Origin of the sequence: Vibrio sp. D417a (assembly GCF_030248595.1) — a bacterium.
GTDB classification, from domain to species: domain Bacteria; phylum Pseudomonadota; class Gammaproteobacteria; order Enterobacterales; family Vibrionaceae; genus Vibrio; species Vibrio alginolyticus.
In genome coordinates this window covers 1-57,671 of the sequence record NZ_JAHGAM010000001.1, presented here as the reverse complement: position 1 = coordinate 57,671, position 57,671 = coordinate 1, and the positions used below count along the sequence as shown (strand labels likewise).

Genomic DNA, 57,671 nt, shown 5'->3' with positions numbered 1-57,671 from the left:
TATCCCAGAAGACTGGTGGGCGATTGTCTTCAACCCTTCCTTCCCTTACCGGCTCGTTCATATGTTGCTCGCCGCTTACCTTACTACTGCCTTTGTTGTAGCCGGCGTTGCCGCTTATCACTTACTAAAAGCAAACCATAACCCTCTAGCCAGAATTATGTTCTCGATGGCAATGTGGATGGCTGCCATCGTGACACCAATTCAAATCGTTGCTGGAGACATGCATGGTTTAAACACCCTTGAACATCAACCCGCCAAAGTCGCCGCGATGGAAGGGCACTATGAGTCTCACCAAGGCGCGCCATTGATCCTCTTCGGTATCCCTAACGATGAAGAAAAACGCATGGAATACGCACTGGAAATCCCCAAACTCGGTAGTTTGATCTTAACTCATGACCTCAACGGTGAAGTGAAGGGATTAGATGCTTTTCCAGAGGAGGAACACCCTCCTGTCTCTATCGTTTTCTGGTCTTTCCGAGTAATGGTCGCGCTTGGTTTTGGCATGCTTGTTATTGGTTTGTGGAGCCTTTGGCTAAGAACACGTCGCAAACTTTTTGATTCAAGGGCACTTCAACGTATTTGTGTCCTGTTTGCCCCAGCGGGGTTCATTGCAGTTTTAGCAGGCTGGATAACTACCGAAGTCGGTCGACAGCCTTACACCGTATACGGTCTTTTAACCACAGCCAATTCGGCATCGCCTATTGATGCCGCCGCGGTGAGCGTCTCCCTGACGGCGTTCATCGTGGTTTACTTTGTGGTTTTTGGAGCTGGCTTCTTCTATCTCCTACGTTTGATGCGTAAGTCTCCAACTCGATATGAAGAAGGCCTAGATAGCCGACTTCCTGATGGCACGAAAACCGATGCCATCACACATTCTAACCATCTAACCTAGGAGCTAACTCATGGATTACGCATTAATTTGGTACGCTTTGATTGGGCTCGCCGTTCTGATTTATGTCGTGTTAGATGGCTTTGATCTCGGTATTGGTATCCTATTCCTCAGCGCTAATGACGATGAAGAGCGCGACATGATGATGAACAGCATCGCTCCTGTTTGGGATGGGAATGAAACTTGGCTAGTTCTTGGCGGTGGTGGACTTTTTGCCGTGTTCCCCCTCGCCTACGCGGTCATTATGCCAGCACTCTATGCTCCCCTGATTTTAATGCTGCTCGGGTTAATTCTGCGCGGGGTTTCTTTTGAGTATCGCTTCCGAACACAACGCGGAAAGTTTTTATGGGATAGCGCTTTTTTCATTGGTTCACTCACCGCGGCATTGATGCAAGGCATTATGCTCGGAACCCTGCTCCAAGGTATAGAGGTTAGTGAACGAGCATACGCAGGTGGATGGTTTGATTGGCTTTCACCATTTAGCGTATTTTGTGGCCTGGCGCTTGTTTGTGCTTATATTCTGCTCGGTTCATGCTGGTTATTAATCAAGCTTCCAGAAGAGCTGATGGGGCGCTATTACGTGGTCGCGCGACGATGGGAACTAGCGATGGTAGCCTGTATATTCATCGCCAGTTTGTGGCTGCCATTGAGCCAAAATATCGTATTTGATCGTTGGTTCTCATTACCAAACTCGCTACTGTTTTTCATTTTACCAATTATTACAGCGGCACTTATTTGGCAGTTATTCAAAGCCTTACTCGACCACAAAGCCGTCCGAGCCTACGTTCTTGCGATCGGCCTGTTTCTTGTGTCCGCGATGGGTTTCGGTGTCAGTACATTCCCTTACTTGGTCCCATTCGCACTCACTTATCAAGACGTCGCCGCGCCAGACAAAAGTTTGGCATTTTTACTTGCCGGTGCGGTGGTATTACTTCCTCTGATCATAGCCTACACGGCTTATTCGTACTGGGTGTTCCGCGGCAAGATGAAACGTGGAGAAGGATATCACTGATGAAACTAAAGCCCATTTTGTGGTTCATTGGCATTTGGCTGGCAAGCGTGGTCGCCTTGTTTATCATCAGTTCGTTGATACGAACTGCGATATTGTAGGCCCAGAGTCTACTGCACCACATCTGAAGCCATTGAGGTCTATACTCAAGCAAGAGTAAAACAACGGAGTGTTTTTATGACCTTAAAGCGGTTTCTGGTAACTTTGATTCCTTTGACGGTTCCACTGTTTTCACCAAATGCTTTGGCCGTAGACAAGCAGATGTCATCCGCCATGAAAAGTAAAATGCGGTCTATTTGCTCCGCAACAAACGAGCAGGGCCATTGGCAACTTGCTGAGGCAACTCCTGACGCCAGACGCTCACTCAACATGGTGCTTTATCAAATGAATGCCGATGATAAATTGAAAGCAATTCATGAGGTGAGAACCAAAATGGTCGGCGGCACCCATTATGCGTTTGAGTTCGAGTTGCAAGATGGTCAAGTCTGGAATGCAATTGTATTGCACAGTGCCCGAGGCGATTACATGATCGAAAGACACGCCAAGAAAGGCGAACTCTGCCCTAAAGATGGCAACTCCTAAATCCCAGATTCAAATACAATAAAGGCGACCGTTACGTCGCCTTTGTTTTATACCGTTTTCGCCTCTATCTTCTCATTCACTTTATCGCAAATGTATTCCCCAATCGGCATTGCCGATGTCGCTGCGGGTGAGGGTGCGTTGCAAACGTGTAGGCTTCTTGCGCTCTCGGCAAACAAAAAGTCATGAACCAAGGTGCCATCGGATAACACTGCTTGCGCACGAATACCCGCAGGATATGGTTTGAGATCGTCGACCTTGATGCTTGGGCAATATTTGTTGACCAACTTGAGGTAGCCCGGCTTCCACCACGAGTTCTTAAACTCATCCAGTCCGGTTTTTAGATGCTTTTGTGTCACCTTCCAAAAGCCGGAGAAACTGAGCATTTGCATGGTATCTTGCAAGCTGAAGTTAACCTTGTCGTACCCTTCTCGCTTCCAGCCTTGCACCGCATTTGGACCAACGGTCACACTGCCATCAATCATGCGAGTTAGGTGGACACCCAAGAATGGCAAATCAGGGTCTGGAATTGGATAAATAAGATGATTCACCACTTGGTCGTGTTTGCTATCTAAGCGGTAGTATTCACCGCGATAAGGGATAATTTGGAAATCGGTCGTAATAGACATCATCTTCGTCATGCGATCCGCCATCAAGCCGCTGCAAGTGACCAAGAATTTGGCATTGAGCTGCATGGTTTGCCCGCCTGAAATACAGGTCAATTGAACTTCTTCGTCTTTCTCTTCGGCAGCCACCACTTTGGTTCTCAGGCTGATGTGACCGCCGAGCTTTTTGAACTCTTCCGCCATCTGCTCCGTGACCAAACGATAATCGACAATACTGGTGGTTTTGACATAAATCGCGCCCAATCCCGTGATGTTTGGCTCAGCCAGCTTGAGTTGAACTTCATCGAGTAGCTTTACGTCGATGCCGTTGACATGGCAGCGCTCATAGAGGGCATTCATGCGTTCGACTTCTTGCTCATTGGTCGCAACCAGTAACTTGCCACAGTTCTCCACCGGAATATCGTGCTGAGCACAGAACGAAATGGTTCGCTCTACCCCACGCTTACAAAAATCGGCTTTTAGGCTGCCCGGTGCGTAGTACACTCCAGCATGAATCACGCCGCTATTGTGTCCGGTTTGGTGCTTCGCAAAACCGGACTCTTTCTCAACCAATAAAATGGATTTGTCTGGGTGGCGTTGCTGCAGTTGCCATGCTGTCGACACACCAACGATACCGCCACCAACAATGATGTAGTCATAGACTGATTTCATACGACCTCTTATAAAACCGATAGTTGAGATTGTTGCAATTTGAACTTGCGACCACTGTAAATGAACACCGCGACAAATACCGCGCAGCTTGCCACACGAACCAACATTGGTATGTCGTGCCAAACCAGCAATGTACCCACCACTACCAACAAGAGACGCGTCAGAATGTTTAGAGGGCCTTCCAAGTAACCTTCAATCGCACCAATCAATGCATAGGTACCGATGATGGCAAAAAAGCCCACGGTAATTACCGACGTTACATCCCAACTGACTAAGCCTGTGTAAGCAATCAACAGCGGGACAAGATACAAACCTTTGGCGATTTTCCACGCCATCAAACCGGTACGCATTGGCGGTGTTTTAGCAATGGTTGCCGCAGCAAAGGCGGTCAAACAGACTGGAGGCGTAACGTTGCTGTCTTGCGATAACCAGAAGATGATGAGGTGAGCAGCCAGCAATGCCAAGCCTACCGCTTCCATACCCAAACTTTGCTCTAATAGGGTTTCCATAAAGTCCGCAGGTACTAGCGCTACCATTTCTTTCGCGGTTTCCAACGCCATTGGTGCATTAAGCAGTTCCAGCTTTTCTGGCGCCGCCAACATAAAGATGGCTTTGGCTTGTTCAGGCAATTGACCTGACACCATCAATTCAAGCAATTGGTTTTCCGCAATCAACTTGTAAAGCGCAGGGGCAGACAGTGTGCCCAATACAATATACGCCGCTGTCACGGGTAAACCCATACCCAAAACAAGAGAAGCGAGTGCAATCAGAACGATCATGATGAACAAGTCGCCATTCGCCCAACCGTCGATCATCAGTGAGAAGGTGTTGCCGATACCCGTTGTGCTGATCACATTGATCACCAGACCAATACCCACCAGCAATACGGCAGTTGTCGCCATGTTTTTCGCGCCTTGCGAAAGTGCTTCGATGATCGCTTTTGGTCCCATCTTGTGATCTTTCGAGAACCAAGACGCCACCACCACTGAGATGATCGACAAGCCCGCAGCGTAAGTCGGTGTAAAACCTTGAACCAACAAAGTAACCAATACCGCCAGCGGGATAAGGTTGTGCCAACCGCTGATCAACACTTTTAATAGAGATTCATCGCTGGTCGTGATTTTTTGAACGCCGCTGCGTTTGGCTTCGATACGCACAAAGAACGCCACGGACAAGAAATAGATAAGAGCAGGAATGAAAGACACCGCGATGATATCGACATAAGGAATTTGCGTATAAGACGCCATGATGAAAGCACCCGCCCCCATCACTGGTGGCATCAACTGACCACCTGTTGACGCTGCAGCTTCAACACCCGCCGCAAAGCGCGAAGGGAAACCCGCTTTTTGCATTAAAGGAATACTGATAACACCGGTTGAAACCGTATTTGCCACACTAGAGCCCGATACTGAGCCCATCAAACCGGAGCCAATCACCGCAATAAAACCGGGACCACCAATGATTTTGCCAGCCGCAGCACGTGCCACATTGATGATGTAATCACCGACACCAGAGCGAACGAGAAACGCACCAAACAGAATGAACATGAATACGAAAGTCCAACTGATGCGCGAGATAGAGCCAAACATGCCCTCAGAAGAATAAAAGCTACGGTAGAGCAAAGTTTCCATGCTCAAACCCGGGAAATGGAAAATACCTGTCGCCCACTTACCCCAAAGCACAACGTAGCTTAAACACACCACAATCAGCACTGGAATAAACCAGCCCATGGTGCGTCGGATCAGCTCAATCACAATCAGAATTGCCATGATGGCGAAGACCCAATCGCTGGTCACGAACTTAACACCACGTTCATACAGCGCATCTTCGGCATAGGGAATATAGAGTAAACATGCGACCGCGCCCATGGCAATTAACACATCGATACCGAGTGCAATCTTACTCTGCTTGAGAGAGATATGAGCCGGATACCAAAGCGCACAAATCACCGCAAAGCCAGCAAAGTGGGTCGCGGAAATCCATAACTCTGGTAACGTCGATAAGGTATTAAACCAAATGTGCAAAGCAGACAACACCACGCCAAACACTGTGATTGTGGTGGTTACCCACGGAAAATCAGTGCGCGTGGGCAGCTCAAACTTCTGCAATTCCTTTTCTATTGAGTCGCTCATCTCATACTCCAAGCTCTGGCGGCTTTTTCCATCTTAGAAATCGGTAGGGATAAAATGCCCCGAGCCGAAACTCGGGGCCAAGTTAGCGTTATTTCGCCATTAGGTCTGATGGGATTTCGATGCCCATTTCTTTGTAGTAACGCGCCGCGCCTGGGTGAAGAGGCACTGGCAAGCCAGCGATCGCTTTCTCAATCGCCATTGCTTTTGTTGCTTTGTGGATACCTTGTAGGAAAGGCAGATTCTCGTAGATCGCTTTGGTTAGTTGGTAAACGTCTTCTTCCGAGATATCTTCACGAACTGCCAAGAAGTTAGGCTGTGCAATGGTGGTGATCGGCTTATCTAGCCCCGGGTACGTATTCGCAGGAATCTCGTACTTCGTCCATAGGTTGTAGTTGCCGTTCGCCTCTTTGATTTGCTCGTCAGTAAACGAGAGAATCGAAATGTCTTTACCCAGCGCAGCAAAAGCTTGGGTTACTGCACCAACTGGCACACCCGCAGGCGTGTTCATGCCGTCAATGGTGCCGTTTTGAAGTGCACTCGCACTGCCGCCGTAGCCCATGTACGCAAGGTTGAATTTATCAGGGTCGACCTTCAGACCTTTCATGATTTGGCGACCAGAGTTCTCAGTACCAGAATTCTTCTTACCGATAGAGAACTTCTTGCCATCGAAGTTGTTCAGGTCAGTCACTGTGCCCGTTTTTGTTAGGTCAGAGCGAACAATAAAGTGCTCAACGTTTTGCCACAGCATAGAGACTGAACGCAGCTGCTCTTGGCGACCGCTCTTCTCATAAGGACCTTCACCAGACCAAGCCCATGCACCGTAAAGACCTTGCAAAATCGCGAACTGTGCTTCGTTTTCGTTAAGCAGTTTGACGTTTTCACCAGAGCCCGCAGAGCTGATTGCAGAAAGGGAGAAGTGGTGCTTTGGTGCCAATTTCACTTTGCTTAACGTCGCTAGTGCTACGCCCACAGGGTAGTAAGTACCACCTGTCGATGCCGTTGCAAGAATGTAGCTACGATCTTCTGCCGCAGCGTTAGCAGCAATACCAAAAGAAGTCACAGCGACAGCCAAAGCTTTTACCAGCTTATTCATTTTCATTATTACTCTCCGTGTAGTCGTTTCACGATTGGGGATTTACATCATGTTAAATCTTTATTAACAACAAATTCCCTAGAGCAATTGAAATGCCAACTTTTAACCCTTTGTATTTATTGAATTAAGTGCTGAAAGACATCAAAAATGAGCAAAATTCTGCTGATTTGATAGCAAAGTAATGAGCAAGATCTTGCTCATTGAAGAGAAGAAGGTTGTGCGCCTAGATCGCAAAAGGTTAATAAAATGTGATCAAGACAAAACAAATGCACGATTCACTAATAAGCAATATTTTGCCGATGCATTTTTGGATTGAACTGCAACTAATGAGTGTCTTAACAATAAGAAGAAAAAGCGCATCATTCTAAACTGCTCACTTTATCAGCGGAGGTTTATAGCCTAAACGACTACAAATAGCACAAAAATACAGCAAAACAAGCCATGTTACAGAAATGAAAAGTCATTTATTCTAATTTTGAAATTAAAAACCAGTTCGATCCACCAATTCATAAACAAACATTGACCGTATCAACTTATTTTCTACTTCGGGGTTGTGCCAATAGCCCTATGTTCGTTAGGGTAACAGCACGCCAAGGCAAACGTATTCCTTGGTATTTTTTTGTCATTAAGGATCACCCATGTCAGCAACTGCGCAATTACAATTCGCTTTAAAACGCCCATCTGGCGTTGCTGCTGCGATCCTCCTGCTCTCTCTGAAACTGATTCAGAGCTGACAGGCTATATCTAAACTTTCTGTCAGCTTGAGAAGAAGCTGACGGGAACACCACATACTCCTCCCATTCCTTTCAGTTTCTTCCAAGCGAAACATAAGAGGAATAACAATGTTAAGCGCACGCAATATCGCCGCTTTGGGCTTCATGACTTTCGCCATGTACTTGGGCGCGGGTAACCTGATCTTCCCTCCATTTTTGGGTTACCAAGCAGGTGAAAACTTTCTGAGCGGGATGTCTGGCTTCCTCTTAACGGGCGTAGGTCTGCCTGCGATGGCACTGGTGATGGTGGCTATCGTAAACGGTTCAGACAAATTAACCGCTGCCCTACCTAAACCTTTGGCGACCAGTTTTTGGGTAATGGTATTTATCGTGATTGGCCCTGCGTTCGTAATCCCACGTGCGATTACCGTCGCTTACCAATTTAGCTTTGCACCAATGTTTGGTGATGCCGCTTTGGTGCCTTTCACTATTGCCTTCTGTGCTATCACCATTCTATTTGCCCTATATCCGGGTAAGTTGGTCGACAACCTAGGCAAGATCTTAACGCCTGCATTGATGGGTATCTTGATCATCATGTCTGTGACGGCTTTGATTTCTCCTGCTGGTGAACTAACTGCCGCAACGGGACCATACGTATCTGGCGCATTTGCTGAAGGCTTAACCCAAGGCTACATGACCATGGATGCATTAGGTTCTATCGGTTTTGGTTGGATTATCTTCCGCGCGATTCGCAGCATGGGTGTGGATTGCCCGAAAGCCACCGCAAAATACACGCTAATCGCAGCTTTGATGTACGCGGTTGCCATGGCGTTTGTATACATCTCATTGGCTTACATTGGCTCGACAAGCTCATACTTGGGTTCTGAATTCAGCAACGGTGGCGATATCTTAACGGCATTCACCTTCAGCCACTTCGGCGCATTTGGCTCACTATTACTAGGGGCCGTGATGGTATTGGCGTGTTTGACTACTGCTATCGGCGTAACCACCGCAGGCAGTGAGTTCTACGACAACACTTTCAGCAAAGTGAACTACAAAGGCTGCGTTATCACGACCATGGTATTGGCAGGTTTGATCGCTAACGTAGGTCTAGAGCAACTATTGGCTATCACATTGCCAGCGGTTGTGGCGCTTCACCCAGTCGCGATTGCGTTGATAGTCATGGCACCAGTGCGCAACAAGATGTCACAAATCATGGTGGTAGCGACGGCGTTCACTGCTTTAACGTTTGGTTGTGTTGATGCGCTGCACATCCTAGGTTACATGCCAGATTCCACCGATGAGTGGATGGGTAATTACATGCCTCTGTACAATGACTTTGCTAGCTGGATTATTCCTAGCGTATTTATGATGATTGTTGGTCTGCTGTTTACGACGAAAACCAACCAAACCGAACAATTCGAGCTGGTGAATGAATAGCCATTTAACATAAGACATCGCTCAATAAGTGAGTTACTATGTAGCTCGCTTATTGATATCAGGCAAAGGAGTTGCCTGAATGAAAGATTGATATGGGTCGCCTATGGATAATCAGTATCTAGACATCAGAACACTGAACTTTATCGTTATTCTGTTCTCTTGCATTTACTCTATTAGTCTGCTTTGTTATCAATACACTCAGGGTAGAGTCAAAGGCTTAAAAACCTTCTCGATATCACTACTGTTCATTGGTTTAGGCCCTTTTTTACTTGGCTTTAGAGGCTCTGCGCCAGACTGGCTGACCATCGTCATAGCCAACACTCTCATATTAGTCGGCTTCTTGCTTACGCTATATAGCGTAAGCATTTTTCGTCAATACCCTTTAAAATTGGCTCACTGTCTCACCTTGTTAACACCTGTTTTCAGTGGTTCATTTTACTATTTCACCTTCCATGATCCTTCTATCAAAAGCCGTATTATTTATCTGAGCATGTATATTTGTATCGTCACCTTCTTTAGTGGTGTCGCTATGCTTAAAGGTACCCAAAAGGACTTAAAGCTCCCTGTTAAAGCAATGGCTTACTCTTTCTTTGGATTTAGTTTTTTTATGGGATTTAGGGCGCTTTGGAGTACTTTTTCAGGTGAGTTACCAAGCTTTATGGTCGCAGGCCTTATCCATCAGCTGACTTTCTTATTTAGCATCTGCCTGATCGTTGCTTTGAGCTTTAGTATGCTGTGGTTAATTAACGGACGCTTGGTGCAATCCATTAATGATCTCTCTCATTTAGATGCACTCACAGGGCTATATAATCGTCGAGCCATGGAAGAAATCGTTCCAAACTTGGTTAATAAAGCACATAAAAAAAGCCAAGCAATCAGCATTATTATGACTGATGTAGACAAGTTCAAAGCGATTAATGATCACTATGGTCACACGGTTGGCGACTCCGTCATGGCAACGATCTCCACTATTTTTAAAAAGCATCTTCCTGAGTCAGCCTGCATTGTGCGATTTGGTGGTGACGAGTTCATGATTGTTTTGCTCGAAAAAGCACAGCAAGCCAAAATTTTCGCAGAGCAAATTCGCCTTGCGGTCGAAACTGAAACCGCTTTGCAATCATTTAAAACTGAAGTGACCATGAGCTTTGGTATCAGTCAGTTATCTGAGGGGCAATCACTTCAAGAGGCGCTTGCTGAAGCAGACGAAGCGCTATATAGCTCTAAACATACTGGAAGGAACCTCGTTACCTTGTTTGGAGAAGGGAAAGACCTAAATTATAAGTTTGTCCCAGCTCCAGCCAAAAGCGCATAACGTGTTTGTTATGCCAATGATTTTACATTAGCTAGAAATCGCACTAAGTATAGTCAGAGCGATTCAAACCAAACTTCTGCATCTTCTGGTTGAGGGTTCTGCGCGGTAAATCTAGCTCGACCATCACATCCGTAATTCGTCCTTGGTGTCGAACTAAGGAATCGTGTAGTACCTTACGTTCAAAATTGTGCAGCTGAATCGCCAACGGAATGCCTGCTTGTGTCTCTTCGGTTGTAGAAGATGGTCGACTGGAGAGAATTTCCATTACGGAGACGGTTTCATCCAGAGCATAACGCATTGCGACATTTCTAAGCTCACGCACGTTACCGGGCCAAGCGTAAGCAAGAATGGCTTTTCTATCGGCTTCACTCAGCGGACGACTCTCAGGGTTACTTTTCAGGGCAAAGTGTTCGAACAAGATCAACGCGTCTTCTTCTCGCTCACGTAGCGGAGGCAAATAGATCTGCGCTACATTGAGTCGATAATACAAATCCTGACGAAACTCATCATGATCATTGAGATCTTCTTTCGCGGCGGCGATCACTCTCAAATCAACCGAGATCTGCTGATTACCCCCAACACGCTCAACCGTATGTTCCTGTAATGAACGCAGCACTTTCACCTGCATCGACAGCGGCATACTCTCGATTTCATCAAAGAATAAAGTGCCTTTATCCGCGTATTCCAACTTACCAATGCGCTTTTTACCCGCTCCAGTAAATGCCCCAGCTTCATGCCCAAACAGCTCACTTTCAAACAGGTTCTCAGGAATAGCTCCACAGTTGATTGGCACAAAATGATGGGTTCTACGTTGACTTTCATTGTGCAAACTGGTCGCTACCAGCTCTTTACCACAACCTGTCTCACCGTAAATGATCACGTTGGTATCAATGCGTGCTAACTTGGCTACTTGTTCTCTAAGCTGTTGCATCACTCGGCTTCGCCCAATCAACACCTCTTCTAAGCCGCTAACGCTAGATAGGTACTCTTGGCGATCTTGAGTAGACGTTTGTGCGCGATAACTCTCGACCGCTTCGGTCACTCGTTGGGATAAACGCTCTGGCTGAAAAGGTTTCTCGATAAAATCGAACGCACCGTTTTGTAACGCCCCGACAGCCATGTCAACGTCACCATGTCCGGTGATCAAGATAACCGGCGTTGGAATGTGATTGGCAATCAGGCTTTCTAGTATCGACAAACCATCGGTGTCCGGCAGGCGAACATCACTGACAATCGCATCAAATTCTTGGCTAAGAATGGCCGCTTTCCCCTCTTCTCCTAAACTGAATGCGGTCACGTCGAACCCCGCCAGTTGCAGCCACTGACTGGTAGCCTGACGAACAATGTCATCGTCTTCGATAAGTGCAATTTTAGGGGTGTCGTCAAAAGCCATGAGTTACTACCGTAGGTGAAATAGAAATCGCTCTTTGCTAACGGTAGCAAAAACCACTGAGGAGAAAAGGAGCTAGATCTCACTTCTTGCTTACAAGTCTTTAACATCCAACCAGTTAGGCGCACTCTTTAATGACTGTCGATGAGAACGCACTAGCTGAATGGAGTCGGTATGCAGCGCAAAAGGAATGGCAAAACATGGCTTGTGGTCGCAATTGCGGCAGTGCTGATGTTGTCTTGCTATAGCGCCAGCAGAGAGGTGGCTCGTCAGTGGTTGAGCGTACAAACTCAAACCGAAGCTCAACAAAAACTGCTCGACTATATTGGTGAAGTTCGCCGTGCACTCAAACGCTTCTATCACCTGCCTTACCTCGTTACTAACAATCCAGAAACCATCGCTTTTGTGAAAGGGAATCTGACTTATTACGAACCGTTGCAAACCCAACTGACTCAACTCGATAAAGCCGCCAATACGGAAGGCTGGCTAATCCTGTCTAACTCTGGCGAAGTATTGGTCTCGAGTTTAATCGAAGAGCGCTTTAGCCTGTCTGACCGAAAAGCCATTGTGGAACAAATTCACAATCAAGGCGGTGGGGTTTCCTTGGTGAACAAAACCAAAGGTTCGAGCCCGTTGTATTATCTTGCAGCCCCTATCTACGACGGTCTGGATATCGCAGGCATTGTAGTGGTGCAAATCAACCTCAGTCTGTTGACCGAACAGACTATCACTAGCCAAGACATCATTACGTTGCAAAATCGCCAGCAACGCTTTTTCCTATCAAGCAGCTCGCTCTATAACGCAGACTGGTTTAACGAACCGAGCAACGCCGTTCAGTTAGAAACGCAGCGCTTATACGACAACACCAACATCAGTGTGTGGACGCTCAACCAGCAACGCTATTTTGCGCACACCGTTAAATTGGATGATTTGAATTGGTACGTCAGCTACCTCACCCCTTCTCAGCCGATTCAACAAACCATCAACGTGATTGGTTGGAGCGTAGCAGCGCTACTCTTATTGGTTATACTACTCGTCATTATTGGCTTACAACGCCGCCAAAAGCACATCAACCAACAAAGAATTCAAGCCCTGTTGGAAGAGTCTCAACGCCGCTTGAAACAGATGATCAATAAAACCCACGTTGGTTTGCTATTGATTGATGAACAAGGACAACTGTTCGATCTCAACCCAATGGCGAAGCGTTTGTTCTGTTTACCAGAAAGCGTCAATCGACACGCTTTTGCTTGGGAGTTATTCGATGCAGGCAATCCTAATTCCACCACACTTAAGTTGCTCAAGGACTTACCTAAACATAAAGAGCTCGCAGAGATCAGTACGGTCGAAACCATTGCCAGACGCAGCGATGGAAGCGTCTTCCCTGTCCTGTTCTCGCTAACCAGTTTCCCTTGGCATGGCGAGCAGTATTTCCTTGCAACGATCATCGACATCAGCAAGCGGAAAAAAGCCGAACAGTCACTGCAACAGGTCAACCAAGAACTGGCACAACGGGTTGAAGAGCGAACTCAAGCGCTAAAAGAAGCGCAAAGCCAGTTAATTGAATCGAGCAAAATGGCCGCCTTGGGTCGTATGTCGAGCGCGATTACTCATGAGCTCAATCAGCCACTGACAGGCTTGCGTACCCTGCTCACCACGAACGAACTGCTGGCGGAACGCGGCGAAACCGAGATGATGAAAGCCAACAATGTTTTGGTACAGAAGCTGATTGATCGCATGGCAAGCATGACCAGCCAGTTAAAGACGTTCGCCTACAACAAACCAGAAAGCCTACAAGCAATTTCTCTTACCTCCGCACTCGAAGAAACCCTACGCGTTTATCAAACCCAATTAGACAAAGTGGATGTGCGTGTTCGAGTTGCTCATGACTTACCTAACATCTTGGGTGAAGAACAACGACTGCTTCAGGTACTCGGTAATCTTGTCTCGAATGCGCTAGACGCAATGAACCATACCACCAACCCGCAGCTCAGCTTGATCGTCAATCCAACCGACAATCAGGTCGAACTGATCGTCAGTGATAATGGCTGCGGCGTGTCGAATGAGATGCTTGAATCCATGTTCGAACCCTTCCAAACCTCAAAGAAAATTGGTGAAGGATTGGGGCTGGGTTTAGCGATTACAGCCAACAATATGCGTGATATGCAAGGGAAAGTCAGCGCACAGCTCAACACTACTGAAGGAATGTCCTTCATCTTAGTATTTAAACTCGCTCCTCACCGAAGCTGACCTAACTTCTCCCATCTCTCAATCCTTTTCTCTCAATAAGAGAGCAATATAAATCCTGTTCAACTTTATAAAGCGAGTTGCCTAACCTACGCTTAACTTGATGAATCGCCACATACCATTCATCAGAACAATTTTTGGTGGTTGACACCAGTTTTAGCTCCCACCGTCTAATTTAATGATAAGTAATTATTTAAAAGTAAGAATGGATGCGTTATGAGAAAAATAACTTTAGCTGCAACAGGAGCGCTTTTTATATTATCACCTCACGCTTTTTCTGCACCTTACGCTGCCGACGCTCGAAGTCATGGTATGGGAAATACAGGCGTCGTTTCTGCTGACTATTTGACCGCGCCCCTACATAACCCAGCCTTGGGGGCCCTCTATCGAGAAAATGATGATATCGGTCTGCTCATTCCGGCTGTCGGGGTCAATATCCACGACGAGGATGAAGCGTTGTCAGCCGTAGATGACGCCCAAGACCTTTATGATAGTATTCAGGGCATTCCTACTCCAGCGAACGAGGCCGAGCTTAATCGCCTCCTCGATCAGTTGGATAAGAGCGTCCCAGTTGTCATTAACGGAGGGCTAAGCCTCGCAATTGCTATTCCGACGCGCTACATGTCTGTAAACCTGTTTAGCACTGGTTATGTGGAGATACTTGCTGCACCCGATATCTCAGATTCAACAAACACCGCAGATCGATACCTCAATTCTGCCGTTAACCTAGCTGCTTTCGGTAATGTGGAATATGGTATTGCTCTATCTCGTGCTTACACTATAGGCGAACAACAATTCGCATTTGGTATTACACCAAAATACCAACAACTTAAAACCTACACACAACGTACAACACTAGACGACTTTGATATCGAGGATTACGACAAAAGTGAATTATCAAAGAATACTTTCAATATGGATCTTGGGGTCGCTTGGTATCACAACGCATTTAGAGCAGGCCTTTCATTAAAAGACGTCTTCGAGCAAGATATTGAAACAAAACTGGGCAACTATACCTACGAACTCACACCACAAGCGACAGTTGGCATCGGTTATGTCGGGAACTATGTAGCTCTGAGCTTAGACGCCGATCTCACCAAACAAAAGCGCTTTAAAGAGCTCGACGATGACACTCAGTTTATTCGTGTCGGTATCGAGGGGAATGCTTGGGGGTGGGCACAACTTCGCGCTGGTTATGAAATTGACCTAGAAAATAATCTCGATAACTCAGTGACAGGTGGCATTGGCATCAGTCCTTTTGATGTGATCAGTTTAGACCTCGCTGGCTCTTACGCTGGCGATAACCAGTTTGGCGCGGCGGCGAATTTAGCATTTACGTTTTGAATATGAATGCCAATCTAAATTCACTTAGGTTGGCATTGTTAACAACCATCCTATATATCAATGTTTATCATTACTGACGTTTGGTGATGAACTGATAAAAATACGATCTCGATACAAGTATCGAGGTGTCTCCTACACTATTCTCAAGCAATAAATCCACAAACATTTCCTAAATATAAAGAGTGAGAAACATGATTAAGTTTCCTGAACATTTTCTTTGGGGTGGTGCCATTGCTGCAAACCAAGTAGAAGGGGCGTACAACCTTGGGGGTAAAGGGTTATCGACATCAGACATGCTGCCAAACGGTATTTTGAGTCCGCATCAAACCCGTGAAGAACGTACACCGGGTATCAAAGACGTGGCGATCGACTTCTATAATCGCTACCCAGAAGACATCGCGCTGTTCAAAGAGATGGGCTTTAACTGTCTGCGTCTCTCTTTGGCATGGAGCCGCATCTTCCCTAATGGGGACGAACTAGAACCTAACGAAGAAGGTTTGGCGTTCTACGATAAAATTTTTGACGAACTTGCCGAGCATAACATCCAACCTTTCGTAACTTTATCTCACTACGAAATGCCTTACGCACTGGTTGAAAACTATGGCGGTTGGGGCGATCGTCGCGTCATCGAATTCTTCGAACGTTATGCCCGCACCGTGCTGGAACGCTACAAAAACAAAGTGAAGCTGTGGTTAACGTTCAACGAAATCAACATGTCTCTACACGCACCATTTACTGGTGTTGGTTTGCAAGAAGACGCCAGTGAACAAGAGATTTACCAAGCGATTCACCACCAACTAGTCGCCAACGCAAAAGCGGTAAAACTGTGTCAGCAAATCGTACCCAACGGCAAGATTGGTAACATGCTGCTTGGCGCAATCAACTACCCATACACCTGTAACCCTGATGACGTGCTTGCTGCCATGCATGAAAACAACAAGTGGTTGTTCTTCGGTGATGTACAAACACGTGGTCAGTACCCAGGCTACATGAAGCGTTACTTCCGAGAAAACGGCATCGAAATTCAGATGGAAGCAGGCGACTTAGAAGAAATTGCGTCGGCAAGTGTCGATTTCATCTCATTCAGCTACTACGCAAGTGGCTGTGCTAGCGCGGATCCGAAACAGAAGGAAGTGGGTAACATTGTCGATAGCGTACCAAACCCATACCTTGAAAAGAGCCAATGGGGTTGGTTGATCGATCCAAAAGGCCTGCGCATTCTGCTGAACTTCCTTCACGATCGCTACCAAAAACCACTGTTTGTCGTAGAAAACGGCTTAGGTGCACGTGATGAAATCGATGAAAACGGTGAGATTCAAGATGATTACCGCATCGCTTACTTGAACGACCATCTTGTTCAAGCACACGAAGCGATTCTGGATGGCGTTGAGCTGATGGGCTTTACCAGCTGGGGGCCAATCGATTTGGTCGCAAACTCAACCGCTGAGATGAGCAAACGTTACGGCTTTATCTATGTCGATCGTCATGATGATGGGCAAGGAACGCTAGAACGTAAACGCAAGAAAAGCTTTTTCTGGTATCAAGACGTGATTCGTACTTCAGGCGGTTCATTGAAAAGCTAAGCCTGTTGTCTAGGTATAAAGTGCAACTAGGCATTCGCCTAAACCATCAAGCCCTGCAATTGCAGGGCTTGAATTTTAAGGTGTTTATTCATTTAGAGATTAAACTGCAATCTCTCCACCGTCTTCACGGCGAATAACCACTGTCGCCGCTCGTGGGCGCACAGAAACACCAGCAGGCGTTTCTTCGGCTGCATCTTCACTGTATGGCCAGTTACCTGGGTGCTGAATATTCACAAACAATGATTTGTAATCAGGGCTGATGGTAAAGCCTGTTACTTCACAACCATTTGGTCCGACAAAGAAGCGTTTCAATTCAGCTTGATTATCCGCACCAATCACAGCTTGATCACCATTCTCATCTGTTAGCTTAGATGGCACAACAGCCAACATTTGATCATTGGTGTAAGACGTAACTTCATCTGCGCCGTTATCAGTCTGAATCCACAAAATACCACGGCCATCAAACGCTAATCCGTCTGGGCTCGCGAACTGGTTAAGCTCGGTCAAGCTCGAACGGTTAGTGTCCGCATCACCGTTTGCCGGAGAGCCAAACACGAAGATATCCCAAGTAAAGTCAGTTGCTGAAGCACCTTCATCCCAACGAATAACATGACCAAACTTATTATTCAAACGTGGATTCGCAGGATTGGTTTCATCTGTACGGCGCGTATTGTTCGTCAATGTTAAATATACTGAACCCGTGAATGGATCAACCGTACACCACTCTGGTCGATCCATTGGTGTTGCCCCAACTAAATCCGCCGCACCCGCAGTATTGATGATAATTTCAGCCAGTGAATCAAAGTGATCCGCTAACGTACCACCAGCGGTTGTTACGCTATCAAGCGTTAATGGTAACCAAGTACCTGTGCTGTCTTCATTGAAGCGCGCCACATACAGTGTGCCTTCGTCCATGTACTTGTCACCCATCGCCAAGCGATTATCAGGGTTAGCATCTGCTGGATCCCACGCTGCCGCAGATTCAAATTTGTATAGGTATTCAAAGCGAGAATCGTGGCCAGAATAAAATACCACTGGTTTGCCTTCTTCAAGCTTACCGAAAGTACAGCCTTCGTGACGGAAACGACCTAGCGCAGTACGTTTCTTCGCACGTGAGTTTTGCGTGTAAGGGTCAATCTCGACAATGTAACCGTGACCATTGGCTTCATTACGGTAATCATCCATCGCACTTGCTCCTGTTGGAGCCACATTAAAGCGAGAGAACTCATCAAGACGCTCTTCTGCATTTCCTGCTAATGTCTCCCACAAGTAGCGTGTACTTTGATCATCGACACCAATGCGATCTTGCTCTTCTGTACGAGTCCCGGCATTAACAAAGTAACCTGGCCAGTTCTCTTCACACGTTAAGTACGTGCCCCACGGCGTGTAGCCGTTGCCACAGTTGTTTAACGTACCACGCGCTTGGCTGCCATCTGGCGAGAAACGAGTGACAGTTAAAGATGTGTGGGCCACCGGGCCAGACAAATCCATGACGGTCGCACCAGTATAACGACGGTTTAGTGGATCGGTATCAACCAACTTCCACATGTTGTCTTCCAGTTGAATGCGAACCACTGACACACCGTGCGCGTTAATCTCTTTACGCACTTCATCTACAATGGTACGTACGCCATTTTCAACCGTCGGACCATTTGGATGCAGTGCTGATGTGTCGATGTACTCGTGGTTAATACATAGCAAGCCATCGGTAGTGCTATCGTTCAATGGGAAAAAATGCATGCCGTCATGGTGCATGCCTAGCGCATTTAACTGATCGGTACTGGTGTTGGTACCATCATTTTGCCATGCGCTGCCTTGTGCATTAAGTGGTGTTCCCCAAGGTACTAGTACTTGTGCGGTGTAACCTTGTGGAATTGAAACTGCGTCAGTGAGTGAGCCAGGGATAGATTCAAAGTTAAGAACGGCTTTAGATGCGCCCGAACCACTGCTTACTGTACTCCCTGAGTCAGACGAGTTACAACCAGCCAATCCGAAAGCACCAAACGCTGTCATCGCACTGATACCTAAACCACCTTTCAGAATGCTGCGTCGAGATAGGCTCGCTTCTAATACTTCTTCAAATGGTTTGTTTTCACTTTGGTTATAACGCGTCGCGTCAAAGGTTTCCTTGCTCATTTTTACTTTCCCGATCTTATAGTTTAATTAATAAATAAGTGATTAGTTGAACGGCAAGAAGTTTGGATAAGAAAAATGACAAAAGTGCTTAAAACATATGAAACTTGTGTTTCAACAATACTGCAAACCAACCAACACAGCTAACGAAGCAATTAAATTCTGGTCACATAATCACCAACTGTATCGCTTCATTCTGATTTTACTTGGGCTAAAGTGTGATAGAAGGTATAAGGTGTACGAAATCAAATCATCTACGAGAGATAATCATGAAATTAGACAAGATCGATAACAAGAGCCGTCGTATCCGTAAAAAGCTGTTCTTAGGTGAGTTCGCAATCCTAGGTTTCGAGATCAGCTGTGAAACAGACATTAACGACTTCGACCGTTACGATGCATTCGTTGATGACTTTATCGACTACATTGACGAGCTTGGTCTTTGCTTCGGTGGCGGTGGTCTAGAACTGTTTGAAGGCTTCCTATGTTCTACTGACCGTTACGGCAGTGCGACTGAAGAACAGAAAGCGCAAGTTATTAAATGGTTAGAAGCACGTCCTGAAGTGAAAAGCGCGCAAGCGGGCGAACTAGTTGACGCCAACTACCTGTAACTAAAGGGCAACCTGTAATACGCAGAGCTCAGTAAATGGTAGAGAAAGCTGGTCTTAAGACTGGCTTTTTTATTTTTTGAAGAATGCGATAGTAAAAATAGGGGGGTTGGGAAGTTGCGCGGAGTGAATGTGATTGTGGTGTTTTTGAGCTGGCAATCAACGGGAAACTGCGTTCCACAGCCAGCTCGTGCCTTTAGGTATAATTAACTATGATTTTTTAGCTGGTGCGTCTTTCGTGTCTTTCCAGTATTGAATACGCACACGATGTAGCTGAGCTCTTCTAGTCTTTTTCATAGTAAAGTCCCTCATCTTATATAAGTAACGCTCCTCATGGAGCTTATTGTCTAAGGTCGTATCCCCTTCAATCTATAAGGGAATCAATCATTTAACCGTGACCAATTTCACAACATAATGATAATTACCGATTTCTTGCAGCCTGTTTTTACTGGCAAACGGCATATTATCTATCTGACACGGTTAACTTACTCACCAGATATGACAGAAAAATGGCAATCAAGTTCCCTACTTATACTGTCATTGAATCTTAATAAGGATTAACAAGGTGGGCATTTCAGATTTACCATACTGTTTATAAAAACCGCAAGATTTTTTATTTCTTTTCAAACAAATCTCTACTCAAGATCAATTCACTTTCATCTTTATCGTCTCCCTTTTAACGCATTGTGATCCAGTTCAATCCACAGAACTCGGAACAAAAAGCGCACATTAATACATTCACCACCAAACTTGTGCGAGATCTCTTACAAGAGTTGTAAGCAAATAGATTAACCACCTCTAAGAACAATGCCAGAAAAAACATTAAACATATGATTTAACAGTAATATTTAAATTCACTTAAAATAATAAGTAAAAATAATTTAGAAAAGTTAATTGAGTCAAATCAGCAAAACATCAATACTCAATTTGTCGACAGGATGTTGGCGGGAACAGGAAAAAAGCCTAAAGGATTGGGTATCTTCAGGATGAAGATTTGATAACTTAGGATGAGTTGTCAGCAAGGATGTAGTTAAGCTCTAGGATAGAGTTCGCCCGTCAGGATGATAGGCAAGAATGGACACCGCTAGGAAGGCGATGAACAAGGAACTCGGTTAAAGGACTTAGCCACAATCAAGGATAGATGCAGGGAGCACCTATTAGTAGCTGGATTGCTGCGAAAAAGAATAAGCCCCGTCTGGGAAACCAGGCGGGGTTTTATTTTGTCTGTAATGTATTGATAACGATTCATCTTTTATCGTTTAAGTCTTCTCTGTTTTCATAAAACACCGTGCTATCATTTTCTTTACGTCTCCCAACAAAGCTCTCAGAAAATCACACACTATGCTTAATCCTGTTTGGTTACATACATTTAAGACATTGATTGAAGTCGGTCATTTTACGCAAACGGCAGAAAAACTTTTTATGACTCAGCCTGGCGTCAGCCAACACATCAAAAAATTAGAGCAAAGTTGTCAGCATGCCTTGATCAAGCGCGAAAACAAAAGCTTCGAATTAACCGAGCAAGGCAGGATCGTCTACGCATATGCGCTCGAGTTAGAAGATAGAGAGAAGAAGCTGCTCGAAGAGCTCAGTTTTGATGATGCGTTTTCAGGCCACTGTAAACTGGCTTGTTCTGGTGCAATGGCGTTAATGTTGTATGGGCCCATTTTGGAGAAGCAAAAACAGCACCCGAGCTTATCGTTACATTTAGAAGCCGCGCCAAATCAATCTATTCTCAACGCCATAACGCAAGGACACATCGATATTGGTATCGTGACTGATGTTCCCAACAAAGGTCTGTTTCACAGTGAACGAATTGGTAAAGAGAGGTTGTGCTTGGTTCTGCCAAAGCAATATCAAAATAAGCAGATAACGCCACAACTCTTGCATGACTGTGGTGTCATTAGCCACCCTGATGCCGAGCATTACATGACACTTTTTTTTGACCAATGTGAAGAACCACAGCTCCAAGAAATTAAGATGAGCGATTTACCATTATCCGGCTACGTAAATCAATTGAGCCAAATTTTGCTACCTGTCAGCAAAGGACTTGGCTTCACCGTGCTGCCTCAAAGTGCGGTCGACAATTTTCCGCTAAAAGACACGTTGCACATTGCTCAATTGAAAAACACTGTATGTGAAGAGCTATTTCTAGTTCGTAAGCGCAGTCGTGCTCTACCTCTGCGCTATCAGACCATCAAAGAAGTGTTATTGGATGTGATCGGTGGCGCGCATCAATGATGTTAGCCACTCTTCGCTGGTAATGCGTTCCTCTTGGCAATCCACCCAATATGGTTTGCCAGATAACCAGCTCTTTGACGCGACCTCTTTTATAAACACATCCACGGAATCAACGTCATCTTTGGCGTAATCCCATTTATTGCGCATGTGTTCTGCCGCTTCTTGATTAGTGTACGCCTTGCCGTTGCGGATAAAGGTGCAAGAGGATTGCTCAACTCGTTTTATCAACGTCGAGATATCTTGCTCTACCTCTGCTAGTGCAAAGGTAGGCAGAATGCTTAATGTAAGTAACAACGTCCACTTTGCTTTCATCGCACCTTTATCCTTATCCCTGACCACATAACTACTAATAGTAACTACTGATAAGTGACTTAACTATTCTGGTGTTTGACTGTTTAGCTCAGCAATTATTGCCACCATGCCTGAGCAGGCTGAGGCTCCGCAATCGCCAAGCGTTGACCAATCTCAGGGCTCACTAACGTTACACCGCGCTCTTCACTAATATCTAACGCGCGTTGCATTGGCTCATTCCAATCGTGCATTGATAAATCAAACGTGCTGTTATGGATCGGCATCATCACTTTGCCCTGCACATCGATGTGTGCTTGAACGCTTTGCTCTGGGAACATGTGAATGTCTGACCAGAGTTCATTGTACGCACCTGTTTCAATCATGGTGAAGTCAAACGGACCGTACTTTTCGCCAATCTCTTTAAAGCCATTGAAGTAACCAGAGTCACCACTGAAGAACACTTTGTGTTGTTGTGCATTAATAACCCAACTGCCCCACAGTGTCGTATCGCGGTCTGTCAAACCTCGACCAGAGAAATGCTGAGTCGGAGTCAATGTATATTCAATACCGTCGACAGAATGTGACTCCCACCAATCTAGCTCGATCACTTTCTCCTTCGGCACACCCCAATTCACCAGTAATTGGCCAACTTTTAACGGCACCAAGAAAGTGCCCACCTTGTCGCCTAGCACTTTAATAGAAGCTTTATCTAGGTGATCGTAATGGTCATGACTGATCACCACCACATCGATAGTTGGCAAATCTTCTATCGTGATGGGGGTTTGGTGAAAGCGTTTTGGCCCTGCCCATTGTACAGGAGACGCGCGATCACTGAATACAGGGTCGGTCATCACCAGTTTTCCATCGAGCTTCATTAATACGCTTGAGTGACCCAGACGATAGATGACGTCATCTTGCTCTTCTAACAGCTGCTGCGCTGTGATCGCATGCACTGGAATTTCAATCGTTGGTGTTGGGTTAAGGCGCTCAGTCGTAAAATACGCTTTCATGATTTCGAACATGTCGCCCAAACCGCTTTTGTATTCCAACTCTGTATTTGCAAATTTGTCCGGGTATGTTGGCGCTTTTTCAGTATCAACATTAGAACAAGAAATCATGGATGTACCCATCGCGAACGCTCCTACTGTGGCTAGCAAAGTTTTTTTCATAAAAAGTTAACCCGAACAAAAGTAAACTACACGGTGCAGTTTACATTCTAATTATCAAAAGTAAACTACTTAGTGTAAAATAGATCAAGAAATGATCTTCTTAACTTAGCAAGCTTATGAATGTAAAAAGAAAAAGTCGTAGCGAAACCAAAAGAGAAGCCATCCTGTGCGCAGCAAAGCAAGCGTTCCAAGAGTTTGGGGTGCAAAACACCAGCATGGATAAGCTCTCTGCTATCGCGCAAGTCTCTAAGCGCACGGTCTACAACCATTTCCCTTCTAAGGAAGCGATCGTGACGGAGTTGCTGACTGAGCTTTGGCGTTCGTCAATGATGGAAAGCGATATTAAACGCTTGGCCACTCTGCCACTCAAAGATCAATTGATTGAATTACTCTACAGCGAGATCATTGTGGTGACGGAACCAAACTATATTGAGCTGGCAAAAGTGGCATTTGGGCACTTCTTATTTAAGCCGGAAGATCTCAAAGAACAAGCAGAACAAATGTCGAAACAGGAAACCGCCCTGTACCGCTGGCTTACTGAGAAATCGAACAGTGGCGCTTTGCAAATTGATGATGTACATATAGCAAGCACTCAATTGCACAACTTACTTAAAGGCAGTGCATTCTGGCCGCAGTTAATGGGAATTCGCCCCTCTTTGTCGAATGAAGAATCTAGGCTGTTAGCTACCCAAACGGCGGAACTTTTTTTAAGTCACTATCAAAACAGCTAAAAACAGCGGTCAAATTGGCCGCTTTTTTAAGCGATAATTCGTGACAAAGCGATGAAATTTTTGCTCAATTTTATTTATCTCACCCTTGACAGTCTCATACCGCAAGGCGTGAGCGTTCGATAAAATATTTTTGTCGTGTCGACGATGCTTTTTCGTTTTCATCTCACAAAAAAACGCCCTAAGGTGCGCACCTCTGACGACGTGGTTGTTCAACCACAATTCTAAATCGTTGAAGTAAGTAGGTTATGTCATAACATGATCACCTGCCTACTGCATTCTATGCTCTATACTTATATTTTAATTTGGTACTGACTTACTAAGGAATTGCCATGCGTATTGCTATTCTCTCTCGTAATGAGAATTTATATTCAACCATGCGCCTAAAACAGGCGGGTGAAGAACGTGGGCATCAAATCGATGTGATCGACACGCTTCACTGTTATATGGACATTACGAGCAACAACCCTAAGATCCGCTACAAGGGTGAAGAATTACCGCAATACGATGCTGTTATTCCGCGTATTGGGGCATCTATTACGTTTTACGGCACTGCTGTTGTACGTCAGTTTGAAATGATGGGTACATTTTGTGTCAACGAATCTGTCGCGATCAGCCGCTCTCGTGACAAATTGCGCTCATTACAACTGCTATCACGTAAAGGCATCGGTTTGCCACGCACTGGCTTTGCTCACCATCCTGACAACATTCAGGACGTGATCAAAAACGTTGGTGGCGCACCTCTAGTGATTAAATTGCTAGAAGGCACTCAAGGCATTGGTGTTGTACTTGCTGAAACAAATAAAGCGGCAGAAAGCGTGATTGAAGCTTTCATGGGTTTGAAAGCTAACATCATGGTGCAAGAATTTATCGAAGAAGCAAAAGGCGCGGACATCCGTTGTTTTGTTGTCGGAAATAAGGTGATTGCCGCAATGAAGCGCCAAGCAAAAGAAGGCGAATTCCGTTCTAACCTTCACCGTGGTGGCTCTGCACAACTCGTGCGTTTGAGCAAAGAAGAGCGTGCGACCGCTGTAAATGCAGCGAAAGTGATGGGCTTGAACCTTTGTGGTGTGGATATCCTTCAATCTAAAAATGGCCCAGTGGTAATGGAAGTGAACTCTTCCCCTGGTCTAGAAGGCATCGAACTAGCAACTGGTAAAAACATTGCAGGTATGATCTTCGATTTTATCGAGAAAAACGCTAAGCCAAATTCAAACCGTACTCGCGGTAAAGGTTGATTTTTGTTTAACGCACAAGAGAGCCAAAAACCGGCTCTCTTGTTACTCGTCGCTAGGATGACACTATGAATCAGAAAATGATCATTGGGAATGCCGAAGCTATTTGCTTGCCAGAGTTAGGGATTACTCACCTTGAAGCGCGTATTGATACAGGCGCTCAAACCTCTTCATTACATGTAGACAATATTGATTGCTTTGAAAAAGATGGTCAGTCTTATGTTGCATTCGATTTGCACCCAGATGTATACCATTTAGAACAAGTGGTTCGCTGCACAGCGAAACTAAAAGCAAACCGTAAGGTTAAATCTTCTAACGGTACTTTTGAGCACCGCTGCGTGATCACAACGATGCTGCGTATGGGCGACCAACAATGGCCAATCGACATTACGTTGACTAACCGTGAAAAAATGACTTACATGATGTTGTTAGGTCGTCAGGGCATGGCAGACAAAGTGCTCGTTGATCCTAGCCAATCTCACTTATTGGCATCTTAACCCCGTAGCTTCAGATGAGTGATCGAACGTTTTTGTTGAGCATCACTCGTCTGACTTTATCTTCGCCTACTTCCTACGAAATAACGCAAACAACAATCCCTTCGCTTTAACTTTTGTCACTCGCCAGTGCGTCATTGGCTTAGTCGGCGCTGTATTCAAAATGTGCTGATACGCTTTTTCATCCAAAGTTACCTCTCCCCCATGTGCCAAAAGCAAACATTGCGGATTCATCTCAAACACACGCTTTAATGATTGCCGATATTGATTCGGATGAAATATGGGAAACGGCGCAATCAGATGCTTTTTCACCTGCACCATTAAATCCGCCACATACAGCACATCTTGTTCAGAATGATAAACCGACAGATCTCGGTCGGTATGCCCAAGCGTTTCTAGCACCTGCCAATCATCAAATCCAGGAATAAACTCTCCATCAATAAGTTCAATATCTGGCTTTAGCTTGCGGGAATACCACAGGTTTTGCTTTGGTTTACGCATCCGATTCGCCATCCAGCGTGCTAACATCAAATCGGTCAAATGCATTAGCCAACCGTCTACACCGCTATACCACTGGCTCTCTCGCTTTGCGGCCAATAGCTTACATCCTGTTAAATCACGTAGTTTGTGCGCACCACCAGCATGGTCTGGATGCATGTGGGTCACAACAACCAACTTTAGGTCAGAAAAAGGACGATGGAGTTGATGTTCAATAAAGTCTTTAAGATGAGGGATGTCTGCTCGACTGGCACCATCAAGCAACAATAATTTATCGGGATATTCGGCGAGATACATGGTCTGAATGTACCCCTGAATTCTGTGCAGCTGCAAAATATGTCCTTATTTTAGTGAGATGCTTCATGACCGAATCCTTACTGGTCAGACCAACTATAACAGCAGAATGGACGCTTCGGTAAACAAATATTCACACGTAGCGACGACAACAAATCATAATCGAGATGATAGATTTTAATCATTAGACTCAAGGGCCCTTTTATCCGTTAATGCGCGCACACGGAGTTCGTGTCAGGGTATGAGGTAAATACCTCATGATTTGCTTTTTTGTACTTTTCCTTCTAATTAATTAAGGAGTTAAGTACATTTTTGTGAGAATCGAGTTGGAAAAAGCAACTAAATTAGACCGCATCCGCGCGGACTACAACGTTCACTACTGGAGCCAAGGTTTCTACGGCATTGATGACCAAGGCGAAGTATATGTATCACCACGTAGTGATCGTGCACATCAAATCCCTTTCAGCGCTATTGTAAATGAGCTAGAAGCGAAGCAGTTAAATCTGCCTGTATTAGTACGCTTCCCGCAAATCGTGCACCAACGTGTGCATGGTATTTGCTACGCATTCAACCAAGCAATTGAAGAATACCAATATCCAAACAAATACTTGTTGGTGTACCCAATTAAAGTAAACCAACAACGTGAAGTGGTGGATGAAATTCTAGCGAGCCAAGCTCAACTAGAAACCAAGCAGCTTGGTCTTGAAGCGGGTAGCAAGCCAGAATTGTTGGCGGTACTTGCATTGGCTCAACAAGGTAGCTCCGTGATCGTGTGTAATGGCTACAAAGACCGTGAGTATGTGCGTCTTGCACTGATCGGTGAAAAGCTGGGTCACAAGGTATTCATCGTACTAGAGAAGCTTTCTGAGCTGGATCTGGTACTAGAAGAAGCGAAAAGTTTGGGCGTAAAACCGCGCCTTGGTTTACGCATTCGCCTCGCCTCTCAAGGCGCAGGGAAATGGCAAGCAAGTGGCGGTGAAAAATCGAAGTTTGGTTTATCAGCATCGCAAGTGCTTAGCGTTATTGAACGTCTTAAACGCGAAGGCAACCTAGACGCGATGCAACTGGTTCACTTCCACCTTGGTTCACAGATGGCAAACATCCGTGATGTACGCAATGGTGTGAACGAGTCTGCACGTTTCTACTGCGAACTACGCGCACTCGGTGCAAACATCGAGTACTTCGATGTGGGCGGCGGCTTGGCAGTGGATTATGACGGCACACGCAGCCAATCATCGAATTCGATGAACTACGGACTTGCAGAATACGCACGTAATATCGTCAACACTGTGGGCGATGTGTGTCTGCAATACGAACAACCAATGCCAGTGATCATTTCGGAATCGGGTCGCTCGCTAACAGCGCACCACGCTGTATTGATTTCTAACGTAATTGGTACCGAATCGTACCTACCGGAAGAAGTACATGAGCTTGATGAGGACGCTCCGCTTTTGCTACAAAACATGTGGCGAAACTGGGAAAACTTACAAGATGGTACAGACGCTCGTGCGTTAATTGAGATTTACAATGATACCCAAAGTGATTTGGCAGAAGTGCACTCTCAATTTGCGACAGGCGTGCTTAACTTGGAACAACGTGCGTGGGCAGAACAATTGTCACTGCGCATTTACTTCGAATTAAGCCGCAAGATGAGCACTAAGAATCGCTTCCACCGTCCGATTCTGGACGAGTTGAGCGAACGTCTTGCGGATAAGTTCTTCGTGAACTTCTCTCTCTTCCAATCTCTACCAGATGCTTGGGGTATTGATCAGGTGTTCCCTGTTCTGCCACTTTCTGGTCTGGGCGAGGCGGAAGAGCGTCGTGCAGTGATGTTGGACATCACATGTGACTCTGATGGCGCGATCGATCACTACGTTGATGGTCAAGGCATCGAGAGCACGCTACCTGTACCAGCTTGGAGCAAAGACAAACCGTACTTAATGGGCTTTTTCCTAGTAGGCGCATACCAAGAAATCCTTGGTGACATGCACAACCTATTTGGTGATACCCACAGTGCTGTAGTCAATGTTGATGAACACGGTCAATTTGAGATCAGTTACATCAACGAAGGTGATAGTGTAGAAGACATGATGCGCTACGTTCATATCGACGTGGATGCGATTCGTGACAATTATAAACAATTGGTTTCACAGCGAGTTGAAGCCAATGAACAAGCACAAATCCTAGCAGAACTAGAACAAGGTCTAGCAGGATACACCTATTTAGAGGACTTCTGATATGAATGATTTGTTTACTAAAACTGATTATTCGCTTTACTCCAACTCTATGTCGTTTTTACGTCTGCCGTACATTCGTAACCCGGTATCGGCAGACGCAGACGTTGTGGTGTTGGGAGTCCCTCTGGACATGGCAACATCTGGGCGTCCAGGTGCGCGTATGGGTCCAGATGCAATTCGCCGTGCCTCAGTCAACTTGGCATGGGAAGGTAAGAAGTTCCCGTGGAGCTTCAACGTATTGGATAAACTGAAAGTGATCGACGCAGGTGATCTCGTGTTCGATTGCGGTGATGCGGAAGATTTTACTTACCGCCTTGAAGCGGCAACCAGTGAAATTCTAAAAAGTGGTAAAACCATGTTGGGATTGGGCGGTGACCACTTCATCACGCTACCTATCCTACGTGCCTATGCGAAGCATCATGGCCAAATGGCTTTGATTCACTTTGATGCTCATACGGACACCTATGCAAATGGCAGTTCATACGACCACGGTACGATGTTCTACCATGCGCCGAAAGAAGGTTTGATCTCAGCAAAGAACTCAATACAAATTGGCATTCGTACGGAGTACAAACAGCAAGATCACGGCTTCAATGTGATTAATGCGATGCAAGCGAATGACATGTCGGTGAACGAGCTCCTAGAAGAAATTCGTCGCACCGTCGCAGACAAGCCAGTATATGTCACTTTTGACATCGACTGCTTAGACCCGGCCTTCGCACCGGGAACTGGTACACCAGTTTGTGGTGGCTTGAACTCAGACAAAGCGCTGAAAATTATTCGTGGTTTAGCCGGCATGAATATCGTGGGTATGGATGTTGTCGAAGTATCGCCTCCATACGACCACAGTGATGTTACCGCACTAGCGGGAGCAACCATCGCACTAGAAATGCTTTACGCATACGCATCTGAGCGCGAATAGACATAATCATTTCTAAGGGAGCTTCGGCTCCCTTTTCTTTCTGATGCCTTCCTCTACCTTTTATTCACTCGTTTCATCTTGAACTCAGATCAACCGAGCAGACGCTTTATTTTTGCACTTTAACCATTAAAAACAGTTACCTATAAGGCTCATACTATTCACGAAAAGCAAAAGATTTAACGTAAATAGACAAAGAAATGCACCGCTTTTTGAAAACAAAATCGGATTAGTTTTTCTAATTTAAATCATAGATTTTTATCTTGCTCGACTTCACACTTTTCGATTGCTAATTATACAAGCAAGCACTATTATCTCGCGCAAATATCCCCGCAACACAAGAAGTCAGTTGGCACTCTGTAAAAGAGCGCTAAGGGTTTTTACGTCTTAAACTTTTTGGAGAGATACGCAAATGTCTGCTTCGTTTCCATTAGCGAAACTTACCTTTTTAATCGCTATATTGACTGCCGTGGGTCAAATGACCCAGACAATGTACGTGCCTTCAATCGGTCATATGGCGGGCGAGTTTTTGGTATCTGCGTCATCACTTCAAGCTGTGATGGCTTGTTACCTGATCCCATATGGCTTGTCGCAATTTGCGTATGGCACACTATCGGACCGCTTGGGACGCAAACCGATCATCATCGTCGGGCTGCTTATCTACATCGCGGGTACACTGGTAGCATTATTTGCACATCAATTTGAATGGTTCTTGATTGGTAGCTTTATCCAAGGCTTAGGTATTGGTTGCGGCGGTGCGATGTCACGCACTCTGACTCGCGATTGCTTTGAAGGCTCTGATCTACACAGAGCAAACAGCTTAATTAGCATGTGTGTGATTTTCTCACCATTAATGGCACCAGTATTAGGCGGCTACCTAACAGAAGCTTTCGGATGGCGGTCAAGCTACTTGTTCTTAGCGCTATTTGCTATCGCGGTTGTGATCACCATGATGACAAGCATGATGGAGACGCTACCAAAAGAGAAACGCAAATTCGAACCAGTAGCCAAAAGCTACAAACACGTTTTGTCTGACCGCCGCTTTCAAGGCTTTTTGATTTGCCTGGTTGCAACATTCGCTGGTGTGGGTGTATTCGAAGCGGCGGCTGGGGTGTTGTTAGGTGGGGTATTAGAATTACCAGCAACAACGGTAAGTTTGCTGTTTATATTGCCGATCCCAGGTTACTTGGTGGGCGCAGGCTTATCTAGCTATATAGCAAGACGTCGCTCTGAGCGTCGTGCTCTAAATGTAGGCTTGGTCTCTATTTTTGTGGGCTCTGCTATTGTGCTCATCCCAGGCTTGTTTGGTTTAACCACAGCATTAACGCTGGTTGGAGGCGCAACCGTGTACTTTTTGGGTGCAGGTATTCTCTTCCCAGCAGCAACAACTGGAGCGATTGCGCCATTCCCATACCATGCAGGAACAGCAGGCGCGACATTGGGTGGAATGCAAAACTTGGGGGCAGGTGTAGCAACTTTGCTCGCGTCACTATTTCCAGCGCATAACCAGATGCCTTTGGGCATTTTGATGATGGCAATGTCGGTAATTGCAATGCTTGGGTTAATGTGGGTGAATCGAGCACACAATCACTCAAACGAAGTACCGCAAGTTATCTGATCATTATCAGCTTACTTTCAAAATCCAAAAGGGACACACTCAACAAGTGTGTCCCTTTTTTCATATCACACTATATCGATTTCCCGATGAGAATGATTTAACTTTCGAATTGATATTTGTTAAAAATAACAGCTGCTTACACAATGTGTTTTCAGCTCCCTTCAAATTGAGTATCCAACTCGAAATATTGAGGATTCTCACTTTTTCGGTATACCCCATAACAAAGAATGGACAACTGAAAACCACTAACAAAATGAAAGCCCAGCCCTCAGGATGAGGCCACTTGGGTGTACAATAAGGATAAAATCAGATGCGTTTCACTTTAACTACGTTGGCCGTCTCGGTCGCGCTTGTCGCCGGATGCAGCAATCAAGGAATCCCCAGCATGACTCAATACTCCCAAACACAGATCGTTGCTCAACAAACTCAAGCTCCGGTTGCGAAAAAAGTCCCTCACTCGATGACTATTCATGGCGATACCCGCGTTGATAACTACTACTGGATGCGTGACGACGAACGTAAAGACCCTGAAATTTTACAGCACCTAGAGAAAGAAAATCAGTACGCAGAAACCGTTCTAAAGCACACTGAAACACTTCAAGATACGCTATTTGAAGAAATTAAAGGGCGCATCGCAAAAGACGACAACTCAGTACCGGTTCGTAAAGGCAACTATTTCTACTCCAGTGAAGTGACCGGAGATAACGAGTACGAAGTCCATTTGCGAGCTAAAGACTTTGCAGGCAAAGACAAACAAATCATTTTAGATGTCAATGAACTAGCAAAAGAACATGAATTTTTCAGTATCGGCGGCCTATACGTTAGTCCGAATGAAAACTTATTGGCGTATGGCGAAGACACATTAAGCCGCCGCGTGTACACCCTTAAGATCAAAGACCTGACAACAGGCAATTACCTACAAGATGAAATCGAAGGGGCCTCAAGCGCTGTCGCATGGCAGAACGATAACAACGCCTTTTACTACATCAAAAAAGATCCACAGACCTTATTGGGCTACCAAGTTTATCGTCATGTATTGGGCACACCACAAAGCAGCGATGAGCTGATTTTTGAGGAAACCGACAGCGCCTATTACACCTCACTAAGCAAAAGCAAAGATGGCGAAGATATTTATATCTGGCATTCGAGTACAGAAACCAGTGGGGTCTCTATCATTGATGCGAACAACCCTAAAGCAAAGGCGAAACCGTTCTATCCTCGTGAAGATGGCATTGAATACAGTATTTCTAAGCTAGGCGATTGGTACTACATTTATACTAACTATCAAGCCGTCAACTTCCGTTTGATGAAAGTTCATCAAAATGACATGCATGACCGCTCTAAATGGCAAGATGTGATTGCCGCAGACGACAACACTCAACTTGTCGACTTCGAGTTATTCGATGATCACATCGTCTATGAGCAGCGCTCTAACGGCCTAGCAAGCGTCACTGTACGTCAGCTTTCAACAGGAAAAGAACTCCCCCTCACATTTAATGACGATGCGTTTGCTGCCTATTTGACAGGTAACCTAGAGCTGGATAACGAGAAAGTTCGTATTTATTACAGCAGTTTAACCACTCCAGGAACCTACTACGATTTCGATCTAAAAACGGGCGGGTCAGAAATCATGAAGCAAACACCTGTACTTGGTGATTTTAATCCTGACAATTACCAATCAGAACGCATCATGGTCACAGCCCGTGACGGTAAAGAAGTACCCGTTTCTTTGGTGTATCGTAAAGACTTATTTAAGAAAGATGGTACGAATCCACTCTACCAATATGGTTATGGATCTTATGGCGCAACCATTGAGCCAACTTTCCGCTCGACACGTTTGAGTCTATTGGATCGCGGCTTTGTTTACGCCATTGCTCATATTCGTGGATCTGAAATGCTTGGCCGCCCTTGGTATGAAGACGGTAAAAAACTAACCAAGCAAAACACATTCAACGACTTTATTGATGTGACTAAAGGTTTGGTTGAACAAGGCTACGGCGCGAAAGATAAAGTCTTCGCTGTTGGTGGCTCTGCAGGAGGTCTCTTAATGGGGGCTATCATCAACCAAGCACCAGAACTGTACCGCGGTATCGGTGCACATGTTCCGTTTGTGGACGTGGTAACCACCATGCTCGATGAATCGATTCCATTGACCACCAATGAGTATGATGAATGGGGTAACCCAAATAACAAAACATACTATGACTATATGTTGAGTTACTCGCCTTACGACAACATCAAGGCGCAAAACTACCCGAACATGTTGGTAACGACTGGCTTGCACGACTCTCAAGTACAGTACTTTGAACCAATGAAGTGGGTCGCCAAACTTCGTGAAATGAAGACAGACGATAACGTCTTGTTGTTCAAAACCGATATGGAAGCCGGACACGGCGGCGCATCTGGTCGATTTAAACGCTTAAAAGAAGATGCGCTAGAGTATGCCTTCTTCCTCGATTTACTCGATAAAAAATAAGCGTATTAATAGAACTGCATCTCTTCTAACAACAAAAATGCCCGCAAGTTGCGGGCATTTTTTATAGACGCACTCTCTAAACAAAGAGTGGGGTTACCTAAGCACAGAATGACTAGCGTCTCTTATAGCCAAAGGATAGCAGAAAGAAAAACGCCTACTCACAACGAGTAGGCGTTAACACAATAAATGTGTTTAGGCAGTAGAAACTGGCCTATTTATTAGAAGTAGTAACGAGCACCTAGAGTCCAGTAGTCGTTCTCTTCATTGTTGTAGTCGTTACCTAGATCAAACTGGTAAGCTGCAAACGTTACGAAAGCAGGAGTTACAGCGTACTCTGCTTGTAGCGCAGTTTCGCTTGAAACTGTCTTATTGTCTTCTTCGTCTTCTACGCCTTCGTAGTTAACGCTGAATGTCCAATCGTTTACGCCGTATGCCAAAAGAGCTTCAAGTTGAGAAGTGTCTTTACGCATTTGGTAGAAGTACTCGTTCATACCGTATACTACTGCTGCGTATAGACCTGAACCGTACTGACCGTAGTTTACAGAGAATAGGTGTGATTCAGCGTTCTTAGTACCTAGAGTCGCGTTTTTAACATCACCACCGCTGTATACGTAGCCTAGACCAAAGCCAGCTACAGAACCGCTCAATGCAACTTGACCACGTTGCTCGTATGTTGTTGCATCTGAAGTTTGCTCACCTTGCCAACCTAGACCTAGGTTGAAAGCAAAACCTTCACCAAATTCAAAACCTTTACGGTAGCTAAGCATTTTATCAGCACGAGCTGAGCCTAGGTTGCCGTGGTTGTCGTACAAAAAGTCGTTCGCAAACGCGATTGGTAGATCCGCAACGCCAGCGACATCGTAGTAAGGTGACCATTGAGTACCTGCTACTAAACGGCCAAACTGCTCATGAGTAGCACCGATGTAACCTAGACGAGTTTTGAACGATTGCTCGCCACCGTTTAGGTAGTTAAGCGCCCATTCACCTTTAGCGTCGATAGTAATACCGTTGCCAATGTCTTTCTTACCCGCAACGTTAATACGTGGAGACACTTGGTGAACTTTTACATCTTCTTCGAAATACTCACCCACGCCAACTGAAACGTGACCGCCGATCGATAAAGATGTACCATCGCTGTTGTAAACTTCTGCTGCGAAGGCCTGTGAACCACATGCTAGTGCCGCCACTGCAACGGCTAGAGTTTTCATTTTCATTGTTAACATCCGTATAGTTGTTTGTACCGGTTCGCTTAGAAACAGATTAAATCCGAATCAATCGCAACGAACACATAACAAAGTAGTAATGAAATAGAAATGAAACAAACACTTTCTTATGCAACCAGTGGTATTAATGCTCACATTTTGAACTGAGTCACAAAAAAATAGGGAACTTTTCATTCCCCATCATAAAATCTGTGGCTTTTTACGTGTCACATCTCCCAACGTGCGAGTGGCTTCTCAGTTTTGATACCCTTACTGCCCCAGCGGTCAATAACATCAATTTGCAGTATGCGGCTCGGTTTAATAAGCGATGTCAAGGTTTTCGACGGTCGTTTATCCGTCACTAACCATAGCGTTTTATCTTGTTCAAACTGAGCTTTTAAAGATAATTTGTCTTCTTCTGTCCACTCGAGTTCCGGCTTAAATTCGCGCCCAACCACAAACAATTGGTTGCCAGAGGCAAAGTCCTCTAATGACTCACTCATCAGTACCACTGAATCGATGCCTTTATCGAAGATCTCTGCCTGTTGTTGGTTGATCAGTTCACGCACATTGAGCATAAGAGCCTGTTGATTCGTTTGAATAGCCTTTTGGTGTTCAGGATATACACGTTGTAGATCCTCTCCAACAATGCCCGCCATTCGGATTAAGTTTGTAGGGTTCAGCCATGCGTACTTCGATGTTGACCCGTTTTCCAATGTCAGTACTGCAACTCCTTGAGCTCTAGGAGAAATGGCCTGCGATGCATCGATTTCAATCAAGTGAATGTTGCCCTGTCGAGCGTAAACATAAGTCGGGTCTTGTTTCCAAATCGCACCAAGAGTAACAGCAACCGTCGCGGCTTGACCCGCTTGCTTAACTTGCTCTGTACCTTTATTTGCGAACCAGTTCTCAAGACGCTCAACGCCGTAACGCTTTGGAGGCAGATACTGAGTCTCTATCCCTGTACCTTTCATGAGTTGCTCAGACAACATGTACGTGACGGGAGTGCTGGTTAAAATGTCTTTGGCGCCTGCCAACGATGGAAGTGTCGTCGCTATAACCAAACCAAAAGTTATCGCTAATTTTTTTATCTTCATGTTCATTACTTTATAAAAAGGGTTACGCTTTTTGGATAATTCGGTAAACCGTTGCTGTTAGGAAAAATGCCGCAGAAACAATGATGATGGATGCGCCTGATGGCACTGGTAGCTCAAGCTCCATCGGCAGTATGGTTCCTACTAAACACGCAATGGTTGCCAATAAAGAAGAAAGGAGAACAAAACTGCCCATGCGTTTAGTCAATAACCTAGCCGTTGCACCAGGAATCAGTAGCAATGCACCAACCAATACCGCGCCAATAATCTTTACCGCGGCGATGGTGACCAAGGTGATCATCATGACAAATAAGTAATCATAAAAGCTGGTATTAAAGCCGCGTACACGTGCAATATCCGGGCTGATACAAGTTAGCAAAATGCGGTTAAACGTTGGAATAAGAAGCAGTAATATGATCAAACAACTGATCGCTAAAATAAGGATATCGTTGTCCGTCACAGTCAAGATCGAGCCAAACAACACGTTCTCCAACATGTGAATGTTGATCTTGCGAGCAACGTACATTAACAGCGCAGCACCAACCGCTAACGCTAGTGCAAGAAAAACCCCAACCAGTGTGTCGTAAGGTACATTCGTACGATTACGAACAAAGTGAAGCAACAGCGCAAAAATCATACAAAAGCTAAACAATCCGATGATCGGATTCTCTGGCGGCTCACCGAGCAACACACCAATCGCGATTCCGGTAAGCGCAGCATGCCCAACCGCTTCAGAGAAAAAAGCCAGTCGCTTGGCGATGACTAATGTACCAAGACCACCAAGTAATGGTCCTAATATCAGCGCTGCAACAATTGCGTTCACCATGAAAGCATAAGAAAAGCTATCGCTTAACCATCCAGCTTCAACGCCGCTAACCGCTAACTCTCGCAACCAATCCATTATGCAGCCTCCACTTTTGCTGTGTAGTGCTTGAATAATGTTTCTATACGATCAGGACTTAGTACATCTGAATGGTGCCCTGACGCCACAATTTGACGATTTACAACATGGACCTGCGCATCTAAACGGCGCACTGCGGTCACGTCATGGTGCACTGCCAGTACCGTTTTGCCTTCTCCAACGACTTCATGAATCAAACCTTCAAGATATCGAACACCTTGCTCATCCATGCCAGTTGTAGGTTCGTCTAAAACCAATAAATTGGGCTCATCCAGTAAAGCTTGCGCAAACAAAACACGCTGTTGCTCACCGCCAGAGAGTTGCCCCATACGACGGTCGCTACGCGTTGCCATACCCACGCGATCCAGCTGGGCCAGGGCATGTTGAGTTTGTTTCGTTTTACGTCGCCAAAATAGAGGGATACGGGTTTGGTTAAGCAGTACAAAATCCATCACGGTTAACGGGAGGCTTGCTTCAAACATCGCTTTTTGTGGCACATACCCTATCTTCCCCGAGGCAGCTGATGGCTCTGGCCAATTGAGTGCAATGTTTCCCGAAAATGGCGTAAGTCCAAGTACCGAACGAAGCAAAGAGGTTTTACCACCGCCGTTCGGTCCCATAATCACGTGACATTTCGCGTTCTCGAATTCGGCGCTGATGTTCTGCAAAATGATATTGTCGGCGTATTTTAGGCCCACGTTACTTAAGGAAACGGAAGGTCCGGTCATTACGCCTTTTCCCCTGCTCGCTTACTCGCCACAAATTTCATGGCTTCGATTAGTGTTTCCACATTATCGCGCATCTCAACCTCGACTTTATCAGCCTCATACTCACCGTGAGTCATGTGAGAAAAGCGATAAAGCTGCACCCCAGTCGCCTCTTCGATGGTATCAACAAAGCGATTCGGCATATTGAGCTCATAAAACAGCACATCAATGCCCGATTCACGAATTTTCTCTATCGTTTCCTGTAGCTGACTTGCACTTGGTTCAACGCCATGAGCAGGCTCAATGACAGCGGCAACGTCAACACCAAACTCCTGAAGGATATATCCGTAAGCATTGTGGGTTGTCGCCACCTTCATACCAGCCGTGTCCAGCTCACCAAGAGACAACATTGCATCACGCTTCATCAGGCGAAATGTTTTCGCGTATTTACGAGCATTTTGGCGATAGAACGTAGCATTGTCTGGGTCCAATTGGCTTAGCTCACTCGCGATGGTGTAAACCTTTTGAATGGTTGTTGATAGACCGACAAAGGTGTGAGGGTTCACTGCTCCTTGACCAACAGACTGCCCCATAGCGGGCAATAAAGGCACTTCTTTGTTCGCTTCGATAACCACGAGATCATCACGCTGAGAAGCCTTGATCACTTTCAGTGCAAAATCGTCATGACCAATACCATTGATCACTATTACGTCCATTTCATTTAAGCGTTTAAGATCATTAGGTTGTGGTAAATAGTTGTGAGGATTAAAACCAGCATCAACCAAAGGAATGATGTCCGCCTTCTCACCCACAACGGCTTTAACATAGCTGTAATAAGGTTGTAGCGTAATACCAATACTGAGTTTTTCGGCAGCAAAGCCTGTAGAAGACACCGCCAATAACGCGGTGGCTGTAAGAATACGACGTAAAAGAGAGCGTTTGATCATAGTACTTATCAATTATGTTGTCTTAATGGACGTGAGAGTGAGAGGAAGAGTCTGACACAACGATTTGTTTCCAACCGAAATCGTGGCGTTTTGCTAGCTCGCTTAGTCCCTCCACATTTAACGAACGGCTAGAATCATTAAACCAAATATCAGCTTGAGAACTGCGGCTATCCAACAGCATGGAAGCAGAGCCTTGGGCACTGGTCTTCACGCCAATGTAGACACCGTCATCAATTCGTTGCCACTGATGAGAACCTTTACGCTTCCAATTTTGGTCTTTCACGAAAGGAGCAATCCAAAGCGCCTCCATATCAGAGATCTCAGGCCAAGTTCCGGTATCTAACTGCAAATCACGAATCTCTTCATGAGCGAGCTTAAGTTCAGCGATCAACCCCAACTCGTTTTGATGTAAATCCGTGATTAACACTTGATGAGACTGCATGTCTGGCTTTTCAGTCGCGACCTGATGGTAGGGCATAAGTATGGCTGCTGAACTGAGAATCGCTGCGATTGTCAGTGCGACCCACTTTCCTTCTCGGTTACCATCATCAGGGCGAACTTTCTTTACACTCATTTCTCTTTCAGCTCAACGATATCCACTTCCACCGGGCTTTCATGTCCGGCATCAAATACCAAATAGAAATCTGTTTCAGGGTGAGTAAATTCTGCGATGGAACGCTTATCTGTTTTTTCTTTGGCGATCAGATTGTCGTCGTAATCGTACATTTCGACATCGTAGTCGACCGCTGTCGATCCATCCGAGTAGCCCGCTTCACAAATCACTTTATCTTGCGCCAAGTGACAGCTCATCAGAGGAAAATGTGCAGCAGCGTGAAAGGACGCAAATCCAGAAAAAAGCAAAACCGCTTTTAGAAGAGAAGTGTTATTCATGATAATTCCAAAATGGCCCAGCAATTGCTGAGCCTAATTCGATTAGTTAAGTTGAGTTTCAAACGTAAGATGAACATTGGCACTCGCTTTATCCGCCAATGGATTATCTTTTAATTCACCTTTGTAGTTCGCTTTCATTAAGTAGCGCCCAGCGACTTCTGGCGTGAAGATCACTTTGCCATCTTTATCGCTCACCACATCGATTTGTTCTTGATGGTTTCGGTACATGGTACCTTCACGTGTAATCTCAGCAGTAACGCCCTCTTGTGGCTCTCCGTTAAAGAAAAACTGGAAAGTCACAGGCTCACCTTCAATGATGTCCGATGGATGCGTGATCGGTTTCATCTCCAGCATTTTGCCTTCAATCTCCAACGCTTTGTCCGTTGGCATACCAACCGTAATGTAGCTTTCTGCTCGGGTGTAACTTAGTTGAGTAACCACATCACGCGCTTGCTCAGGAAGCACGTCACCACGCTCAGCTTTGTTTGCTCGCGCCCATTTCACCGTATCACGACGGCCCGCTTTGTATTGTGTGTAGTAGCTCGGCTGATTATTAATCGCGACTTTGTGCGTGCCTTCTTCTGTAAAAAAGAAATCAAACATAGAGCGACGCTTGCCACGAACAACAAAGTTAGGACGCTCAGAGCGGCCATCCGGCATCACCACAAATGCCTGATCACTACCCGCAGGCTTATCAAAAACAAACGTTCCGTGAGAGGCAGTAACATCAAATGTCAGCCAGTCACCGCCTTCTTTAGAAACCGTAAAGTGAGAGGGCAGAACCCAACGTGGATGTGCTTGTGCGGTGGTGGTTACAGCCAATCCCATTGCCATTACACTCGCCAATGCCACTGCTTTCATTTTGGTTTTCATTGTTGTGTCCTTTAATCACTTAACTTGATAATTGACGGTGATGACACCCGTCTCTTGTGTTGGTTTAAGCTCATAGCGCACGTCACTGTCCGCTAGCGTTATTTTTTGACGTAAGTAGTTTCGCCCACCGTGTTCACGAACGACCTCGACGTACAACGTGTAATTTCCTTGTTCCAAACGCTCCCCTGCGTCATTGGTTCCATCCCAGACAAAGCGGTATTGACCAGCAGGACGTGTTGCAGAAGTCACCGCATCAACAAGTTCACGATCATAACGACCCACTTTTCTCCACCAGCTGCGTAGATCTTTTAACCATTCGTCTTTCCCTACCCATAACTGGATGGTTTTAACCGGTTTACGCTGATCGTTTTCAACCCAAACCGCCACATAAGGGCGTGCATACATTGAGGTATCTATCTTTGGAAGTTCGAGTTCGAAGTCGACCTTCGCGTTATCTGGTAGAGGCGCCGCGGAAAGAGAGAAAGGAGTAAAAGCCGCGATCAAAGCGGCTTTACAAAAGTGATTACGGCGGAAAAATCTTCCTGTGTTCAACATAAGTGTTCTCTAAAAAAGCTGTTATGGAACAGCAACAAAATAAATTACGAGCGGCAGTAACGTACCAAAGCTCATCCATTGCATTGACGTTCTGAGCGTCTTCTTCTTAGGCAGTAACAAGCACACGCCTGTAAGAACAAAAAACACCATCAAAAGCGCAGTGACGTCGATAAACCACTTCCAAATCCCACCACTGTTGCGTCCTTTATGTAGATCGTTCAGCAGCGCAACAATACCGTAGTGCGTCGTTTCGACGTCTGCTGCACCAGTAGTCATATCAATAAAGACCGTAGCGTTATAACCCGGGCCTTTAAAATCCATAGAAAGCTCTCCGAGTAACAACTCACCTTGCTCAACTTCGGTATACACATCTAGTGCGGAGGGAGTGCCGCGAAGCTCGGTTTCTTTAGTCAAGAAAGCTACCAGTTCTTCACGATTAGGTTGAAAGGTATCTGAATGTGAGAATAGAACTGAGTGCGGAACCGTCAGAGTATGTTGTTGAATGATAGGTTCACTGCGTTCAAACAATTCGGGGCGATTGAGGGTAATACCAGTTACTGCAAAAAACAGCGTAACTAAGAGAAGAGCCATCGAAATATAGATATGTAGGCGGCGAGCCCAAGTTTGAACACCTTTGCTTTTAAGCAACATAGAAACAATCATCACCAATAAATGTGGGGCATAATTTAGGTGATAATCATTCGTATTGGCATTTAATTTACATTGTTTACTTTTTCAATTCAGCTTGGCTTGCACATGTTTTAGCTATTTGGCCCAATGCGAGTTACCGATTGCCTACCCTCTAGATAATAACCCTATCAATTTTAATGACTCAAAATTTAATGATATTTCCAATACTAAAAAGTGGGATAGACTCCACCAAAATGCGCCTTTATGTATATTTAATGAAAAGCTTAAAAGCTATCCATAAACTAGATAAAAAAGGTAAGCTAAGAAGTTAGTGTAGGGTTAGATAGAGAAGATTTTCTGATGCTAGCCAAACGTTATGGTGTAGTTCAGAAGGAAAAATATGAACAAGAATGTTGGAATAATTCTCTTATCACTTTTCTCAAGTGTCACTTTCGCAAGTGAAAAGTTTGAAGCCAGTTTGTTTAACAACGTAAGCCAATCTATCGATAATTATGGTGCTAAGATAAAGCTGTGCGAATCTATGGCAGACCAGAATACACCTGACAAACAAACCCTAGAGTATTCAAAGAAGCATATAGAAGCATTAACTCCTGTTCTGCCGTTTTTAAGCGAGAAAGCTTTTGAGGCTTGTGTATTAAAAGAGAAGCAAGAGCTAGCATATTATCTATTAATAGCAAAAAATAACGCTTCAAGAACCTCAACATTAAAGCTTGTAGAATCGACTGAAAGCCTAACTTTTCATATCGAACCTACATCGAGAGAAAAGTTTGAAACACTGAGCAAGGTACATCAAGAATATATAGAGAAAAGCCCTTTTTTCTCCCGACCATTTGATGCATTAGCTTTTTATGAAAAGCTCATACAATAAATAGCCTTTATGACTTTAGACAAAAAAATACCCGAGACTGAGCTCGGGTATTTAATAAAAATGTTCGCTATGAGTTCTGCGTCGATTCTACTTTGCGTAGCTGTGATAGATACTTAACCCAACTCTTTGCCTGATTCGATGGCTTAATCTCATTCGCTCTTTTGGCATTAGCGAGCGCATCGTCAAACCGCTTAAGTTTGTAGTAAGCGCGAGTTTTGATAAGTGCAACATCCGCTTTACGACCTCTGACCTTATCGAGCGCGGCAATGGCATCTTTATAATGGCCTTCTTGCACCAACAGTTGAGAATAGTTCCAGTAATACTGCCTATCTAGCTGAGCTGCAATACGCCAGCTATCAATAGACTCTTCCCACTCTTTTGCCATTTGCCAATACGTTGCTTGCTGAGCTTTTAGCTTACTATTCGAGTTTACATCCTCTAGCTCGTTCATCACCAACGCAGCTCTCTCAGGAATACCTCGTTTCGCGTACAATTGTGCCAGCAGCTTTAAGTCATCTTGGCTAAGTTGTAACCCTTTCAGTTTTGCCAACGCCAAAGAGTCTAGGGCACGTTTGTTGTCATCAACCCGTAGGTATAGAGCAACAAGCTGACGCCACCATTCAATTCGCTCAGGTTCAATCACGATTAAGCGTTTGATGGTCGAGATTGCCGGCTTCCACTTTTTCAGTTCTAGCTCAGCAGAAAGCTTTATCGACAATGCGCCAAGCTTGTCTGGCTGACCAAATTTCTCATAACGAGCCATTGCTGAAAGCACTTTTTGCCACTGACTCAGTTGATAATGAGATTGGGAAATACGCAGCCATAGCTCATGCGCTTTTTGACCTTTAGGAATGTTTTTGCTCAAGGCATAGTAATGAGGTAAAGCCTTAGAAAAACGTTGCTCGTTCAGCAGTATATCAGCCAACATTTTTCGGGTTTGCCATGCTTGCTCATCTTGTAGCAAACCACTATTGACTGCCAACTCAAGTTGCTTAATCGCCGCTTGAGTTTGCTCGTTCTGCCAGTAAAAAATACCCAACATTCGAGCGACATAAGCTTGGTCATATCCACGAGAAAGCTCCATAGCTTCAAGAGATGAAATCGCTTCTTTTAGTTTCTCCTCTTGAGCCAAGTTGTGTGCTCGTTGAACTCTCGCTGCGGTGTATTGGCTTAACTCACTGGCAATGGTTGAGAGTGCACTCAGGCTTAATACCGTACCGATTAAGAATTTTTTCATCATTTGGCTAACTTGAACTCCACTTTAGCGGTTTGTCCGAACTGCTCAATTGACACACCATCCTCAACTTTTGGCTGATACTTCCATTTTTTAAGCGCACGGATTGCTTCCCTTTCAAACATGCGCTCGGGCTCAGCCTCGATCACTTCAATATCTTTTGGTCGTCCAGTTGCATCGATCGTGAAACGCATAATGACATAACCTTCCACTCTACGTTTCAGCGCCTTACTTGGATAGCGAGGATCAACACGATACAACGGCAGTGCTTGCTGGTTGCCCATTGTTCCCTTCAAGTTTGGGGCGCTAATCGCGATGCCTTCAAGGGCTGTGTTTAAACCTAAAGCACTGACTGGCGTCATCTGACTCATTGGTTCCATTTGAGTGTCAGCTTGAGACAGATCCATTGGCTCCGGCGCTTGAGGTGGTTCTGGTTGCTCCGGCACTGAACGTTGACGACGCTGCACGTCTGCTTCATTCTCTACCATCACCATATCAAAACGAACGGCTTCTGAAGCTTCTGGTGCACGCTGGTTGCCTTTATCAACCATCCACGCCATAAAGCTAAACAAGCTCACAGAAATTAACAGTGATGCTGGTAGTGCAAGTAACAGCCTGCCCATTAAGGTTTCTCCGCCGCCAATGCAATGTTCTTCACACCCGCCGCCTTTGCAGCGTCCATCACTTTCACGACAGTGCCATTGTAAGCATGCTCGTCAGCTTGGATAACTAACGAGGCATCAGGTTGATCAAGTAACAGGTGCTCAATAGAGGCCTCAACACGCTCAATATCAACCACTCGTTTGTCAATGTACACATCATTCGCTGCCGTTACTGCGATAAAAATGCCCGCGTCTTTTTGACTTACTACATTAGAAGCCTGGGGGCGATTCACTTCTACACCGGATTCACGTACAAACGAACTGGTCACAATGAAGAAGATCAACATGATGAAGACGATATCAAGCATCGAGGTTAAATCGACTTGAGCTTCATCTTGTTGGTTAGGTCTGCGTCCGAGTCTCACTTTTGACTCCTTAAAGATTGTTCTAACTGGATAGCTTTTCGTTCACACACTTTGCTAAGGCGAGCATGAATAAACATGCCCGCAAGCGCTGCTACCATACCTGCCATGGTTGGCAGCGTAGCAAGTGAGATACCAGAAGCCATCAATTTCGGATTGCTGCTGCCTTGCGATGCCATTACGTCAAACACCGTAATCATGCCTGTCACCGTCCCTAACAACCCTAGCATTGGGCAAACCGCCACAAGTAGCTTAATAGTCGATAGGTTTTGGCGTAGTTCGATTTGCGCTTTTGCAATCCATCCTTCACGGATTTGATGCGCGTACCAAGAGTGGTGCTCTGATCTTGCTTGCCACTGCTCACAAAGCTGTTTTTTTACCCCAGGGAAAACCGTTGTGAGATAAATAACTCGCTCCATAACCAACAGCCAGCACACCGCCACGACGGCGGCCAGCCACCATAGGATTTGACCACCTTGCTGCATAAAGCTCATCAAGGTTGTGGCCCAATCCTCACTGATCAAACCCAATGTGCTGAGTAGGATCTGCTCCATTACGCTGCGTTCTCCGCTAAGGTGTTAGAGTGACTTTTGTTATTCGGCATATCACGCTCAGCTTGTTCTGCAACTAAACCGATGCCTTGTTTTTCTAAGATACTGCGAATATTTTCTGCTTGAGAGCTCAATACGTTGTGCGCTAATAGCAAAGGCATGGCTGAAACAAGGCCAAGTACGGTAGTCACAAGTGCCATTGAAATACCACCCGCCATTACTTTCGGATCACCATTACCAAATTGAGTGATGACTTGGAAGGTTTCGATCATACCCGTTACCGTGCCTAGTAGGCCAAGCATAGGAGCTAGAGCAGCAAGAAGCTTAAGCATCGACAACCCTTTTTCTAGGTGGGTTTGCTCATCAACAACGGCTTCCAAAAGACGTAGTTCTAACGCTTCTACGCTGCGATGCTTGTCTTTCTGGTATACCGCAAGCACGCGACCCAAAGGGTTGTTTCCTGGCTGCGCTGGGGTTTTCAGTTGCTTCATGATTTTCTGGCGCGAAATCATCAGAGATGCACCACGTACGAGCGCAATCAATAGGCCGATAGCCAATAAACCAAGGATGATTTTGCCGACAACGCCACCCGCATTTAGGCGATCAGCCAAAGTCGGTGAGTTTGCGAGCTGCTCAAGAAGAATGCCACGTGACGGATCTATGACAAGCGCATCAATGTCACCAGAGGAAATAGTATTCGCTGTTGGACCGCTTTCAGGCTGACGAAGATAGTTTACCGCATCTCCGCGTTGACCATTCCACTTAACGTAGCCAGTGTCATCCAGCAGCGCCATAGAACCAAGACGAACACCACTAACCGTTTGTTCACGACCCTCGCCATTTAGCAGTGTGAAAGAGACGTTTGCCATTTCACCGCTTGCTTTGATTTGTTCTTCCATGCTGCGCCACATCGCCTGAAGTTGGGTCAACGTTGGCAGTGATTTAGCCGCAACAATAGCATCGATATCTTTCTGATATGAGTTTGCATCTACACCGGTTACTGAGCTTTTTAGCTCAGACTCTAGCTCTTTTGCGTTCTGGCGAACGACGCCAAATAACTCACCTAGGCTCCCGGTTTCTAGACGCAACTTTTCTTCTAGCTGTGCCAGTTCTGCTTCATTTTCACCGAAGGTAACACTTAATGAGTCCGCCTCTGCTTGAAGAGCAGCACGCTCTGCCACCAATTTATTCTTTATAGCCTGTAGGTCTTGCTCTGTTTGCTTAAAACCTGATTCACGCGCGACATTGTGCGATTGCTGTTGACGATTTTCTTGCTGCGCCTTTTGTAACAACGCATCACTAGCAAAAGTTGTATAAGGCATTAATGCGGCTGTCGAGATTAATGCAACCGATAACCATTTTTTCATCATTTATTTGCCCTCCGCAGCGGTTAACGACACTGGCAGAGTTAACATACTCGGCGCGATCTGTTTATTCGCCATAGCGAACGCTTTGTCTAGCTCTGATTTTTGCTCAGAACCCACTTGTTGCCATGCTTGTTGTTGCTGTGACCAGCTCCAAAATGTGTCACCAGATAAGCTACGCGCTACCAAAGACAAACGACCTAAATAGAGAATGTCCGCCTCCACAGCTTCATTGTCACCCAGGTTAATCTTGCCTTGGTAAACGCCAAGCTTGGTGCCGTAATCCATTTCAATTTGGTACGCTTCTAAAATACGACGAAACTTCTCTGCATCCGCAACGTCTGCACGCGTCATCATGGAATCCAGCTTTGCAATTCGCTCCTCACGTTGCGCTTTGCGTATAGGCTTGTCGTTAGCGACGAGCACTTTTAAGCCCTCAAGCATGTGATACATTAAAGGCACGACACCTTGACGAGTTTGAGCAATCTGTTCAATTTGCTCGTTCAAGCTATCAACTTCTTGATTTTGGCTCTCAACAAGGCTTGCAAGATGATCGCGATAAATCTTCAAGTTACCGACTTCTTCTTGCAGCTGCTCAATTTCAGCTTCTAGAGTAAGTGATTTTTCTGCGCTTGCATCAATACGTTTTTGGCTTACCGCCGACGACTGGTTTGTTTTACTCTGCACAGCTTGTGCATCGTTTAAGTTCGCCGCGTGAGCGGGAATCAAAACCGATGATATCAACAGAGCGATACTTGATTTCATTAGATTCATACGAGTTATATTTCTGTGTTCCAAAAACGACCAAAGGGGAAGACTACCCTTCCCCTTTAATAATCAAATTGTTATCAGTACTTGAACTGGATTGTTGCCATGTAGTTGCGGCTTTCTCCAACCACAACCCCACTCGCACCTTTTTGCTCGCCATTCGTGCTACCACCACCTGCGAAGTAGTCGGTATCGAATAAATTCTCGACATTGAATCGAGCAATGATATCCAAGTTTTCATCGTACTTATGTTTGTATGACACGCCCATATCAACGCGAGCGTAGCCATCTTTCTTGAAGGTGTTTTTTGCATCACCGTAGCGATCACCTTCATAAATCAAACCAAGGTTTAAGTTAGTGTTGTCTTGAACCTTGTAGCTAGACCATAGGCTTGCCGAGAACTCTGGCACGTCTACAGGGCGGTTGCCCTCATATCTTTCTGCCTTCTTAAGCTCTGCATCCAAATACATTGCAGAAGCGGTTAGCGACAACTCTGGGGTCACAAAACCTTGAGCCATTAACTCAGCGCCTTTGTGAACTTGCTCACCACCTTGCGTTTTCTTGTGTAGGAGATTGCCGCCCGCGTCTTTGCCGCTTTCAACATCCAGCGAGATGTTCTCTAACGTGATATCAAACACAGCACCAGATACAAATAAACGCTGATCAAACAGTTCCCACTTCGTACCGATTTCATAAGAGATACCACGCTCAGCGTCGAGTTTCTCACCTTCATTGATGTAGGTACGACTACCGTTGCTGACTTCACCTTGAGGCATGAAGCTTTCAGAATACTGAACGTAAACCGAGCCATTCGTCGATGGGTGGAATATCACACCTAACTTTGGAGAAACTTGGTTTTCGGTCAGTTCATCATCACGCTTTTCGTCATAACGAACACCTGCAAGCACTTGCCAGTAATCATTAATCGTCATCATATTTTGCGCGTAGATACCCCAAGTATCGTACTCAGCTGTTGGTGATTTCCTCGAACTACTATAGCTAGGCTTAGGCACCGTTTCTCCTGGCGCAATACTCGCCTCATTATGAAATGCCATAAAGCGATCATAACTGTAGTCTAAGTAGTTAGCGCCCACTAACAACGTGTTTTCCGTACCGAACAAAGTAAAGTCCGTCGTCACATCTATATATGCAGTATCAAATACCCAATTATCGGAGCGATCGTTGCCTCGATGCTTAATCGTATTTAACTCTTCATACTGATCAAACTTAGGGTAAGACTCTACATCAAAACGCTTAAAGTCTTGGCGGTTGTAACCTGCTTTTACGTTCACGTTATCCGTGACTTGCGCATTAATATCGACACCGTAGTTTTCTACTTCGTTATCAATTTCAGACCACTGCGCATCCCAAATGTACTTATCACCGCGAACCGCTTTGCCATCAACAATGTATGCGCCAGAGTCTACGCTACCATCGTCTTTCGTGCGATCGTAATGCGCTGACACCATAAAGTTGTCGGTGATGTCGTACTCAACCACTAGGCCCGCTACCGTACGATCTGTTCTAGGCTCAGTGCCATCACCGTACCTGCGCCAAGAGCCGTAGCTTTCTTTGGCAAAAATTGCGCGCGCACGCAGTGTCTCTGCATCATTTAGCGCGCCACTCACATCAAGCACAGTGCGTGAGTGATCATTCGAACCTAGATCTTGACTCAAACTTGCTTGTGTTTGAGTTGTTGGTTTTTTCGAAACCATGTTTACCAAGCCACCCGGCTCAGATTTACCGTATAGCAGACCTGATGGACCTTTAAGCACTTCAACACGCTCTAAAAGCTCAATTGGCTGACGGTAGTGTGACCAGTGTTGGCGACCATCACGAAGAAAACCGTCTGAACTGCTAAGTTCAAAACCACGTAGAGAGAAACGTTCGCGGTTACGGCTTGTACCACCCGCGCTAACACTTGCATCGTTACGTAGCACTTCACCAAGTGTACTTGCACGCTGCTCATCAATTACCGTTTCATCGATAACCGCTACTTGTCCCGGCGTTTCCAGCTGCGTCATTTCCATGCGCATTGCTGTACTGTTTGTATCTGCCTTGTAGCCGAACTCTCGACCTTCTACAACTACATGTTCGTCTGTTTGAACTTCCGCCACTGCAGGTGTTGCTAACACTGCACCGATCACTAACGCCAAATGGCTCTTAGTAAACATATCCTTTCACTCCGATTATTATTTTTCGGGTCACATACTTGTTGAATGCGATTCCCTCTTAATTATTTCGCGGGTGAATATAAGTGATAAGTATTACCATTTGCATTAAATTTACATTCTTTGCATTTGCAAACTTTTGTAAAGTACTCTCTGATGATGCGCCATGATAATGTGACATTAATCACAAAAATTACGACTTAATCATACTTATTGCTTGAACACTAAAGTAACCCTCAAACCACCTTGCTCACGGTTTTTCGCCGTGACTGCTCCACCCATAATACGCATGGATTCTTTGACAATCGCAAGACCTAAACCGTAGCCACCAAGCTTTTTATCTCTAGAAGCATCTAAGCGTGTAAACGGATCAAAAATATCGACCAGCTTGTTCTCTGGAATACCAGGCCCATCATCAGATACTGACATGGTGGTGAACTGCTGCCCTTCTTTGACATAATTTTCCAGAGAAACTTCTATCTGAGATGCTTGTCCTGAATATTTAATGGCATTACCAATAAGATTGTTCAAACAACGAATGACCAGCATTTCTTCACAAATGGCTTTAGCACATACAGCTTCTGAGCGGAAAGACAACGTCTGTTCTGACTTCAAATCTATTTTGCAACGTTCTACTTGCGGGGAGAGCAAAACTTCTAAATCACAGCGTTTCGTGGCTTTGTCGAAGCGCGCATTTTCCAAGCGACTGAACTCCAATATATCGCTGATCAAATGGTTCAGCTCTTTTGCTTCATCTTCTAGCCTTGTCACTAGGCTTTGCTCACTTTCTCCAACACGCTTTCGCAAAAGATGTAGAACCAAGTTCTGCCTCGCTAACGGCGTTCTCAATTCGTGAGAGACATCTCTTATAAGCAGTCGCTGCTTTTCAGCGAGAGAATGAATCTGTTGCGTCATGTGATCGAAATCTTGCGCTAACTCGTTAAACTCACGCGTGCTCGACTTCAGCTCTTTCACGACACTGACATTAAAATCTCCATTAGATAGCTTTTTGCTTGCTTCTCTCAATCGATCCAATGGTTGCTGTAAGTTACGTGCCATTAGCAGTGAAAAGAGCGCCAAAATAACCACTGCAATCACGACTTTGAGAATAGAGAAATACAGAATGAAGTCATTTGCAGGGTGCAGTCGATGTGGCAATTGAATCACTAAAGTATTGCCATGAACTAAAGGAATATTGATGATGGGGCGATTCACTTTCCCCTCAAGTTGATCATCAATGCTTCTCTTAAATTGAAGTTTGAACTCGAAGTGCGGATGCATCAGACGGTGCGTAACTGGTTGCTGATGTTCATTCAACACAAATAAATAAAAGTTTTGCGCATTTGCCCAGTCAGCAAGTTCGTCCATGTCTCCGTGCTCAATCAATACATTGGCTTGATGTGCAAGGTCTAGCATTTCTTCTCGCACACTATCGGGCACTTTCAACATGGCTTTCACCAGAGCTTGTTCCGCTAAGGATTGCACGACCAAAATACTAATGACAATTGCGGTCATGCAACTAAATAACTTGAACGCTAAGCTATCTTTACGTTTTGCAATAAAAGGTGGACATCGGAGCTTCATTAACGGTTTACAGCCTCTAAATAACTGTAACCTTTGCCACGGAAGGTTTTGATATGTTGCTTGGAAAGCCCCGCTTCAACTAACTTGCGACGTATGTTACTGATGTGCATATCAAGGTTGCGATCAAAAGGACTCAGCTCTTTCTTTAACACTTCGGTTTGAAGCTCTGCTTTTGAAATCACGACTCCTTGGTTTTTTACCAAGTAGCTCAATAGTTCAGCTTCCGTACTTGTGAGGGGTAAGCTATTAAGCTGGTCACTGATCGTTTGAACGGTACTACACATCGCCTGACGTTGACGTTCCAAGCCAACACGACGAAGAATCGCTTTGATGCGCATTAGAAGCTCAGCGACATTAAAAGGCTTTCCGATATACTGATCGGCCCCCGCTTGGTAACCATCAAGCATCGAGTTTTCATCGTTGAGAGCGGTAAGCATTAGAATAGGTGTCGCGAAGCGCTGACAGATCCTACGAGCAACTTGCATGCCGTTAAGGTTTGGTAACATGACATCAAGCAATACAAGATCTACAGGCGTTTTTTCCATATATTGCAGCGCACTTTCACCGCAATGCACAGAAGAGACGATGTAGCCCTCCTCTTGCAAAACCGCTTCTAACAGCTCACACAAAGGAACGTCATCATCGACTATCAAAACTCGTGACATTACCACTCACCATTCAAATAAAAATGGTTCGCATTTTATTACTCATTTACCAATTAAACAACTAACACTCTAATGCTTTGAGTCCACAGGACTCAGTCCAAGAAGCAACAACGTGCCATTAGAGTTTAATGTTCACTTTTACTAAAGGTTCCTAACAATATGCACCTAGATATATCTTCATAGAAAAAACGAGTACAATCTGGCAACCGCAAAGAAAAGATAAAGCGAATGGAAACGTTATTAATTGGTCACCGTGGCGTGGCAGGTTCATACCCTGAGAATACAAAAATAAGCATTCAGGCAGCCATTGACCTGGGGTTGAGGTGGGTGGAAGTGGATATACAGCCTACCAAAGATAATGTTTTAGTGGTTTGCCATGATCATACCGTCAATCGATGCAGCAATGGACAAGGCCGTGTTGATGAGCTCACCCTGGAAGAGTTAAAAGCATTAGATTTCGGTAGTTGGTTTAGCACAGACTTTTCAGGCGAGAAGATCGTGACACTAGATGAACTGCTCACTTTAGCTACTGAGAATAAGCTTAACTTGAATATCGAAGTTAAAGTAGACAACCATCCAGCGGAAGAAGTGGCGCAGACTCTCGCCAATGCGTTAACAAAAAGTCCAATGCCGCAAGAGAATGTACTCCTATCGAGCTTTAGTCATGACGTCATTAGAGCGATGCACAAATACTGCAGTGGCTACCGATTGGGTGTGTTAAGTGAATTCTTTACGAGAAAAGATAAACGCCTTTTGGAAGAAGTTAGTGCCTATAGCTGCAACCTAAACATTAACTGGGTTCGTACTCGCCAGATAAACAAACTCCAACAAGCCGGTTACAAAGTGATGTGCTATACGGTGAACAATCCAAATAAACTGAAATACCTGCCTCAGTTAGACGGTATTTTTAGTGATCATCCACAGCGCTTTATGCCATAGCCTATAAGAGCCAGAACATTAAAGGGGACCTTTTGTTACCACTCAATCTGAATTGGTGTCCCCATCTCGACAAGCTGGATAAATTCGTCCATCTCCTCGTTGGTAATCGCAATACACCCATTAGTCCAATCAAAACTTTGGATGTAAATCGGCAACTGACTCTCACCGTTTTTTAAGCCATGAATTTTGATGTTCCCTCCAGGGGACACACCTCGGCGCTTCGCTTCCAACGTATCAATCGCATCAGGGTAACTGATATGCACAGAACGATAAAAAGCAGAGTCCTCTATAACATAATCTAGAGTGTATTCGCCCTCTGGTGTGCGATTGTCTCCCTCTTCTTGTTTATGTCCTTGAGGGTTCGCTCCTAAAGCAATTCGGTATTCTTTTAGCACTGCTCCTTGTTCCATCAAATACATTCGACGCTTAGACTTATCGACTTTAACGAGGTCAACAGCTGCGTGAGCGCCAGAAGCAAACACACAACACAAGAACATAGAGCACCATTTTACTGACATTGTCGTAACGCCTAAGCTAATAAAGTGAACAAGAAAAGAGCGATAATGCTAGTCAGTTAATGCTCGTAAAGCAAACAGTATCTAATGCGGAACCATAAGATAGACTCGCTGAAAGGCGTACTTCTTATCGTTATTTGATACAACAAAAGTCAAAGAGAAGATTTCTCTATTCATTGCGGCTAAGTTGCATTACTTTATAAGCATATTTATTTATAAAGTCCGCACTTTTTGAGAGGGAACCATGATTAACATTGCTTTTTTTAGTGCAAAATCCTACGACGAAGCCTCTTTTAATAAAATTAAAAATAACCGCGATTTTGAATTTCACTATCACGACTTCCGACTAACCGAAAAAACAGCCAAGATGGCGCACGGCAGTGATGTCGTATGTGCGTTTGTTAATGATGATCTTTCAGCTCCTGTCCTTAAACAGCTTTCTCTGGGCGGGACCAAGCTTATTGCTATGCGCTGCGCGGGATATGATAAAGTTGATCAACAAGCAGCCAAAGAACTAGGCTTACAAGTGGTTCGAGTTCCTGCTTACTCACCAGAAGCAGTGGCAGAGCACACGGTTGGTTTAATGATGTGCCTAAACCGCCGCCTTCACAAGGCCTACCAACGGACACGTGACGCCAACTTCTCGCTAGAAGGTCTTGTTGGCTTTAACTTTTTCGGAAAAACCGTTGGTGTTATTGGTACGGGTAAGATTGGTATCGCAACGATGCGTATCTTCAAAGGGCTTGGCATGGAACTGCTTTGCTACGACCCCTACGAAAACCCATTAGCGCTAGAAATGGGAGCCCGTTACTGTTCGCTTGAAGAAATCTACGCTAATGCGGATATTATCTCTCTCCATTGTCCAATGAGTGAAGAAAACTATCACTTATTGAACGAAAAAGCCTTCGCGCAAATGAAAGATGGTGTAATGATCATTAACACCAGTCGAGGCGAGTTGCTAGATTCACTAGCGGCGATAGAAGCGTTGAAACAAGGTAAGATTGGTGCGCTTGGCCTAGACGTGTATGACAATGAAAAAGACTTATTCTTCCAAGATAAATCTAACGATGTCATTGTAGATGATGTTTTCCGCCGTTTATCGGCTTGTCATAACGTGCTGTTTACTGGCCACCAAGCATTCTTGACTCACGAAGCACTGAATAATATTGCCTCTGTGACGCTTGATAACGTCGAAGCCTTTTTCTCTGGTAACGTATCGGGCAATGAACTGATTAACTAAAGCCAGACAATCGAGAAGTATAGTAGAGCGTGTGATCTCAGCTATGCTATACTCCTCGACTATTTAAAATTTGAGCCAAATTACCATGAGCATAAAAACTGATATTCAAAAGCTGCACAACCGTTTAGATACATGCCAACGTAAACTTGATGCGGCACGTTCTCGTGGTGATCACGAAATGATTACAAAGTTCACGGATGAAGTAGAACAGCTTACCAAAAAGCTTAACCAGTTAAAGCACAAGCAAAACTATGAGCTGAACAAAGAACGTAAAAGCTTACTTGATATGCCTTTCTCTCGTGAAATCACCAAAGCAGAACAAGCGGACATCGGCAAACTGAAAAAACGCGTACGCGGCTTAGTAATCGTTCACCCATTAACAAAAGTTGGTAAAGAACTTCGCCTTGATGTGATGACAGGCTTTGCGCCAAAAGAGTTTTAAAACTCGCATTAACATTTATGGAGCCCAAGCATTTGCTTGGGCTTTTTATTTTGTACTGCTTCATTAGATTTCATCGAAATATCAATCCATAAGCTATTAAAAAGGCCAGCGACAAAAGCCACTGACCTATTTCGACCAATATCGTCCGCATTACATCTCAACGTTACGACAGTTGCTGCAACTTGTGCTCCACAACGGGATCATTCGGAACCAACTGCTGAGCGACTTCCAAAAGCTGTACTGCATCTTGCGGGTTGTCATACTCATGCTTAAGTGCAATATCAACAAGTGGCTGAATATCGATTTGCGCTTGATGCTCCTTCACATGTTCTTTCTTTTCTTCAATTAGTACATTATGAGCGGTACTCAGTAAGTTTAAACGATGCTGTGAACTCGCATTCGCCTTGTTAAGGCACTGATAGTAATCTTCTTTTAAGCGCAGCGTTTTGGTCTGATGACGAAACTGCGCTATATCTATCTTCTGATAACGTATAAAGTCTACGGCCACTTGCTTATAAAAACCGAATTTATTCAAATACGTCGCGTGGGTACCATGTCCCATCCCAAAGACCCTCAAGTGAGTGAGCTCTGGGTAGCGTTTGGCGTGAAGGCGGTCGATTTCATTAGTTGGATCATAAATGATATAGCCTTTTGCATCGCCAAGGTCGAGGTCGTGATACTTTCCTTCCCAATCAAATTGTTGGGCAAGTTCAGTACTTGGCCTATCATCCCATGGCACCAAAACTTTGTTTTTTGTGCTGACCGGGTGAAACATCAATACTTGATCCAACTTTAATAGATTAGAAAAGGCACCAATAGCAAAACCACCGCGGCTAAGTCCATAGCCTAAACGACATTCAAAGGGCTCAAGTAAAGTCGACAGTTGCTCTAGAAAGAAAATTAAATTACGGCTACGAAACCAATTACTTTTCCCAAGGTGCTGAAATGAAATAATATTTACTTTTTGTTTCTGGGCTAAGCGATAGCCCCAAGGCGCAAAGTCTGAGTGTAAGTCCTGTACTTGTAGATTCGTACCAGCAGGGGAAAAGGTGAACAACAACGGTTTATTGCGGTCGACAAACTCATACTTAACAAATACATCATCAAGTAAGTCCTCCCCGGACATCGGTAGCCTGGTTTGCTGTTCTTCACGAGAAAGAGCCAGCCATTCATCCAACCAGTACAGTAACTTCATTAATCCTCCATCTAAATTGCGCCTAGCAATTGTGTTAAAAATCTAGTTTTTAGTGTGTGATCATCTCCCCCTGGTTACAGGGGACTCTGATATCAGTCCTCTTTTAAAACAAAGCGTGAATTTGCTTATTAAATTGGTCAATATCTAAGGTTTGATGGCGAACAAACTCCTGCGCCACCAGATTAAAAAATTCTAATTTATCTAATTGTGTGGATTGAGTGCCGTGTCCCATACCGACGACTTTTAAATGGGTAAGCTCTGGATAACGTTCAGCATGAAGACGATCAATGCGATTGGATGGGTCATAAATAATATAACCTTTGGCATTGCCCAAATCTCGATCATGGTAGCCGCTTTCCCAAGCAAACTGCTGAGCAAGCTCAGTACTCGGCCGATCATCCCAAGGCACTAACGCTTTATTTTTAGTGCTAACAGGATAAAACAACAAAAGATGTTCTAGTTTCAGCAAGTTAGCGAACGCGCCAATTGCAAAGCCACCTCGACTTTGCCCATAACCCAAACGACATTTGAAGGGATGAAGCAACTCAGATAGCTGCTCCAGAAAGAAAATCAAATTCCGACTACGGAACCAATTACTTTGTCCTAAATGTTGAAAGGCAATAATGTTTACTTTTTGTTGTATTCCGAGCTCGTAGCCCCAAGGAGAAAAATCCGGAGTTAAGTCTTGTACCTGCACATCAGTACCGGAAGGAGAAAATGTGAACAACAATGGCTTGTTAAGATCGACGAGTTCATACTTCACAAATACATCATCAAGTAAATCGTAGCCAGAGATAGGTAAAGCCATCTCTTGTTCTTGTTGAGTAAGAGCTTGCCATTCATCTAACCAGTAAAGTAGCTTCATTTTTTCTCCAAGTACATTTGCAGTATTTAGACTGGGACTCTATCAAAATGCGTTTAAGCATCCCACGTTGAGACTTAAGAAAGCTCTATTTGAAGCCCAAATGAGACGTATGGAAATGTCTTCGATTGAAGGTATTACTGCGTAAACTAAACCCAATGTAGGTACGCAAAAACTTGGAGAAAGAGCTAGAGAAAAACCAATTAGAAGTTTCGATAACAGCGGTTAAAAAACAGCAGATACAAAAAAACCGCTGTAAGAACAGCGGTTTTTTTAAAAGTGGCGGAGAGATAGGGATTTGAACCCTAGATACGCTATTAACGTATGCCGGTTTTCAAGACCGGTGCTTTCAACCACTCAGCCATCTCTCCACAAATTGTCACTAAAACTTAGTCTTATACTATCGATGCTAATTTTTAGTTTTGCCTTCAGTTATCTCAATTAAAAGGAAACTTGAAAGCGATGTTTAAAGCCTGTCGATGTCC

51 protein-coding genes and 1 tRNA gene (1 of these 52 running past the window's edge) are annotated in these 57,671 nt (G+C 44.9%); 21 read left to right on the top strand and 31 right to left on the bottom strand.

What is annotated here, in order from left to right:
- The 3 genes from KI742_RS00260 to KI742_RS00250 form a co-directional block, all read left to right on the top strand.
- Positions 1-892, top strand: the 3' portion of a protein-coding gene (locus tag KI742_RS00260) for a cytochrome ubiquinol oxidase subunit I (RefSeq protein WP_054579216.1). It extends 497 nt beyond the left edge of the window; the window shows 892 of its 1,389 coding nt (coding positions 498-1,389); its start codon lies off the left edge, out of view; it ends in the stop codon at positions 890-892.
- Positions 893-902: 10 nt separating this feature from the next.
- Positions 903-1,901, top strand: coding sequence for a cytochrome d ubiquinol oxidase subunit II (cydB, locus tag KI742_RS00255; protein WP_285384999.1), 999 nt, complete (start codon positions 903-905; stop codon positions 1,899-1,901).
- A 174-nt stretch (positions 1,902-2,075) separates the two neighbouring features.
- Positions 2,076-2,480, top strand: coding sequence for a cystatin (locus tag KI742_RS00250; protein ID WP_213911830.1), 405 nt, complete (start codon positions 2,076-2,078; stop codon positions 2,478-2,480).
- 47 nt (positions 2,481-2,527) lie between these two features.
- On the opposite strand, the gene lhgO is transcribed toward KI742_RS00250, so the two are convergent.
- From lhgO to KI742_RS00235, 3 genes are all read right to left on the bottom strand, one after another.
- Positions 2,528-3,754 carry an L-2-hydroxyglutarate oxidase gene (gene lhgO, locus KI742_RS00245; RefSeq protein WP_285385000.1) on the bottom strand — a complete coding sequence of 409 codons (1,227 nt, stop codon included), beginning with the start codon at positions 3,752-3,754 and terminating at the stop codon, positions 2,528-2,530.
- 8 nt (positions 3,755-3,762) lie between these two features.
- Positions 3,763-5,886, bottom strand: a complete 2,124-nt coding sequence (locus tag KI742_RS00240) for a TRAP transporter permease (protein WP_009705104.1) — start codon at positions 5,884-5,886, stop codon at positions 3,763-3,765.
- An 88-nt stretch (positions 5,887-5,974) separates the two neighbouring features.
- Complete coding sequence (locus tag KI742_RS00235) at positions 5,975-6,985, bottom strand: TAXI family TRAP transporter solute-binding subunit (protein WP_285385001.1); 1,011 nt, start codon at positions 6,983-6,985, stop codon at positions 5,975-5,977.
- Positions 6,986-7,821: 836 nt separating this feature from the next.
- On the opposite strand from KI742_RS00235, the gene brnQ reads away from it, so the two are divergent.
- A complete protein-coding gene (brnQ, locus tag KI742_RS00230; RefSeq protein ID WP_285385002.1) occupies positions 7,822-9,132 on the top strand; it encodes a branched-chain amino acid transport system II carrier protein in 1,311 nt (436 codons plus the stop codon).
- 103 nt (positions 9,133-9,235) lie between these two features.
- Complete coding sequence (locus tag KI742_RS00225) at positions 9,236-10,444, top strand: GGDEF domain-containing protein (RefSeq protein WP_054576191.1); 1,209 nt, start codon at positions 9,236-9,238, stop codon at positions 10,442-10,444.
- A gap of 43 nt (positions 10,445-10,487) precedes the next feature.
- On the opposite strand, the gene KI742_RS00220 is transcribed toward KI742_RS00225, so the two are convergent.
- Positions 10,488-11,837 carry a sigma-54 dependent transcriptional regulator gene (locus KI742_RS00220; protein ID WP_285385003.1) on the bottom strand — a complete coding sequence of 450 codons (1,350 nt, stop codon included), beginning with the start codon at positions 11,835-11,837 and terminating at the stop codon, positions 10,488-10,490.
- Between the two features lie 171 nt (positions 11,838-12,008).
- Between KI742_RS00220 and KI742_RS00215 the strand changes: the two genes are divergently transcribed.
- From KI742_RS00215 to KI742_RS00205, 3 genes are all read left to right on the top strand, one after another.
- A complete protein-coding gene (locus tag KI742_RS00215) occupies positions 12,009-14,081 on the top strand; it encodes a sensor histidine kinase (protein ID WP_285385004.1) in 2,073 nt (690 codons plus the stop codon).
- A gap of 213 nt (positions 14,082-14,294) precedes the next feature.
- A complete protein-coding gene (locus KI742_RS00210; protein WP_285385005.1) occupies positions 14,295-15,422 on the top strand; it encodes a conjugal transfer protein TraF in 1,128 nt (375 codons plus the stop codon).
- A 191-nt stretch (positions 15,423-15,613) separates the two neighbouring features.
- Positions 15,614-17,005: a glycoside hydrolase family 1 protein gene (locus tag KI742_RS00205; protein WP_137282872.1), complete on the top strand. Its 1,392-nt coding sequence runs from the start codon at positions 15,614-15,616 to the stop codon at positions 17,003-17,005.
- 99 nt (positions 17,006-17,104) lie between these two features.
- Here the strand turns inward: KI742_RS00205 and KI742_RS00200 are convergent, their stop codons facing one another.
- A complete protein-coding gene (locus KI742_RS00200) occupies positions 17,105-19,141 on the bottom strand; it encodes a PhoX family phosphatase (RefSeq protein ID WP_149192196.1) in 2,037 nt (678 codons plus the stop codon).
- Between the two features lie 266 nt (positions 19,142-19,407).
- Here KI742_RS00200 and KI742_RS00195 point away from each other — a divergent pair, with 266 nt between their 5' ends.
- Positions 19,408-19,746, top strand: a complete 339-nt coding sequence (locus tag KI742_RS00195; protein ID WP_005374208.1) for a YggL family protein — start codon at positions 19,408-19,410, stop codon at positions 19,744-19,746.
- Positions 19,747-21,084: 1,338 nt separating this feature from the next.
- Complete coding sequence (locus KI742_RS00190; protein ID WP_053349393.1) at positions 21,085-21,984, top strand: LysR family transcriptional regulator; 900 nt, start codon at positions 21,085-21,087, stop codon at positions 21,982-21,984.
- On the opposite strand, the gene KI742_RS00185 is transcribed toward KI742_RS00190, so the two are convergent.
- Positions 21,952-22,296, bottom strand: coding sequence for a DUF5329 family protein (locus KI742_RS00185; protein ID WP_222711996.1), 345 nt, complete (start codon positions 22,294-22,296; stop codon positions 21,952-21,954). The two genes, KI742_RS00190 and KI742_RS00185, sit on opposite strands and share 33 nt — an antisense overlap.
- A 95-nt stretch (positions 22,297-22,391) precedes the next feature.
- Positions 22,392-23,405, bottom strand: coding sequence for an MBL fold metallo-hydrolase (locus tag KI742_RS00180; protein ID WP_213871497.1), 1,014 nt, complete (start codon positions 23,403-23,405; stop codon positions 22,392-22,394).
- 155 nt (positions 23,406-23,560) lie between these two features.
- On the opposite strand from KI742_RS00180, the gene KI742_RS00175 reads away from it, so the two are divergent.
- From KI742_RS00175 to KI742_RS00165, 3 genes are all read left to right on the top strand, one after another.
- On the top strand, positions 23,561-24,175 hold the full coding sequence (locus KI742_RS00175) for a TetR/AcrR family transcriptional regulator (protein ID WP_213871498.1): 615 nt from the start codon (positions 23,561-23,563) through the stop codon (positions 24,173-24,175).
- A gap of 329 nt (positions 24,176-24,504) precedes the next feature.
- Positions 24,505-25,410 carry a 30S ribosomal protein S6--L-glutamate ligase gene (gene rimK / locus KI742_RS00170; protein ID WP_005374224.1) on the top strand — a complete coding sequence of 302 codons (906 nt, stop codon included), beginning with the start codon at positions 24,505-24,507 and terminating at the stop codon, positions 25,408-25,410.
- Between the two features lie 65 nt (positions 25,411-25,475).
- Positions 25,476-25,904, top strand: a complete 429-nt coding sequence (locus KI742_RS00165; protein WP_005384193.1) for a RimK/LysX family protein — start codon at positions 25,476-25,478, stop codon at positions 25,902-25,904.
- Between the two features lie 66 nt (positions 25,905-25,970).
- On the opposite strand, the gene KI742_RS00160 is transcribed toward KI742_RS00165, so the two are convergent.
- On the bottom strand, positions 25,971-26,696 hold the full coding sequence (locus tag KI742_RS00160; protein ID WP_064354549.1) for an MBL fold metallo-hydrolase: 726 nt from the start codon (positions 26,694-26,696) through the stop codon (positions 25,971-25,973).
- Between the two features lie 323 nt (positions 26,697-27,019).
- Between KI742_RS00160 and speA the strand changes: the two genes are divergently transcribed.
- The 4 genes from speA to KI742_RS00140 all read left to right on the top strand — a co-directional run bounded on the left by speA (position 27,020) and on the right by KI742_RS00140 (position 33,943).
- Complete coding sequence (gene speA / locus KI742_RS00155) at positions 27,020-28,930, top strand: arginine decarboxylase (protein ID WP_306309078.1); 1,911 nt, start codon at positions 27,020-27,022, stop codon at positions 28,928-28,930.
- A 1-nt stretch (position 28,931) separates the two neighbouring features.
- Positions 28,932-29,852, top strand: a complete 921-nt coding sequence (gene speB / locus KI742_RS00150; RefSeq protein ID WP_285385007.1) for an agmatinase — start codon at positions 28,932-28,934, stop codon at positions 29,850-29,852.
- A 409-nt stretch (positions 29,853-30,261) separates the two neighbouring features.
- On the top strand, positions 30,262-31,467 hold the full coding sequence (emrD, locus tag KI742_RS00145) for a multidrug efflux MFS transporter EmrD (RefSeq protein WP_005374234.1): 1,206 nt from the start codon (positions 30,262-30,264) through the stop codon (positions 31,465-31,467).
- 310 nt (positions 31,468-31,777) lie between these two features.
- A complete protein-coding gene (locus tag KI742_RS00140; protein ID WP_081886414.1) occupies positions 31,778-33,943 on the top strand; it encodes a S9 family peptidase in 2,166 nt (721 codons plus the stop codon).
- 218 nt (positions 33,944-34,161) lie between these two features.
- Here the strand turns inward: KI742_RS00140 and KI742_RS00135 are convergent, their stop codons facing one another.
- The 10 genes from KI742_RS00135 to KI742_RS00090 all read right to left on the bottom strand — a co-directional run bounded on the left by KI742_RS00135 (position 34,162) and on the right by KI742_RS00090 (position 41,764).
- On the bottom strand, positions 34,162-35,157 hold the full coding sequence (locus tag KI742_RS00135; RefSeq protein ID WP_017635534.1) for a porin: 996 nt from the start codon (positions 35,155-35,157) through the stop codon (positions 34,162-34,164).
- Positions 35,158-35,372: 215 nt separating this feature from the next.
- Positions 35,373-36,242: a metal ABC transporter solute-binding protein, Zn/Mn family gene (locus KI742_RS00130; RefSeq protein ID WP_033906236.1), complete on the bottom strand. Its 870-nt coding sequence runs from the start codon at positions 36,240-36,242 to the stop codon at positions 35,373-35,375.
- A 22-nt stretch (positions 36,243-36,264) separates the two neighbouring features.
- Positions 36,265-37,140 (bottom strand): metal ABC transporter permease, encoded by an 876-nt coding sequence (locus KI742_RS00125; RefSeq protein WP_005393560.1) that lies wholly within the window; start codon positions 37,138-37,140, stop codon positions 36,265-36,267.
- Positions 37,140-37,868 carry a metal ABC transporter ATP-binding protein gene (locus KI742_RS00120; RefSeq protein WP_017635536.1) on the bottom strand — a complete coding sequence of 243 codons (729 nt, stop codon included), beginning with the start codon at positions 37,866-37,868 and terminating at the stop codon, positions 37,140-37,142. Before KI742_RS00120 ends, KI742_RS00125 begins: the two co-directional genes overlap by 1 nt.
- A complete protein-coding gene (locus KI742_RS00115; RefSeq protein ID WP_062730845.1) occupies positions 37,868-38,794 on the bottom strand; it encodes a metal ABC transporter solute-binding protein, Zn/Mn family in 927 nt (308 codons plus the stop codon). Before KI742_RS00115 ends, KI742_RS00120 begins: the two co-directional genes overlap by 1 nt.
- Positions 38,795-38,816: 22 nt before the next feature.
- A complete protein-coding gene (locus KI742_RS00110) occupies positions 38,817-39,368 on the bottom strand; it encodes a DUF6162 family protein (RefSeq protein ID WP_285385008.1) in 552 nt (183 codons plus the stop codon).
- Positions 39,365-39,685 carry a hypothetical protein gene (locus KI742_RS00105; protein WP_005374251.1) on the bottom strand — a complete coding sequence of 107 codons (321 nt, stop codon included), beginning with the start codon at positions 39,683-39,685 and terminating at the stop codon, positions 39,365-39,367. The genes KI742_RS00110 and KI742_RS00105 overlap by 4 nt, the downstream gene beginning before the upstream one ends.
- A 42-nt stretch (positions 39,686-39,727) precedes the next feature.
- Entirely contained in the window at positions 39,728-40,558 is an 831-nt protein-coding gene (locus KI742_RS00100) for a DUF4198 domain-containing protein (RefSeq protein WP_005374252.1), read from the bottom strand.
- 15 nt (positions 40,559-40,573) lie between these two features.
- The gene (locus tag KI742_RS00095) at positions 40,574-41,113 is read right to left on the bottom strand and encodes a DUF2271 domain-containing protein (protein WP_285385009.1); all 540 of its coding nucleotides are present in this window, start codon (positions 41,111-41,113) and stop codon (positions 40,574-40,576) included.
- 21 nt (positions 41,114-41,134) lie between these two features.
- Entirely contained in the window at positions 41,135-41,764 is a 630-nt protein-coding gene (locus tag KI742_RS00090) for a PepSY-associated TM helix domain-containing protein (RefSeq protein ID WP_285385011.1), read from the bottom strand.
- Positions 41,765-42,143: 379 nt separating this feature from the next.
- Between KI742_RS00090 and KI742_RS00085 the strand changes: the two genes are divergently transcribed.
- The gene (locus KI742_RS00085) at positions 42,144-42,632 is read left to right on the top strand and encodes a hypothetical protein (protein WP_042523421.1); all 489 of its coding nucleotides are present in this window, start codon (positions 42,144-42,146) and stop codon (positions 42,630-42,632) included.
- A 67-nt stretch (positions 42,633-42,699) separates the two neighbouring features.
- On the opposite strand, the gene KI742_RS00080 is transcribed toward KI742_RS00085, so the two are convergent.
- The 9 genes from KI742_RS00080 to KI742_RS00040 all read right to left on the bottom strand — a co-directional run bounded on the left by KI742_RS00080 (position 42,700) and on the right by KI742_RS00040 (position 51,993).
- Positions 42,700-43,872, bottom strand: coding sequence for a hypothetical protein (locus KI742_RS00080; RefSeq protein WP_017635539.1), 1,173 nt, complete (start codon positions 43,870-43,872; stop codon positions 42,700-42,702).
- Positions 43,869-44,489: an energy transducer TonB gene (locus tag KI742_RS00075; RefSeq protein ID WP_005374256.1), complete on the bottom strand. Its 621-nt coding sequence runs from the start codon at positions 44,487-44,489 to the stop codon at positions 43,869-43,871. The genes KI742_RS00080 and KI742_RS00075 overlap by 4 nt, the downstream gene beginning before the upstream one ends.
- Complete coding sequence (locus tag KI742_RS00070; RefSeq protein ID WP_005374257.1) at positions 44,489-44,893, bottom strand: biopolymer transporter ExbD; 405 nt, start codon at positions 44,891-44,893, stop codon at positions 44,489-44,491. Before KI742_RS00070 ends, KI742_RS00075 begins: the two co-directional genes overlap by 1 nt.
- A complete protein-coding gene (locus KI742_RS00065) occupies positions 44,890-45,444 on the bottom strand; it encodes a MotA/TolQ/ExbB proton channel family protein (RefSeq protein ID WP_017635540.1) in 555 nt (184 codons plus the stop codon). The genes KI742_RS00070 and KI742_RS00065 overlap by 4 nt, the downstream gene beginning before the upstream one ends.
- Entirely contained in the window at positions 45,444-46,811 is a 1,368-nt protein-coding gene (locus tag KI742_RS00060) for a MotA/TolQ/ExbB proton channel family protein (protein WP_042523423.1), read from the bottom strand. The genes KI742_RS00065 and KI742_RS00060 overlap by 1 nt, the downstream gene beginning before the upstream one ends.
- Complete coding sequence (locus KI742_RS00055; protein ID WP_005374260.1) at positions 46,812-47,579, bottom strand: DUF3450 domain-containing protein; 768 nt, start codon at positions 47,577-47,579, stop codon at positions 46,812-46,814.
- A 74-nt stretch (positions 47,580-47,653) separates the two neighbouring features.
- On the bottom strand, positions 47,654-49,747 hold the full coding sequence (locus tag KI742_RS00050) for a TonB-dependent siderophore receptor (RefSeq protein ID WP_054579204.1): 2,094 nt from the start codon (positions 49,745-49,747) through the stop codon (positions 47,654-47,656).
- A 207-nt stretch (positions 49,748-49,954) separates the two neighbouring features.
- On the bottom strand, positions 49,955-51,328 hold the full coding sequence (locus tag KI742_RS00045; protein ID WP_285385013.1) for a sensor histidine kinase: 1,374 nt from the start codon (positions 51,326-51,328) through the stop codon (positions 49,955-49,957).
- Positions 51,328-51,993 (bottom strand): response regulator transcription factor, encoded by a 666-nt coding sequence (locus tag KI742_RS00040; protein ID WP_258494034.1) that lies wholly within the window; start codon positions 51,991-51,993, stop codon positions 51,328-51,330. The genes KI742_RS00045 and KI742_RS00040 overlap by 1 nt, the downstream gene beginning before the upstream one ends.
- A gap of 228 nt (positions 51,994-52,221) precedes the next feature.
- Between KI742_RS00040 and KI742_RS00035 the strand changes: the two genes are divergently transcribed.
- Complete coding sequence (locus KI742_RS00035; RefSeq protein WP_225496557.1) at positions 52,222-52,932, top strand: glycerophosphodiester phosphodiesterase family protein; 711 nt, start codon at positions 52,222-52,224, stop codon at positions 52,930-52,932.
- Positions 52,933-52,967: 35 nt separating this feature from the next.
- On the opposite strand, the gene KI742_RS00030 is transcribed toward KI742_RS00035, so the two are convergent.
- Entirely contained in the window at positions 52,968-53,450 is a 483-nt protein-coding gene (locus KI742_RS00030) for a murein L,D-transpeptidase family protein (protein ID WP_285385014.1), read from the bottom strand.
- A gap of 241 nt (positions 53,451-53,691) precedes the next feature.
- Here KI742_RS00030 and KI742_RS00025 point away from each other — a divergent pair, with 241 nt between their 5' ends.
- Both KI742_RS00025 and KI742_RS00020 read left to right on the top strand, forming a co-directional pair.
- Positions 53,692-54,687: a 2-hydroxyacid dehydrogenase gene (locus KI742_RS00025; protein ID WP_054579202.1), complete on the top strand. Its 996-nt coding sequence runs from the start codon at positions 53,692-53,694 to the stop codon at positions 54,685-54,687.
- An 85-nt stretch (positions 54,688-54,772) separates the two neighbouring features.
- Positions 54,773-55,129 (top strand): YibL family ribosome-associated protein, encoded by a 357-nt coding sequence (locus tag KI742_RS00020; RefSeq protein ID WP_005374274.1) that lies wholly within the window; start codon positions 54,773-54,775, stop codon positions 55,127-55,129.
- Between the two features lie 163 nt (positions 55,130-55,292).
- Here the strand turns inward: KI742_RS00020 and KI742_RS00015 are convergent, their stop codons facing one another.
- From KI742_RS00015 to KI742_RS00005, 3 genes are all read right to left on the bottom strand, one after another.
- On the bottom strand, positions 55,293-56,324 hold the full coding sequence (locus tag KI742_RS00015; protein WP_005374275.1) for a hypothetical protein: 1,032 nt from the start codon (positions 56,322-56,324) through the stop codon (positions 55,293-55,295).
- Positions 56,325-56,427: 103 nt separating this feature from the next.
- Positions 56,428-57,189 (bottom strand): cytosolic protein, encoded by a 762-nt coding sequence (locus tag KI742_RS00010; RefSeq protein WP_213866828.1) that lies wholly within the window; start codon positions 57,187-57,189, stop codon positions 56,428-56,430.
- Between the two features lie 277 nt (positions 57,190-57,466).
- Positions 57,467-57,557 (bottom strand) — tRNA-Ser (locus KI742_RS00005).
- Positions 57,558-57,671: the final 114 nt, after the last annotated feature.

Coding starts and splice junctions, on each gene's coding strand:
- KI742_RS00215 (WP_285385004.1), top strand. CDS start 12,009: ATGCAGCGCAAAAGGAATGGCAAAACATGGCTTGTGGTCGCAATTGCG.
- KI742_RS00075 (WP_005374256.1), bottom strand. CDS start 44,489: ATGGGCAGGCTGTTACTTGCACTACCAGCATCACTGTTAATTTCTGTG.
- KI742_RS00055 (WP_005374260.1), bottom strand. CDS start 47,579: ATGAATCTAATGAAATCAAGTATCGCTCTGTTGATATCATCGGTTTTG.
- KI742_RS00190 (WP_053349393.1), top strand. CDS start 21,085: ATGCTTAATCCTGTTTGGTTACATACATTTAAGACATTGATTGAAGTC.
- KI742_RS00090 (WP_285385011.1), bottom strand. CDS start 41,764: ATGTTGCTTAAAAGCAAAGGTGTTCAAACTTGGGCTCGCCGCCTACAT.
- KI742_RS00200 (WP_149192196.1), bottom strand. CDS start 19,141: ATGAGCAAGGAAACCTTTGACGCGACGCGTTATAACCAAAGTGAAAAC.
- KI742_RS00185 (WP_222711996.1), bottom strand. CDS start 22,296: ATGAAAGCAAAGTGGACGTTGTTACTTACATTAAGCATTCTGCCTACC.
- KI742_RS00065 (WP_017635540.1), bottom strand. CDS start 45,444: ATGGAGCAGATCCTACTCAGCACATTGGGTTTGATCAGTGAGGATTGG.
- KI742_RS00100 (WP_005374252.1), bottom strand. CDS start 40,558: ATGAAAACCAAAATGAAAGCAGTGGCATTGGCGAGTGTAATGGCAATG.
- KI742_RS00015 (WP_005374275.1), bottom strand. CDS start 56,324: ATGAAGTTACTGTACTGGTTGGATGAATGGCTGGCTCTTTCTCGTGAA.
- KI742_RS00240 (WP_009705104.1), bottom strand. CDS start 5,886: ATGAGCGACTCAATAGAAAAGGAATTGCAGAAGTTTGAGCTGCCCACG.
- emrD (WP_005374234.1), top strand. CDS start 30,262: ATGTCTGCTTCGTTTCCATTAGCGAAACTTACCTTTTTAATCGCTATA.
- KI742_RS00050 (WP_054579204.1), bottom strand. CDS start 49,747: ATGTTTACTAAGAGCCATTTGGCGTTAGTGATCGGTGCAGTGTTAGCA.
- KI742_RS00165 (WP_005384193.1), top strand. CDS start 25,476: ATGAATCAGAAAATGATCATTGGGAATGCCGAAGCTATTTGCTTGCCA.
- lhgO (WP_285385000.1), bottom strand. CDS start 3,754: ATGAAATCAGTCTATGACTACATCATTGTTGGTGGCGGTATCGTTGGT.
- KI742_RS00250 (WP_213911830.1), top strand. CDS start 2,076: ATGACCTTAAAGCGGTTTCTGGTAACTTTGATTCCTTTGACGGTTCCA.
- speB (WP_285385007.1), top strand. CDS start 28,932: ATGAATGATTTGTTTACTAAAACTGATTATTCGCTTTACTCCAACTCT.
- KI742_RS00010 (WP_213866828.1), bottom strand. CDS start 57,189: ATGAAGCTACTTTACTGGTTAGATGAATGGCAAGCTCTTACTCAACAA.
- KI742_RS00140 (WP_081886414.1), top strand. CDS start 31,778: ATGCGTTTCACTTTAACTACGTTGGCCGTCTCGGTCGCGCTTGTCGCC.
- KI742_RS00025 (WP_054579202.1), top strand. CDS start 53,692: ATGATTAACATTGCTTTTTTTAGTGCAAAATCCTACGACGAAGCCTCT.
- KI742_RS00205 (WP_137282872.1), top strand. CDS start 15,614: ATGATTAAGTTTCCTGAACATTTTCTTTGGGGTGGTGCCATTGCTGCA.
- KI742_RS00120 (WP_017635536.1), bottom strand. CDS start 37,868: ATGACCGGACCTTCCGTTTCCTTAAGTAACGTGGGCCTAAAATACGCC.
- KI742_RS00160 (WP_064354549.1), bottom strand. CDS start 26,696: ATGTATCTCGCCGAATATCCCGATAAATTATTGTTGCTTGATGGTGCC.
- KI742_RS00115 (WP_062730845.1), bottom strand. CDS start 38,794: ATGATCAAACGCTCTCTTTTACGTCGTATTCTTACAGCCACCGCGTTA.
- cydB (WP_285384999.1), top strand. CDS start 903: ATGGATTACGCATTAATTTGGTACGCTTTGATTGGGCTCGCCGTTCTG.
- brnQ (WP_285385002.1), top strand. CDS start 7,822: ATGTTAAGCGCACGCAATATCGCCGCTTTGGGCTTCATGACTTTCGCC.
- KI742_RS00105 (WP_005374251.1), bottom strand. CDS start 39,685: ATGAATAACACTTCTCTTCTAAAAGCGGTTTTGCTTTTTTCTGGATTT.
- KI742_RS00095 (WP_285385009.1), bottom strand. CDS start 41,113: ATGTTGAACACAGGAAGATTTTTCCGCCGTAATCACTTTTGTAAAGCC.
- KI742_RS00175 (WP_213871498.1), top strand. CDS start 23,561: ATGAATGTAAAAAGAAAAAGTCGTAGCGAAACCAAAAGAGAAGCCATC.
- KI742_RS00110 (WP_285385008.1), bottom strand. CDS start 39,368: ATGAGTGTAAAGAAAGTTCGCCCTGATGATGGTAACCGAGAAGGAAAG.
- KI742_RS00135 (WP_017635534.1), bottom strand. CDS start 35,157: ATGAAAATGAAAACTCTAGCCGTTGCAGTGGCGGCACTAGCATGTGGT.
- KI742_RS00040 (WP_258494034.1), bottom strand. CDS start 51,993: ATGTCACGAGTTTTGATAGTCGATGATGACGTTCCTTTGTGTGAGCTG.
- KI742_RS00060 (WP_042523423.1), bottom strand. CDS start 46,811: ATGATGAAAAAATGGTTATCGGTTGCATTAATCTCGACAGCCGCATTA.
- KI742_RS00220 (WP_285385003.1), bottom strand. CDS start 11,837: ATGGCTTTTGACGACACCCCTAAAATTGCACTTATCGAAGACGATGAC.
- KI742_RS00045 (WP_285385013.1), bottom strand. CDS start 51,328: ATGAAGCTCCGATGTCCACCTTTTATTGCAAAACGTAAAGATAGCTTA.
- KI742_RS00030 (WP_285385014.1), bottom strand. CDS start 53,450: ATGTCAGTAAAATGGTGCTCTATGTTCTTGTGTTGTGTGTTTGCTTCT.
- KI742_RS00035 (WP_225496557.1), top strand. CDS start 52,222: ATGGAAACGTTATTAATTGGTCACCGTGGCGTGGCAGGTTCATACCCT.
- KI742_RS00085 (WP_042523421.1), top strand. CDS start 42,144: ATGAACAAGAATGTTGGAATAATTCTCTTATCACTTTTCTCAAGTGTC.
- KI742_RS00195 (WP_005374208.1), top strand. CDS start 19,408: ATGAAATTAGACAAGATCGATAACAAGAGCCGTCGTATCCGTAAAAAG.
- KI742_RS00180 (WP_213871497.1), bottom strand. CDS start 23,405: ATGGGTACATCCATGATTTCTTGTTCTAATGTTGATACTGAAAAAGCG.
- KI742_RS00125 (WP_005393560.1), bottom strand. CDS start 37,140: ATGGATTGGTTGCGAGAGTTAGCGGTTAGCGGCGTTGAAGCTGGATGG.
- KI742_RS00020 (WP_005374274.1), top strand. CDS start 54,773: ATGAGCATAAAAACTGATATTCAAAAGCTGCACAACCGTTTAGATACA.
- KI742_RS00080 (WP_017635539.1), bottom strand. CDS start 43,872: ATGATGAAAAAATTCTTAATCGGTACGGTATTAAGCCTGAGTGCACTC.
- KI742_RS00235 (WP_285385001.1), bottom strand. CDS start 6,985: ATGAAAATGAATAAGCTGGTAAAAGCTTTGGCTGTCGCTGTGACTTCT.
- rimK (WP_005374224.1), top strand. CDS start 24,505: ATGCGTATTGCTATTCTCTCTCGTAATGAGAATTTATATTCAACCATG.
- KI742_RS00225 (WP_054576191.1), top strand. CDS start 9,236: ATGGATAATCAGTATCTAGACATCAGAACACTGAACTTTATCGTTATT.
- KI742_RS00210 (WP_285385005.1), top strand. CDS start 14,295: ATGAGAAAAATAACTTTAGCTGCAACAGGAGCGCTTTTTATATTATCA.
- KI742_RS00130 (WP_033906236.1), bottom strand. CDS start 36,242: ATGAAGATAAAAAAATTAGCGATAACTTTTGGTTTGGTTATAGCGACG.